The organism is Pseudomonas californiensis (genome assembly GCF_021147775.1).
Lineage (GTDB): Bacteria > Pseudomonadota > Gammaproteobacteria > Pseudomonadales > Pseudomonadaceae > Aquipseudomonas > Aquipseudomonas californiensis.
This window is the reverse complement of record NZ_JAGTPK010000019.1, coordinates 1-57,671: the sequence shown is the minus strand read 5'-3', so window position 1 is coordinate 57,671 and position 57,671 is coordinate 1. Positions and strand designations below refer to the sequence as shown.

Genomic DNA, 57,671 nt, shown 5'->3' with positions numbered 1-57,671 from the left:
TCATGTCGCCCGCGAGCTTGCCGGCTTCCTCGCCCGTGCCCCAGAACAGATCGGCACGCACTTCACCAGCAATGGCGCCGCCAGTGTCCTGAGCGGCCACCGGGCGCACCACACTGCTGCCGTCGGGGCGGGTGGTCGACAGCCACAACAGACTGCCCAGCGGAATCACCTTGCGATCGATCGCCACGCTGTAACCCGGCGTCAGGGGTACATTAAGCGAACCACGCGGGCCTTCGTTGCTGTCCGGGTTGCGCCCGAAGAACACATAGCTGGGGTTGCTCGCCAGCAACTCGGCGACCCTTTCCGGATGCGCCTTGGCCCAACCTGCAATCGCACCCATGGTCACGTCTTCCTTCTTCAATTCGCCTTGCTCCACCAGCCAGCGACCGATGGCCCGATAAGGCCGCCCATTCTGATCGGCGTAAGCCAGGCGCAGTTGCGTACCGTCCTCGAGACGCACCCGGCCCGAGCCCTGGATCTGCAAAAACTGCAGATCCATCGGGTCAGTCAGCCACGCGACAACGGGCGCGTTCAGGCCGTTGGCGGTGATGGTCGCTGCGTCGTCATACGGCTTGAGCACGCGCCCTTCCAGCCGTCCACGCAGACGCTTGCCCTTGAGCTCAGGATAAATGCTGTCCAGGTTGACCACGATCAAGTCATCCGGAATGCCATACACCGGCACCTTGGCGGTTTCGGTCTGGGTCAGGCTGCCGGGGTACACCGGCTCGTAGTAACCAGTGATCAGGCCGTCGGCACTGCCACCCTCGGCGCGCAGGCTGTAGACCTGCAACTGATTGTTGAGGAACGACCGAATCTCTTCGGTGCCCGGCGCGGCGGCCAGACTGGCCGCCGCCGCGCAGGTCGGACCCCAGACCGCATCGGCCTTCAAGCGGGTGCAGGCACTGCGCCAGGACGCAAAACCGGCTTGCAGGTCCGCCTCGGACACAGCCGGCAACGCCTCCCAACTGGCCTGGGTGTAAGTGGTGTGAGGTGTTTTGGGCGGTGTGACAGGTTTGTCGGTGACATCGCACGCTGTGAGCAAAGCCGCCAGCGGCACAGTCAGCGCCAGGCGCAGCAGCCAGGTGTTGGAAGAAGACATCATCAGCACGAATCCTTTTACGGCCCACAGCAGGCCGGTGAAAAAAACGCCATTGTGGCCCAAGCGGCGTTCGTCACCTAGGTTCTGTACGAAAAGCGAGCGAAGGTCAGGCAAGGCAAAAACAGGCGAGGAAGCGGAGTCTACTGGCTGTAAATGAGCATTCTGAGCCTGTTTTTAACGCAGCATCACCGAGCGCAGCCACTTTTCGTACAGAGCCTAGAGGCTTGGCTGCATCCATTCACCACAATGATCCATAGGTTATGTGGATGGTCATCATTGTGAACCGTGATTTCCGCCTTGGGTCTACGTTTTTTAGAATGGCACCAACTTCTTGAACATCTGACCCTTGAGGACTGATATGCGTATTGAAATCGGCATTACCGAGCAGGACCGTCAACAGATCGTCGATGGCCTTTCACATCTGCTTTCCGACACTTATGTGTTGTACCTGAAGACCCACAACTTCCACTGGAACGTGACCGGTCCGATGTTCCGCACCCTGCACCTGCTGTTTGAAGAGCAATACACCGAACTGGCCACTGCGGTCGACTCCATCGCCGAGCGTATCCGCGCACTGGGCTTCCCGGCGCCAGGCACCTACACGACCTACGCGCGCCTGTCGTCGATCAAGGAAGAGCCCGGCGTCCCGGATGCTTCAGAGATGATCAAGCAACTGGTGGAAGGTCAGGAAGCCGTGGTCCGCACCGCACGGGGTCTGTTCCCGCTGCTGGACAAGGTCAGCGACGAGCCGACCGCCGACCTGCTGACCCAGCGCATGCAAGTGCATGAAAAAGCTGCGTGGATGCTGCGCACCTTGCTGGAAGGCAACTGATCAACTGAAACCCAAGCGCCCGGTCACTGACCGGGCAGCAGGTATTGGTGGTAAAACGCCAGGGTCGCCACGTTCTTGTGCTTGGCCTCGAACATGATGTCGAAGCGATCCAGAAACTGCAGCGCGTAGACGTTGGTCCAGTGGTTCCACATCTGCGCACTGTGGGCGTACAGGTCGCGCTTGGACACAACCTTGAGCAGTGGCTCGATTTCCAGCTTCTGATCGGCACTGAACCCCACTTCCTGCAACAGCTCGGGCGGCTGGGAGTAATGCATGGTCGGACGCACCCCGCGCCAGCTGGCGATGATGCGCTCCACCCTCGGATCATCTGTCGGGATGTAGTCGTTCTCGTGAATCCAGCAGTGGTGAATGTCCAGCACCACAGGCGCCAGATCGGCCAGCGCCAGGCAATCATCCACGCCGTAGGTTTTCTCGTCGTTCTCGAACGTGATGCAGTTGCGCGCCACCTCCGAAAGCCGTGGCCACAAGGCGCGTATGCCCTCCCCGCCAAGACGCCCGGCAATGTGCAGGTTGCATTTGAAGTCCTGAAAGCTCAGGCCATAACCCATCATGCGGATCATGTCGGCGTGGTATTCGAATTCAGCCACGCTGTTTTCGACCACCTCGGGCCGGTCCGAACCCAGCACGCAATACTGCCCCGGATGAAACGACAGCCGAATGCCCAGCTCGCGCGCCAGAGCACCAATGGCCGCAAAACCTTCGCCCAGCCAGTGCTGAATGGCCGGGGCCTGGTAGAGCGCGCTGACCTTGGGGTGACTGTAAAACGGCAGCAGATCACTGCTCAGGCGCAACATGCGCAAGGGCGGCGGCAGCTCACCGGTATACGCCAGCAATCGCAACTGCGCCTTGAGGTTGTGCTCGACAACTTCCAGCAAGCGGGCACGGGCTATTGCGGGCTCGACGCTTTCCATCCAGCGCAGGGTGGTGGTGCGCGGGTTGAAGGCGGCCTCGATGGTCTTCAGTTCGCCGGGTGCCAGGCTGCGGTCAGGGTGCCGGTACTGACAGGCGAAACCGATACGGGGTTGAATCATGCTGAATCCTTGACGGCCAGAGGTAATACGCTTGGGGATTCAGACAACCGAAAGCAGTCAGTGTGCCGTTCAAGAAGTGTGTCGCTCAAAAAGTGTGCCGTTCAAGAACAAGCCCAATCAAACACATTGTCAAAAAGCGCAGCTATCGTCACGAGCCTGAGTGACCTATGCCATACCCGTCAAATGAACTGTTATTCAAAGACGTCGAGCGAAAAGTCACGTGCGGTCGCATCCGTGCTCAACCGATCAGGGCTTGCTCTTGCGTCCCGCCATGTGTTGCAGACACCATCAGCATCTGCAAGTCCGTATCGGGCAATACCGTTTCTGAAAACGCCGGCATCTTCGCCTCCGGCCACTGACGCAAATCCTGCGGGTTACGAATGTAGCGCTTGAGAAAGTCCACACCCAGATATTCAGTCGGGTTGTAGGGAATATTCAGATCCGGTCCGAAATGCGAGTCACCCGCCCCGTTCAAGCGATGGCACGCCACGCAGTTTCGCTGAAACAGCACAAAACCCTGATTGACCGGATCGTCAGCCTTGAGCGCAGGGTCCGGCAACAGCGCGGGGAAGCGCTCGGCAACCGAAGCCAGACGCTTGATGCTGGCCACTTCAAAAGGCCATTGCTCCGGGCTTATGTTTCCGGCTTGCGGGTCCGTCCAGACCAGGTAGAACGGTCCGGCGCTGTGCTTGCCGGAAGGCAGCAACGGCCAGGGATGAGCCGGGTCTTCAATCGCCAGCCAGGCCCGTGCGCCTTGAACATTGAGCAATGGCGCAGCGGCCAGCTCGGCGGCAAACCCGTCCAGAGCCACGGCCTGCAAGTGATCGCCAGGCTTGATCCCGTCCAGCAGCGCCGCCAGCGGCACAGCCCGGTAGGTCATGTCCTTTTTATAGGACACATCATTTTTGACAGTAATGTCTTGCACTTGAGGATGAGCGAGCAATTCTTCAGTTTGCCAGGTGCGACTGCCCTGGCTTGGCTGCACCTCCAGCTGAGCGGCGGACAACGGCATGCTGACTATCAGAACCACAAACAGAACAAGCGCTTTCAAAGGATCGCCCTACCCAGGGGTGACAGGGCAAAAATCCTCTCACAGCGCGCCAGACCTGCATAGAGAGTTGAGCGCAAAACGGCGATTGTTCATAAAACTGAAACGAGCCCGCTCAATCACAAGCGCTGTCGACCTGCTTGAGCAGCGTGTCGTCCTGAAAGACCTCCAGATGCACCTGACAGCTGGCTCCTGCAGGCATGCTCAGTTGCACGACGCTGGCATCAGTACCGCTGTGCAATTCGCCGTTCTGGTTGATGCTGGACGTTCCGTTACTGCTGCTCTGGCGTACCGTCATGCGGTACTGCAGGGTCAACGCAGACGGGCTTTGCAGCATTGGCCGGATGATGATCGACTCGCCGACGCGTTGAGTGTCGACGGCAATGACCACTTGAGATACATCAATCATGGGGACTACCTGCGCGTCATACTGGCGTTCATGTTGTTGCCATTTTGGGTAATCGAAGCCGTGCCATTTACGCCCGACTGCACAATGGACGCCTGGTTACCCACGCCGTTCTGGTTAACAAACGCCTGATTGTAAGCGCCGCTTTGCACCACAGTGGCCTGGTTACTGACACCGGTCTGGGTGGTAAACGCCTGGTTGTAGCTGCCCGACTGGGTAACGGCAAGGCCGTTGTCCTGACCGTTTTGCAGAGTATTCAGGTAATTGCCGTTGCCACTCTGGCTGATCACCGACTGGTTATGCGTGCCTGTCTGATTCTGAATGACCGTTTGTGCCGTCGCACTCTGGTCGATGTGCGTCTGATTGTACGAGCCGATCTGGTAAATGGTCGCCACACTGCCGGTGGTAATGCTGGCATAGCGCGCTTCTGGCTTCAGATCGCCAGCCTGGCAAACGCCGCTGAGGACCATCAGGCCCAGCGCCAGCCACTTCAGGTTCCTGGTGGGGAGAACCATTTTCAGCTCCGTTCGAATGCGCTTCATTTATCGGACCCGGTGAGCGGCATGGAAACCATCTGGTCGTCATAGCTCTTCAGATAACTTTGCAGCAGGGGCTTGTTGAGGTCTTCCGGGTTTTTCAGCATCCAGCTGCCATCGCGCACACCTTGGGCAATCATATGCACCAAGGCGCTTTCGATGGCTTCACGCACACATTGCTGCACGGGTTCGTTGCGGCTGATGCCGGTTTCGACCTCCAGCAGATGCTTGAGCGACACGTATTTGAAAACGCCGAAATCCATCTGCACAGAAAACACCGTCTTGGTCGTGGTGATGCTCTGAATGATGTCACCCGTGCGCAAGTCCACAGCCCGCAGGTTGACGGTGACCTGATCCTGGCGATAAAGCTCGGACGGGCCGATGCCCAGATAACGCACCCCGACGCCGCCGGTTCTGACGTTGCTTTCATAGGCAACGATCGCACCTTCGATAATCAGGTTGGCCGGACGCAGCGGCGGCAGCTGGACCTGAGCCTGATCCTGGGGCTGTTCCAGTGCGCGGATGATCTTGCGCTCGGTCAGCAGGTCCTGAAGGTTTTCGCGTTCGACCGGCTTGAACCAGCGCGAATCGCGCAACGCAGTCACCAGCAACGAGGCAGCGCCCTGGGTAACTGCGGTAGAAAACGAGCTGTCTGGCGACGGCTTGTATTGTCCGGTCTGATCGCGCAGGCCATACACCGCCACGGCGATAGGGCCGGCAGGTGCAGGGAGGCTGGTCAGATCCCGGGAAGTATGAGTAGGCGGCGAAAGCGCAGCCGGATTGAACGTTGTTGCAGGACGGGACGTGGCACATCCACTGACTAGCATTGCCGCAATGACAATCAACGATAATGAGCGGATGTACATCGTCCTTCTCTCCAGATCAGACCCCGCGGCAGAAGGCCGCGGGGCTGCACGCATTACTTCTGAGTGATGTTCGCAACGTTGCCGTAGCCGCCGCTCTGGGTGACGGTAGCCGTCTGATTGTTGTTCAGCTGAGTCACATAGGCAGTGTTCTTGAAGCCCGCGTTGCCAAAGCCAGACTGGGTGATGTTGGCCGAGTTGCCGTAGCCTTGTTGCAGCAGGGCTTCTTCGTTGTAAGCGCCGGACTGGGTAGAGGTGGCGGTGTTGTTTTCGCCGATCTGCGTGACGCGAGCCGAAAGGTTGGTGCCGGAAGACTGAGTCAGCTTCGCTTCGTTGTCGTAGCCGCGCTGAGTGGCCACTGCACCGCTGTTGCTGACGTACTGCTGGCTTACACGGGCGCTGTTGCCAGAACCGGTTTCCTGCGACACGACAGCCTGAACGTTATTGCTCAGCACTTGAGTAACGACGCCGGTGTTGTCATGGCCATTCTGGGTCACGCTGGCCTGGGCATTGGTGTTGATCGCCTGCTGAACGTTGGCTGTGCTGCTGGCGCTGTTCTGAGTGATACGAGCACCGGAGGTGGTGTTGTCAGTCTGGTTGACCGAAGCTTCGTTACGGCCATACCAGCCACTGCCCGAACCTGCGCCCTGGCTGATGACTGCGTCGGTCCGTGCATTGTTGCGCTGGTAGATACCGGCAACGTTATCGTAGGAGCCCTGAGCAATGGCCGCGCCCTGAACACCGCTGCCGATCTGAGTGATGCCCGCTGCGTTGCGTGCACCCGATTGGGTAGCAGATGCGCTGTTCTTGTCGCCGTACTGGCTGATGCCGACACTGCTTCGATCAGCCGTTTGATTAACGCCAGCCGAGTTACTGTTGCCGGTCTGGGTAACACTGGTGTTAGAACGGTAAGCGCCGTCCTGCACAACAGCAACAGCGTTCAAACTGCCATTCTGGTTTGACGTGACCGTGCTGCTGTCAGCGAACGCGGAACCCGAAATGGCAAAGACAACAGCAAGGGACAACAAGGATTTATGAGCGCGCATGGATGCTTTCCTTCTATACGTTATAGTTAAGTGTGGTAGTGCCGGTTCATCAAACACAGGGACAGCAATACAGCAACAGCGGTATTACGGTTGGTTTACTTGAAACTGAGTGGTCTGCCCGGTGACTTTATCGGTGGTCACAATTTGCAGAACGCCTGTTTGTATATTGGTAATCGACACACGAAAGTCAGTGGTCTCGACAACACCGGGAATAAGCTTCCCGTCACTGCCGACAATGCTGGACGTCAGTGCCGATGAAACCCGACTTAAAATGGCACTTTGCAGCATTGAATTGAATTGCGTCAGCGCGGACTGTTCGGACGTGGTTGTCTTTTCTTTGAACTTGTTCTGGGCGGTCGCCTGGTTCAGCAATACCGGGCCATTCAAAGGGTTACCACCAAACGAAGGATTGTTGGGCACATACACCAGTTCGCTGGCCTGTGCAGACAGGCACAGCAGCGACAACAGGCTCAGGCCGACAACAAGCAGGGATGGCCGATGCATAAAAATACCTTTTAAAATTCGTCACGTCCCATATCGGGATCGCCAAAAAACTGTACCAGCTGATTGTCCAGAATCGCCTGATATACCTGAGCTGCCGCGTCGGCGCCCAGTGCGGGTATCAAAGAACGATTAGGCGGTAAAAACGTTTGAAACAGTCGCCGGCTACCGTAATCAACAAACACTTGGCTGCCCAAACGGGCGGTCGGACGTTCGGAAATGGCGACCGTGAATCGTCCGTTTTCATCCTTGTCATGCCAGGCAGTTGCAAAGCTGTCATAAAACGCGCGGCCCACAACTGTTATTGTCTGCCCCACTACCAGCCCGCCCACGTCCTGACGATTGATACTGCGTTGTTCCGTCAATGCCGTGGTGTGACTGACACTTGATTCAGCCCCTGCCGAAGTGACCGTGCATATATACAATACCGTCACACTCAGGGTCTGAAAGTAATTCATATATCACGCAGTGGTTGGCAGGTGTCGTGGGGGAATTTATATACGAACACATACAAAGTGCTACTACTTTTTGATAATAAATATAAAATATTTTCTGGCGTCAGAAAAAATACTCGAACGGATCTATTTTCAGAAAAAACACTGCTTTTTCTGACGCCGGGATTTTGAAGGACTGTTTGAACAGAGGAAGTGTTATAAATATGGCGTCATGAAAGACAAAGACGAGTGACCCGCGGTATGAACGACAGACGTGCCTCATGATGAATGTAATATGACACTCCCGCCGTGAACAATTGAATTTATATTCAATTGTTCATTGCCGATGTGTGTTTTCATTCTTCACCACGGCACAGCGATATCAACCGCCCACATGAAACAGTGCATTGAATCATTGAAGCAGTTATCAGGATGAAGCGTTTGAAAGGACGAACCTCAAACACTTCGGAAAACCCTCAAGCCAGAGCCCTGGCTTGAGACCCACTGTCTATTTCAACTGATTGGCAAACCGCCCGACCGCACCGACCACCTGCTTGGCGCCGTCCTGGATCTCGACGATCACCGCGCCCGCTTCGTTGGCCAGCAAAAGGCCCTGTTCGGCCTGGCTGCGGCTGTTGGCCATGCCGCGCACGGCCTCGTCGGCCAGCGCCTGGTTCTGCTGCACAACGTTGACGATTTCTTCGGTCGCCGCACTGGTACGGCCTGCCAGCTGTCGCACTTCATCGGCCACCACGGCAAAGCCCCTGCCCTGCTCACCGGCGCGCGCCGCTTCGATGGCAGCGTTGAGCGCCAGCAAGTTGGTCTGCTGAGCGATGCCGCCAATGGTCTGCACAATGGAGCTGATGAGCAACGACTGCTTGCCCAGGGCCTCGATACCCGATGAGGCCGACTCCATTTCCTGAGAAATCTTGCGCATCGTGTTGACCGTGTTCTGCACCACGTCCGCGCCGCGCTGGGCACTGACGTCAGTTTTCTGGGAAATCTCGAACGCCACGCTCGCGGCCTGGCTGACCTCTTCTTCGCGCGCTACCTGATCAGTCACCAGCGTGGCGAACTTGACGACTTTGTAAAGCTTGCCTTGCGCGTCGTGCACCGGGTTGTAGGTCGCTTCCAGCCACACCTCGCGGCCGCTGCTGTCGATGCGCTTGAAGCGGCTGGCCACGAACTCGCCACGGTTCAGCGTGGCCCAGAACTCCTTGTACGGCGCCAACGCGGTTTCATGCGGGTCACAGAACAGGCTGTGATGCTTGCCCTTGATCTGCGCCAGGCTGTAACCCATGCCGCGCAGAAACTGGTCATTGGCGGTCAGCACATGGCCACCCAGGTCGAACTCGATCACTGCCGTAGAACGCAGCAACGCTTGAATGAACGCCGAGTTCTCGGCTGCTGTTTCAACAGTCGTGGTGATGTCCGAGCCGTAGCACTGCAGTTGCTTCAATTTGCCGCCATCGTCCAGGACCGGCTGCCACATGGCCCGTATCCAGGCCAGCGAGCCGTCAGCGCGCAGAAAACGGTAGTTGTCCATTACAGACTCACCCTTGTGCACCGCCGCCTTGAGGTTGCGATAGCAATCGAGCTGCTTGACGTAGGTCGGGACGATCTCATCCAGACTTCTGCCCAGCAGCTGCTCGCTTCTATAGCCCAGCATCCTGAGGAAGTTGTCGTTGGTGTGAGAGATACGGTTATCGGCATCCAGCGTCAGCGAAACCATGCGAGCGTCGATACCCGTCTGCATCTGCCGGTACATCGATAACTCGGCTTGCTGTGCCTGTAATTCCTTTTTCAAGCGGGTATTGAACATTTCTGCACCGATAGTGGGGTTGTACTGCTGTTATCGGCTTGAGCGTAGACGGGATTAACGCGCTTCGTCAGAAATGCGAAACGCCCCACACGCAAGGCGTGTGGGGCGTTTCGACAAGTTCAGGCAGTGGGCGGTGACGCTTACTTCTTCAAGCGACCATAACGGTCTTCGAAGCGCACGATGTCGTCTTCACCCAGGTAGGAACCGGACTGCACTTCAATCAGTTCCAGCGGCACCTTGCCAGGGTTGGCCAGGGAGTGTTTGACGCCCAGTGGAATGTAGGTCGACTGGTTTTCGGAGAGGATCAGCTCCTGATCGTCGCAGGTTACCTTCGCAGTACCGGACACCACGATCCAGTGCTCGGCGCGGTGGTAGTGCATCTGCAGCGACAGGCACTCGCCCGGCAACACGCTGATGCGCTTGACCTGATAACGCTCGCCCATGTCGATGGTGTCGTAGTGGCCCCACGGACGGTTGACCAGCGGGTGCGTGACGAACTCGGGACGCTCTTCGGCCTGCAGACGCTTGACCACGTCCTTGACCTGCTGACTGTTGTGCTTGTTGGCAACCAGAATCGCGTCCTTGGTTTCGATGATGATCAGGTCTTCGACGCCCACTGTGGCCACCAGACGGTGATGCGACTGCACCAGGCAGTTGCGGGTGTCGATGGCCATCACGTCGCCTTCCAGACGGTTGGCGTTGACATCGTGCGGGCCCACGTCCCAGATCGCAGCCCAACTGCCCAGATCGTTCCAGCCCGCATCCAGCGGCACCACCAGCCCGGCGGCGGTGTGCTCCATCACGGCGTAGTCCACCGACTCGTCGGCACACAGCGCGAACTGTTCGGCCTGTACGTGCAGGAAGTAGTTATCGGCCTCGGCATGCTCCAGCGCAACACGGCAGGCGGCCAGGATGTCTGGACGATGCTGCTGCAGCTCACCCAGGAACACCGAGGCGCGGAACATGAACATGCCGCTGTTCCACAGGTAAATGCCGGAAGACAGATACTCTTCGGCCATTTGCTGGGACGGTTTCTCTTTGAAGCCGGCAATGTCAAAGCCGCCCTGGGCAATCGACTTGCCGCACTGGATGTAACCAAAACCGGTTTCGGCGTGGGTCGGCGTGATCCCGAAGGTCACCAGACGGCCAGCCTCGGCGTGCGTCTGGGCAACGCGAACAGCCTCGCGGAACGCTTCTTCATCATGGATGTGGTGGTCGGCGGCGAGCACCAGCAGGATCGGGTCCGTGCCGTCGGCAATCGCTTCCAGCGCAGCCAGCGCAATGGCCGGAGCGGTGTTGCGCGCCAGCGGCTCGAGAATCACGCGGCGGCTGCCCATCTTGGCCACACGCAATTGCTCGGCCACGATAAAGCGATGGTTCTCGTTGCTGACCACAACCGCAGGCGCGTGCTCCAGGCCCTGCAGACGCGCGAGGGTACGTTGAAACATCGTTCCCTGATCCTGGCCATCGAGGGCAAGAAACTGCTTGGGAAAGCTCTGCCGCGACAGGGGCCACAGACGCGAACCATTGCCGCCAGCCAGGATTACAGGGGTAAACATAGATGCTCCAGTCTTGTGCAACGTGAACGTAGCGAGGGGCGCATTATCCGGGGCCTGTAGCCGGGATGCAATATTGATTGGTGGCCAGAAAAAGCCGTCCTACACCACACAACGTCCTTTTACTGCGTCGGAACTATCGCTCTTTTGCGCAGTCCTACGACGACTTTACATGGCGTTGTATCAGTATCGATACAACCTTCTCTGTTTACCTGAAGCGCAATTCACGCTCTATCGATGCGCACGAGCATCAATCAAGGAAGACCCATGGCTATTCTAAAACTGCATCAGCCTATTGATATGAACGCACTACAAGCGTGGGACGGAACATTTCCCGTCGTCGACAGCGGGCATATAAGAGCGACTGACGGCGTCAGAACCCAGGATTACTTTGGCTCTTTCCAGTTCACTGACGGCGAGATCTCCGGCGGTGTTCTGACTTCTACCGTGGCTTATCAGAACGGCCCTTATTTTGAAGTAACCGGCCTGCAAGCCAATGCCGCAACCCTGGCGGAATACATCGGCAGCTTCGACATCAACGGTGCGCTGACCGAGATTCTCAAGGGCGATGACACCCTGATCGGCTCAGCGGGCAATGATGTGCTCAAAGGGGGTGGCGGCAATAACACCTACGACGGCGGTGCAGGCATTGATACCGTCTACTACAACGCTGGCAAGCAAAGCGTTTCCATCCCGTCCAGCGGCAACACCTATACGGTAGAGCATCAGGGAGGAACGGACACCCTGACCAACATCGAGCGTATCGACTTCGGCGCCGGTTCGGTATTGGCTCTGGATGTGAAAGCTGGCGAAAACGCAGGCTCGGCCTATCGCATCTACCAGGCCGCGTTCGATCGCAAACCCGATGCTGCCGGTTTGAAGTTCTGGGTCACGGAAATGGATAAAGGCACCAGCCTGGCCGACGTTGCAATGGGGTTCGTCACCAGCAACGAATTCAAGACGGCCAACCCGAGCCAGGATTCGACCACGCTCATCAACAGCTACTACCAGAACGTACTGCATCGCGCAACTGACGCCACAGGCTTGCAGTACTGGAGCAACCAGATGGCCATCGGTGTCCAGGCGAGCGATGTGCTGGTGGCGTTCTCCGAAAGCAACGAGAACATCAACAACACTGCCGGCGAGTTGAAAAATGGCATATGGATGTAACGCGTCAACGGAATTGAGCGCTTCGCGGCGCTCAGTCTGAGCATGTAAAAAGCATCTCAGGTTCATTTCGAAGATAAAGCGCTTCGATCATGACCACTCCGGATAATGGCTACGATCAGAATCAAGTCTTGAGCACTAATCAGTCCAATGACAGTCACCCCATCCAGATCCCTTGATTGACGACACTGCTCAGGTTGGCAACGTTTTCATTACTTTCCGAGAATGAAACCAGCAGGTCGTTGCTGCTCAGCCCATTGTTCAAGGCATTCACCCAAAAGTTGAAGCCTTGGGTATCAGGCGCCCGATCCAGTACATTGCGGTAAAAGGCGTTCAGCAGTTCATTCTGCGTCTGGGCGCTGCCATACAGGGTGCGAAACTCATTGCTGGTGATGAATTGGCCGGCGACAGAAGACAAGCTTTGTCCCGCGTCGGCTGCCGATATCCAGAACTTGAGTCCAGTGGCGTCAGGGGCGCGATCCAGCCTGGTACAAGCGGTAGACACTGCCAGCGGTCTGGCCTGCTGCAGTATCCAGCGCCAGGGTGCCGTCCTGAAATTTCACTCGCTCTATGTCGGTCAGGGTATCGCGGTCGGTAGCGTTATTGCGGTTGGCCACGATGGCGACGCTGCCACTGCGCGACACGTCGTAAACGCTGCGTACGCCGCTGTAGGTAACGGTGTCGACTCCACCAAGCCCGAAGAACTGCTCTGCCGTGGCGCTGGCGAAGAACTGGTTGTTGCCGGCGGTACCGTCCTGGCGGCTGGTGGTACTGCCAAGCAACGAATCGTTGTCTGCCATGTATCTGACCAGCTCGTTATACGTCAGGCCAATGTCTGCCCAGTTGTCGGTAGTGCTGCTGCCAGAGCTTTTGACACCGATCACATGTACGCCGGTGCTGTCTGTGACATAGAGCGGCCCGCCCGAGCTGCCTGGGCCAAGAATGTCGCTGCCGTCACGCGAAAAGGCGCTATAGGTGGAGTAGCGAGCGTCATGGCTGACATAGGCCGAGCCCTGTAACAGTCCTGTAGCGCCGCCGGGGTAGCCGAGGGTCGTGGCCCACTGGCTCTGGTTGTAACCGGAGGCCAGAGACAAATAACCCACAGTATCGCCAACGGGTACGTTGAGCCCGATCAGCGCTACGTCGTATTGGGACTCTGGCAGAGTCATGGTGCTATTGTCGCTGTCCTGAAATGCTTGAGCGGGATAGGCCAACACTTGCCACTGGGCATTGGTAAGCGAGATCAATGGCGCACTGTCGAAGCGATGGGTCTGGAAGTTGTAGTCAGCGCCTATATAAAACTCCAACTTGGTGGCATAACCGCCCAGGTCCGGATCAAATACCACATGGGTCGCGGTGAGGATGTCATTGCGCCCCACCACGGCGCCACTTGCGGTGTAAACCTGTCCATTGGCAAAAGTAGCCCTGATGAATACAGAGGTGGAGTAAGGGTACTGGCTCGGACTGACTTCGCGGATCATGGCAATATTGCTCGGCTGGGGCTGCTGAGCCACTTGATAGCACGGTGCTTGTAGCCCGGCAAGGGTCATGGCGGCCTTCAGTTGCGCTCAACTGAATCTTGAGCGAAATGACCAGCCGTGCAGGCATGGCTCCTGTTTCGGCCTGATAAACGGTAAGGACGTCCAGTTGACGTAACGACTGCAACGGGGAAACACCATGCAGTGATAAGGCGCTTTTCCAACGTTCCAAGCCATTTTGCCTTATCGTTCAGCAGTCCCTGTTAAACTCGGCTCTCGCGTTACTTGTCTGATAATGGCAAGCCGCACCACATTCAACTCATAGATTGATCGCCGCGCTGGCGCAGACAGGTAAGCTCTACTTCATGAAGCTATTGCTCAACGCCGAATCTCTCATCCCTCCGCTTACCGGCATAGGCAACTACACATTCAACCTGATCGAACAGCTGCGAGACGATGAGATCGAGGATATCGACTGCTTTATTGGTTCGCGTCACTACACGGCTGAGCAAGCCATCGCCAACTGCATCAGCTCCAGCGCCCAATACGCTCCCGGCACGCCTTCGTCTTCTTCGCAGCTGCGCACATTGTTGCGCAGTTGGACGTTCGCCTACCGCGCCAGAGAAATACTGCGCAGCACTCAATTGAAGATGAACGCAGGACGGTTTCGCAACCACGTCTATCACGAACCCAACTTTATTCTCAAAGCTTATGCAGGCAAGAGTGTCGCCACCATTCATGACCTCTCGTTCGTCCATTACCCACAGTTCCACCCACAGAAACGTGTGGAATGGCTTTGCGCGCAATTACCCAAGACCCTTGAACGTGCGGATTTCCTAATTACTGATTCGGACATCATCCGTGACGAGCTGATCAGTGATTTTGGCGTGGGCGCTGACCGTGTACATACGGTTTATCTGGGGGCAGCCGAAAGCTACAGACCACAAAGCGAGGTACAGACCCGCGCGAAACTCGAGCAGTATGGTCTGCAGCATGGTCGCTACGTGCTATTCGTCGGCACGCTGGAGCCACGCAAGGGCGTCGATACTCTTATCAATGCCTGGTGCCGCCTGCCAGAAGAGTTACGCAAGGAGTTCCCGCTGGTGCTGGCCGGTGCGCCAGGTTGGCATAATCAGGAACTCAACGAACGTATCAGAACGCTGGAAATCAGCCATGGCCTGCGCCAACTGTCGTTCGTCCCAAGTCAGGATCTGCCGACTCTGTATGCAGGCGCGGCGGTATTTACTTACCCATCCCTGTACGAGGGGTTCGGCCTGCCTTTGCTTGAGGCCATGCAATGCGGGGTGGCGTCGATCTGCACAGCGGATACGTCAATGTCTGAATTCGCCCAGGGCAGCGCTCGTCTGGTCGATCGCGGCAACGACGAGCAGCTGGCGGCACACTTGAGCGACCTGCTGAACGATGAAGCATCGCGCAATGAGGTCGCAGCAGCAGGTCTGCTGCGGGCCCAGGAGTTTTCCTGGAAACGCTGCGCGAAAGAGACGCTGGATATCTATCGGCTCGTCGACTGAACCCGATCGCACTGCACTGACCTAAAATCTGGCTGTGCGCAGGCACCTATGCTGGCAAAGACTGTCTATTCGCAGGACTGCCAGGATCGCTCGCTTGCGCCTCGGCCATCAAGGAAATTCTGACCATGCAACGCATACTCATCACGGGCGCCAACGGTTTTGTTGGGCAAATTCTCTGCAAGATTTTGCAGCAGGCCGGGCAGCATGTCATCGCCCTGACAAGCTCGTCCTCACCAACGCCGCAACATGCCGACCAATCCGTGCAATGCGACATTCGCGACGCCAACGCTCTTGAGCAAGCCATCACCGAAGCTGCACCCACTCATGTGGTACACCTCGCTGCCATTACCAGCGTACCCATGAGTTTCAAGGAGCCCGTGCTGACCTGGCAGACCAACGTGATTGGCAGCGTCAATCTGCTGCAAGCGCTGCGTAATCGCGCACCGAACGCATTCGTATTATTCGTCAGTTCCTCGGAAGTCTACGGCGCCAGTTTCAAAAAGGGCGTAGCGTTGCGCGAGGACACTCTTTGTCAGCCGCTCAACCCCTATGCGGCCAGCAAACTGGCCGCCGAAGCCGCGTTCAACGAATACTTTCGTCAGGGTCAGCCCGGCGTGATCGTTCGACCGTTCAACCACATCGGTGCACAGCAGTCGGCCGATTTTGTCACCGCCTCATTTGCCCGTCAGATCGCCCTGATCGAAGCTGGAAAACAGGAACCGAGCCTGAAAGTCGGCAACCTGGAAGCCAGCCGCGACTTTCTTGATGTGGCCGATGTCTGCGACGCTTATGTGAAACTGCTGAAACTGTCACAGCTCGATAGCCAATACCCTCGATGCTTCAACATCTGCTCCGGAAAGCCGCGCCAGATTCGCGGCATTCTTGACGAAATGCTGGCCATGAGCAGCGCAGATATCAGCGTCATTCAAGACCCTGAGCGGATGCGCCCATCAGACATCGCCACTGCAACCGGCGACACCGGCGCAATGCGCGACACCACAGGCTGGCAACCGTCGATTGATTTGCACACGACGCTGGGGCAATTGCTTGCTTACTGGCGTGACCAGGTAGCCGTCGAATAAGTCACCGCGGTCTTGAAAAACACCCTGCGGGGTGTTTTTTTTCGTCTGCCAAAGACTTGTTAACGATTTGATACAACCCGGATACACTGCGCACAAAACACGTCCGACAATCAGGGATGCATTGGAATGAACGTACACAGTACGCGTTTTGCGCACATCGATTGTCTGCGTGCGGTCGCTGCGCTGTTAGTGATATGGATGCACACCAGCGAGCATTTTGTTCTTATTGCGGCACCGTCGATTCAGGATCGTCTGCACGACATTGCCTGGCTGGCCGATTTCGGCAGGATCGGCGTGGTGATCTTCTTTGCCATCAGCGGCTTCGTGATCCCTTCGAGCCTGCGGGCCGATCACGCTGGATCATGCCGTCAATTCCTCATAAAACGCCTGTTCCGGCTATATCCCATCTACTGGTTTTCCATCCCATTCGGTCTGGTCACGTTCTGGTACCTCTGGGGAAAGGAAATTTCTCTGACAGCAATCCTGCTGAACTTCACGATGATCCAGGAAGCCCTGGGCATGCCCTCCATACAGGGCCAATACTGGACGCTGCAAACCGAGCTGGCGTTCTACGCGCTGTGCATCGTGCTGTTTTCCCTTCGCATACTGCGCTCCGCTGCAGTGCTCACTGCGCTGGTATTGCTGCTGAGCGCGATGTGTCTGCTACCCATCGTCCTGGCGTTTATCGGCAAGCCAGTTGCGCTCTCGCTTCCACCTGCAGCGGCAATGCTTGTGCTGCATCTGGGGGTGATGTTCTGGGGGGCGCTGTTTCGCATCTGGTATGACGGGACACCCATGCCCTGGTTTGTCCGGCTATCGGTATTCGGCTACATCGCTGTGTGGTTACTGATGGCAGCTGTCGCGACAAGCTACTACCTGTTGGTCACGCCCGAAATCAAGGTGCTGCACTTCTTCGTCCCCTATGCCTTGGGGTTGGCGGCATTTGCAGGCCTGGCTATCTACGGCAAGCTGAAGCCCGCCTGGCTCGTATGGCTGGGAACCATCAGTTATTCGCTGTACCTGTTCCATCCTGTGGTGTTCTATTCCCTGTCGTGGCTGGTACAGGTCGGCAATATCGGCTGGCTGCAACAATGGCCGACCGGAGCGTACATGCTGACCTCGCTGGCCGGAACGATCCTTGTCTCGGCGCTGACCTACCGTTATATAGAGCAACCGGCGATGCGCCTTGGCAATTCATGCGCCATTGCCGGGCAACCCCGGCAGTGAACCCGCTTGATAGACGTTGCCCGCAAAAGGCGGCGCGTCAGCGCCCCAGCAACTTGGCCAGCCCGACACCCAGAGGCGTCGGCTCGGCCAGTACGAAACGCTCCAGCAAACGCTGGTTATCGGCGCGTGAATGCTTGATGTCCCCGGCGCGCGCAGACTGATAAGAAACGTGCGGCAAGCCCCCGACGACCTGCTTCAGCGCTGACAACAGTTGATTGAGCGATGTGGTCTGATTCAGCCCAACGTTGATCGCACCCTCCTCCACCTCGACCCGCTCCAGCGCCTGAGTCAGCAGCTTGACCAGATCGCCAACATAGAAAAAGTCCCGGGTCTGCTCGCCATCACCGAATACGGCAATCGGCAAACCTTTCTCGGCACGCTCGGAAAAAATGCTGATCACCCCTGAATAAGGTGAAGAAGGATCCTGGCGCGGGCCGAAGATATTGAAAAAGCGAAAGATCACCGGCTCCAGCGCATGCTGACGGCGGTAGAAGTCGAGGTAGTGTTCGCTGGAAAGCTTGTCCGAAGCATAAGGCGTCAGCGGCGACTTGGGTGTCTCTTCGCTGATGGCCTGACCCTCGCCATTGTTGCCGTAGACAGCAGCGCTTGAGGCGAACACCACGCGTTTGATACCCGACAGGCGCATGGCCTCGCAGACATTCAGTGTGCCGACAAAATTGCTCTGGTGAGTCCGCACCGGGTCGTCTACAGAAGCTTGAACCGAAGCCACTGCCGCCAGATGCACGACGGCCTGACAGCCCTGGGCGGCACGCAACACCAGCGCCGCATCGGCAACATCGCCCTGAATCAGTTCGACACGCGGGTTGTCCAGCGCCAGGTTGCTGCGCTTGCCCGTGGACAAGTCGTCGAGGATGCGCACCGCGTAGCCCTTGGCGAGTAGCGCGTCAGCGAGGTGCGAGCCAATGAAACCGGCACCGCCGGTGATCAGAACGGGAGCATCAGACATATAGGTAATAACGATCCGGTAGAGGAAGGAAAAATGGCTGCAAACATAACATGCTTGCCGGACCTGCCAGAAGACCAAACCTGGAGCTGCAAAGGCTCATCTGCCGCAGTCCTCAGACACACCGAATCATCATTATTCGCGAACAGTTTCGCGTCTGGAGATGACTGAACCAGGATGCGTGGCGAACAATGTCGAGCGCCACTCAGGGCGCTCGTACAGCAATCACAGAACCGTTATCCCAACCAGATACCGTTCTTGGTGGCGGCTGCAGTGTTACCAAGGTTTTCGTTGCTTTCAGCGAATGCCACCAGAATTTCGTGGGAAGGCATGCCACCCGCAGCCTGGTTGCTCCAGAAGGCCAAACCCTCGGCGTCGGCCGGGCGGTGCAGTACATTCTGATAATAGCTTTTGAGCAATGAAGGGGTATCGCTTGCCGGGTTCAGCGTACGGAACTCGTTGCTCTGTACAAACCCCATGGCGACGTCTGCGATGCTGGCGCCCTGATCAACCTGACTGACCCAGAACTTGAGTCCGCCTGCATCCGGCTTGCGGTCGAGTGCTGCCTGATAAAGGCGATAAACCGAACCAGAGGTCTGGCCAGCTTTTACATCCAGAGCCAACGTGCCGTCGGTGAAGGCCAGACGCTCGACGTTGTTGATGGCGTCGGTCTTGCCGGCAACAGTCGCGAGATAACCCGTCCCGCTGGCAGCAACAGTGACATCACTCTTGAGAACGCCGTAATCGAGCGTGTCCCGACCCGTGCCGCCGTTATAGTCATCATTGCCCAGAGACGCATAAAACGTGTCATTGCCCGCAGAGCCATTGATCACGTCATTGCCTTTGAACAGCGTTGAAGCCGCGTAGGTATTGGTGGCGCTGATGGTGAACCCGGAAAACGTGACATAAGGCGTATTGTCATAGGAATACGTAATGCTGTTGGCTATCCCCGAACCGGTAGGGCTGAAAATGCCACTGACCGCAGCGCTGTAAGGACCGCTTCCGGTCACAATAAGCGTACTGCTGGCACTGATCAGGCCGAGCGTTCCGCTGAAGCCTTGAAAAAAAGCCGCATCGGCAGGCTGGTGATACGTAATAGTTGCCACTGAAAAATCCCTCTTGCAAGCACGATAAAAAATGCGCACCGTCAAAGCGCTGGCATTGTAATGATCTGCTTACAGTATTGTTACTTGCACTTACATTTACCCGTAAAAAAGTCGATGAGCGGCCTTATATCAATATGGCTTGCGCCGAACTTTGATATCACCGTGCCGGTACTGCGAGTAGCGCGTGTAGGGCAGCAGTAATGTGTCGGCAATACCAGACAGTGCAAGATCGGTTGCAACCGTCAGCGCATCCCAGTGTGGCCCGGAGCGCGGAGGAGGATTGAGGTTACAGAATTGATATGACGCACCACTGTAGGCACGGGGGATCGAATAACAATTGGATTGCCAGCGCGCCAGATCGTCGGCGGCGCCCTTCTCGTCATTCAGGGTCTTGAACGCACCGCAGCCTGAAACCGTTGCCACAATCCCTGTCATGCCCATGGTTTCATCGGCATGCACTCCTGTCATAAAGGACTGCATCGTAAACCGAAGCTGATGCTTCCAATAATCGAACCCGATTTGCACAGCCGGACAACGTCCGGCTTGCACCCGGCGCCTGAACCGATAGCGGGTCAACACGCGATGGTTAATGCCACGGCCCCTTACAAAACGGGCCTTTGCCGGTGACTTTCGATTCCCGGAAAGCAAAAAACCCCATCTTCCTGGGAAAGACGGGGTTTAATTTTTGGCATTTGCTTCACAACCTACGAGCGCAGATTAAACGATGGAGCAGCCTAAAGCGAGCGCCTTGGCGCATATGCTGCGAACTAAATCACTTTTTCAAGATTTAAATCCATTAGCGCAATGATTGATCAATTTTTGTACACAATGCCGTGAAAAAAACCACGCACCGCCTTTGCCAGCCCCAAAATAATTGCGAAGTGCAAGAGCTCCGGACATCGACAGAAAATCTTCCGGGCTCCAGCCGGAGCAGATATCCCTGCCCCGCCCACCTGTGCAAAATGGCATCGCGCAGGTTCGCCAATATCTGATGCAAGCACCGGGGAAACTATGCGCCAGGGCGAGTGCGGAGGGGCGCTTTTAAAAGCGCCCGAGCAATGGCCTGCGCAATACGCTCACTATCAGCCATCTCGATCTGCAGACCGATGACTGTACATAAACAATGATCAAAACCTGCAGGCAAGCGCGACAGTTCAAACCCTTCTGGCACCCCCTGCAAGGCGTTCATGTTGCGCATATCGCTGGATATTCAGTTGGTTCAGCAGGTCACAGCTATGAGAGAATGCCGCGCTTTTTTGATTTAGTGCACAAACGCAAGTGGTTCGGTGGCACGCAGTCCACTGTCTGCCTGTGGTCTACTTTGCTGCGTTTTTTATTCAGCCTACCTGAGCGGACTCACCGACTCAGCATTAGGGAAGAGTGTCAGTGACAGCCCCGCTCCCACAGCCAGTACCACTCGTAATTGACCTTGACGGTACCCTGCTGCGCTCCGATCTTTTGTTGGAAACCGGCATGGCCTTTTTGCGCAGCCAGCCCCTGCAATGTCTCAAACCTCTTGGCTGGCTAACGAAGAGCAAAGCTACATTAAAAGAAGGCCTGGCTCTGGCAACGGACATTGATGTCAGTGTCCTGCCTTATGACCCGCAAGTTATCGAGTTCATCAATACGGAACGCAAGCTGGGTCGGCAGGTGGTATTGGCTACAGCAAGTCATCACACGTTGGCCGAACGGATTGCTGTACATCTGCAATTATTCGACTGCGTCATGGCCAGCGACAGTGAACGAAACTTGTCCTCGCACTGCAAACGTGACCTGTTGATCGAGCATTTCGGTGAAAAGGGTTTCGACTACATGGGCAACTCCCATGACGACATGAAAGTCTGGGCTGCCGCGCGTAACGCCTATGTCGTCAATCCGGAGTCCGGGGTTGAAAGAAAAGCGCGTGCCCAAGGCAATGTCGCACAAGTTATCCAGTCCAACGTGTCCGGTCCCAAGGATTGGCTGAAAGCCTTGCGTCTTCACCAATGGATGAAAAACGTACTGATTTTCGTCCCATTGCTGGCCTCCCATCAGCTCACCAATCCGTTGCTGTTGTGGCAAGGGATTCTTGGTTTTCTGTTTTTCGGTTTATGCGCGTCCAGTGTCTATCTGCTCAACGACTTGCTGGATCTGGCGGATGATCGTCATCACAAGACCAAACGTAATCGGCCATTCGCCTCGGGGCGGCTGTCCATCCGGTTCGGGCTGATGGTTTTCCCGCTGTTGTTGCTGGTTACCTTTGCAGGCTCCTTGTGGCTGTTGCCCATCCAGTTTTCTGCTGTGCTGGCAGCGTATTACATCCTGACCCTGGCGTACTCTCTGTCACTCAAGCGCCAGATGGCGGTGGATGTAATAGCCCTGGCGATGCTCTACACCGTGCGCATCATTGCCGGTGCTGCGGCGTTCCAGCAGCCGCTGACGTTCTGGATTCTGGCATTCTCGATGTTCATCTTCCTCAGTCTGGCGCTGGTCAAACGCTACGCTGAACTGCGCGAAGCAAGGACCCAGGGCCTGACAAAGAAAACCCGGGGACGAGGCTACTACCCTGGCGACCTCGAGATGATTTCATCGCTCGGCGCTGCGTCCGGTTATTTGTCGGTCATGGTTCTGGCCTTGTACATCCACGATGGACTTACCACAGCGCTGTATAGCAATCCCCAGGTGATCTGGTTGGGTTGTCCGTTGCTGTTGTTCTGGATAACGCGAGTCTGGATGCTCACCCATCGCGGAGAGATGCACGACGACCCGGTGGTATTTGCCATTCGTGATCGCGTCAGTATTGTGGTCGGCATCCTGTTTTGCCTGGTGTTCTGGGTGGCGACATGAGCCAGGCGTTGTACTCCTGGGGACGACACCCTCGTGCCCCTCAGACCGCCAGCGCCTGTGCCTGGCAGAATGAATTGCCAGCGCTGCATGCCGCCATCACTCAGGCCCACGGCAATACCCTGGCTTACGGCAACGGTCGCAGCTATGGCGACAGCTGCCTGGCGGCCAGCGACCACGTGCTGCACATGCGCAGCCTTGATCGCTTCATCAATACCGACTGGCAGCACGGTATCATTCGCGTCGAAGCCGGTATCACACTGGCGCAGATCCTTGAGGTGGCGATCCCGAGAGGCTTCTTCCTGCCCGTCACACCCGGCACTCAATTTGCCACGGTCGGCGGCGCAATTGCCAACGACGTGCATGGCAAGAATCACCATTTGCGCGGCACCTTCGGCAGGCACGTCTCGTGTTTTGGCTTGCTGCGTCATGGCCAGGAACAGCTGACCTGCTCGCCAACCGAGAACACCGAGCTGTTTTGCGCCACCATTGGTGGCCTGGGCCTGACAGGCGTGATCCAGTGGGCAGAGCTGCAACTGATGCCCGTGCAGGCCAGCCAGATCAACACCACCGTGGTGCGCTTCGCCAACCTGGCTGAATTCTTTGCTCTGTCTGCCGAACTGGATCATCAACACGAATACAGCGTGGCCTGGATCGACTGCCTGGCCAAAGGCGCTGATACCGGTCGTGGCGTATTCATCGTTGGTGACCATGCGCGCTATGGCTCGCTGGCGCTTGATGAGCGCTCGAAGCTTTCGGTACCGCTGACACCGCCCATCTCGCTGATCAATAACCTGTCTTTGCGAGCCTTCAACAGCGCCTACTGGCGTATGCACCCCAGCCAACGCAGCCAGCGACGCAGTGCCTACGAGCCGTTTTTCTATCCGCTGGATCGTATCCGCCACTGGAACCGAATCTATGGGCGTAACGGCTTCCAGCAATACCAATGCGTGATCCCCGACGCGAATGCCGAAGTCGCCATGCGCGAGCTGCTCGGCGCGATCGCCGACAGCGGCCAGGGTTCGTTCCTGGCGGTGCTAAAGCGCTGTGGCGATATTGCTTCGCCGGGCCTTTTGTCGTTTCCCTTGCCTGGCACCTCTCTGGCGCTGGACTTTCCCCAGAGCAGCGAATTGGAAAATACCCTTTTCCCGCGCCTGGACAGCATTGTGCGGACGGCGGGCGGTCGACTGTATCCCGCCAAGGACGCGCACATGACCGGCAGCGACTTCCGCCAGGCATACCCCGCCTGGGAGCAACTTGAAGCGCTGCGCGACCCTTCTTTGATGTCCCGCTTCTGGAAAAGAGTCACCCTATGAAACGAGTCTTGATCATCGGCGCCACCTCTGCCATCGCCACTGCGTGCGCACGTCTGTGGGCTGTACAGGGGAGTGAATTCTTCCTCGTGGCGCGTAATGCCGAAAAACTGCAACAGACCGCTGCCGACCTTCAAGGGCGTGGAGCCAGGAACGTCACGCTGCATGAAATGGACGCGACTGACGTCGCGGCGCACCCGGCCATGCTCGCCAGTTGCATGGCCGCACTGAGCCAGATAGACATCGCGCTGATCGCCCACGGCACCCTGCCTGACCAGAAAGCGTGCGAGCAGGACGTCAATGTCGCCCTTCAGGAAATGGCCAACAACGGCACGTCGGTCATTGCCTTGCTGACGCTGTTGGCCAATCAGTTTGAAACCCAGCGCTGCGGCAGTCTGGCCGTGATTTCTTCTGTGGCAGGTGATCGCGGTCGTCCTTCCAATTACCTGTACGGCACCGCCAAAGCGGCAGTGTCGACCTTCTGCGAAGGCTTGCGGGCGCGGCTTTTCAAAGTGGGCGTACAGGTGACCACCATCAAGCCTGGCTTTGTCGACACGCCAATGACCAAAGGCTTGCCGTTGCCAGGGCCGCTGGTAGCCACGCCGGAAAACGTTGCGCTGCGCATCGTCAAGGGCATCGAAAGCAAGGCAGATACGCTGTACACGCCTGGCTTCTGGGCGTTGATCATGTTGATCATCAAGTGCATCCCTACCCTGATCTTCAAACGCCTGAACCTGTAATAGTGCGCCACAAGGTCATGCCCCATTCAGCCACTAGAGGGATCCATGAGTAACGTTATCAATCGGTTCAATTCGTTAAACCGGGTCAGTATTTCCGTGTTTTATATCGTCACCGTGGCGCTCCTCCTGTTGGCCAACTTCAGCACCATCAACGCGGTGACCCATGAAGCCGGCGACTTTGCGGCCAACTCGGTATTGATCCAGCGCGCCAAGGATTTCTCTCTCTGGGTGGGTAACTACTCCAGAGTCGGATTCAATCACCCAGGCCCGGCCATACTCTACGTATTGGCTGCCGGTGAAACGGTTTTCCATGACGTGCTGCACCTGGTTGATTTTCCCTTTGCCGGCCAGATCATGGCCGTGGCGTTCTACAACGCGTTCTGGATCACGCTGGCCTTTGTCGGGTTTCATCGACTGACACAATCAACCCTTGTGGCGCTTGCTTGCGTGAGCGTGTTGCTGCTCATGCTCGGCCTGATCGACTATTCGTTCTTCAACGGCATCTGGATGCCGCACATGTACCTGTTCCCGTTCGTGGTTGCCCTGATGGCAATAGGCCGGGTTATCGACGGGAAAATCGACAGCCTGCAAGCGCTGGCGATCAGCTCCGGTTTTTTGATCAACGGTCATGTTTCATTTGTTGGTGTGCTTGGCGTGGTACTGATAACCGCCATTGTCAGCAACTACCTCATTTTCAGAGGGCAGGCCAAAACAGACCGGATTATCGCCAGCCCATCGTTTCTGGTGCGTCACAAAGTACCGCTGGGGCTATCGTGCCTGACGCTGTTCCTCTTCTTTATTCCGCTGGTCATCAAAACGATTACTGATTTCCCTGGCCCCATTCACGACTACGCAACCTTCAGTGGCGGACACAACGCCAACTCCCTTGCCGATTCGCTGGTCTTCGTCGCGTCTTACTGGGGCGGTGTCCTATGGGGTGCACTGGGGCTTGGTCTGTTGACGCTGGCGTGGTGGGCCTGTGGCCGCATGCAGCAAGAGGCGCGAACGCGCATCCGGGCGTTGGTGGCCTCGATCTTTGCCGCGACGTTTGCACTGCTGTTCTACGCGCGCTATGGCATCGATATGCTGAGCGAGCGCTATGTGGGCCTGTTCTATTACGCGGCGCCCTCGCTTGCCATTGCCTACAGCGTAATGGTCCTGCTTTCAAGCACGCGCCTGGGTTCGTTCAAGGCAGTGCTTCTGCCCGGCTCGCTGGTTGTGCTGGCGGTGACGTTCTCTGTGATCAACAAGCCCGTACCTTACACCCAGCATTATGGTCTGCCCGGCATCAAGACCACGTTCAACGCCCTTCAGTCTCAGCGCACCACGGGCAATGTGCTTGTCCTGGATCTGGACACCGCAAACAATTGGCCGCATGTCTGGTCTTCCGTGGCAGGGCTTGAGGCCTTCTCGGCCCGCAAGGGCATCAAGCTGTTCTGTGTGAACCAGAACTGGCACATTCTGTTTACCAAGGCTTATCGCTGCAGTGACGAAGAAGTACGTTCGGGCAAGCGCCTGACGGTGACGGCTTACAACGGGTATCCGGACAAAACCCCAGCGCTCTCGGCTATGGGGCTCTCCTTCTACAGTGATGAAGTTTTTTCCATTGCCGGGCGCGGCGCCTTGACGGTCGTCAAGGACAGACCTGTATTCAGCCGTGATCTGCTGGCGTCTGGCTGGGCCGGGGTCGAAGCCGACCGAGTGTGGAGCGAAGACAAACAAGCCCGATTGCTGTTCAAGACCACTGCGCAAAGCGCCGGTCACGTAAAACTGGATCTGGAAGCCTTCTTGCCCACCCCGCAATCCTCGCAGTTGGTCACATTCGTGCTGGATGGAAAACAGGTCGGGCAGGCGAAGTTCTCCCCCGGCAAAGCACGTCAGACCATCAGTATTCCGGTAGCAGCCAGTGATCAGGTCCAGACCCTGCAGTTGCAGATTGATAAACCCATATCGCCTCAAAGCGCCGGCCTTTCCGATGACGCCCGAGAACTCGGTGTAGCGTTGTTCGGCCTTGAATTCGACGGAGTCGCAAAACAATGAATGCTTCCAAGATCCTGTTGCCTGGCGGCGCCGGTCTGGTCGGCCAGAACCTGGTCGCACGCCTCAAGGCCAAGGGTTACAGCAACATCATCGTGCTCGACAAGCACCGTGAAAACCTCGCCATTCTGAAGAAGACCCAGCCCGGGATAACGGTGGAATACGCCGACCTGGCCGAGCCCGGTGAGTGGCAACGGCACTTTGCCGGCGCTGACGTAGTGGTCATGCTGCAGGCGCAGATCGGTGGCAATGACTATCAGGAATTCGTGCGCAACAACGTCGACGCCACGGCGCTGATCCTTGAACAGATCAAACTGCACAACATTCCGCGATTGATCCCGATCAGCTCATCGGTAGTGGTGTCGGTGGCCGACGACTTCTACACCAATACCAAGAAAGACCAGGAACGCATGGTGATCGAAAGCGGCATCCCCTGCCCCATTCTGCGTCCAACCCTGATGTTCGGCTGGTTCGACCGCAAACACCTGGGTTGGCTGTCACGTTTCATGAAAAAAGTGCCAGTGTTCCCGATTCCGGGCCATGGCCGCTACCTGCGTCAGCCGCTGTATGTCGGTGACTTTTCCAACATCATCATCAGTTGCATCGAGCACCCGCAAATCAACGGCATCTACAACATCTCCGGCCATGAGAACGTCGATTACATCGACATCATCCGCGAGATCAAACGCGCAACACGCGCCGGTACCGTGATTCTGAAAATCCCGTACAGCCTTTTCTATGCGCTGATATGGGTATGGGGGCTGTTCGACAAAAACCCACCCTTCACCACGCAACAACTGGCCTCGTTGAGCGCCAAAGACGAATTTGAAGTCATTGACTGGCCCGGCATTTTTGGCGTGCCTTACACACCCTTTGCTGACGCGATCAATGAAACATTCAACGATCCCGAGTACAGCAAAGTCGTGTTGGAGTTCTGAGATGGGTCAACGTATTGCAGTACTGGGCGCTGGCCCCATGGGCCTGGCTGTCGCCTATCAATTGGCACGCGATGGCCATCAACCCGTCATTTTCGAAGCCGATGACCGCATTGGCGGCATGACCGCTGCGTTTGATTTCTCGGGTTTGACCATTGAGCGGTATTACCACTTCCATTGCATTTCCGACCACGCGTTCCTGAAGGTCCTTCAGGAACTGGGCCTGGAAAAGAAAATGCACTGGGTCGAGACCAGGATGGGGTACTGGTATCAGAACCGCCTGCAAGCCTGGGGCAACCCGATAGCACTGGTCAAGTTTCGCGGCCTGAGCCTGATGGCCAAGTTCCGCTATGGCCTGCATGCGTTCCTGAGCACCAAGCGCAACGACTGGAAACCACTGGACAACCGCGACGCGAAAACCTGGATACGGGGTGCCGTGGGTGCCGAGGCCTGGGAGGTGCTGTGGCGCCGCCTGTTCGAATACAAGTTTTACGACTACAGCGATAACCTGTCCGCAGCATGGATCTGGAGCCGCATCCGCCGTATTGGCCGTTCGCGCTACAGCCTGTTCCGGGAAAAGCTTGGCTACCTGGAGGGCGGTTCGGAAACATTGCTGCAAGGCATGAAACAGGACATCGAGGCCAACTCTGGCGAGTTCCGTCTGAAGTCCCCGGTGAGCCGCGTGATCATTGAAGACGGGCAGACCAAAGGCGTTGAAGTGGATGGCAAGGTCGAATACTTCGACAAAGTGATCAGCACCATCCCGCTGCCCTATGTCCCCAGGATCATGCCCGACCTGCCGGCCGACGTGATTGCACGCTTCCAGTCGTTGAAAAACGTCGCCGTGGTGTGCGTCATCGTCAAACTGCGCAAGCCACTCACCAACAACTTCTGGCTCAATACCAATGACCCGGAAATGGACATCCCAGGCCTGGTTGAATACACCAACCTGCGCCCGCTGGATCAGCACATCGTCTACGTGCCTTTCTACGTACCGGGTGAGCATCCACTGTTTGCCGAGCCTGACCAGAACTTTCTGGACAAGGTCCAGCGCTACCTGAAGAAGATCAATCCGACGCTCACCGACAACGACTTCATCGAACTGCGCGCCAGCCGTTATCGCTACGCCCAGCCGATCTGCGAGCCTGGCTTCATGGAGCGCCTGCCAGCGGTCAAACAATTGATCGCAGGCCTGTGGATCGCCGACACCTCGTATTACTACCCGGAAGACCGGGGTATTTCCGAGAGTATCGATTTCGGTCGCAAGATGGCGCGAGACGCAGCCCAATGATCCAGCAGTTCATGACCCGGCAATTTTTGGTGTTCCTGATCACCGGAGGTTTCGCGGCAGGGGTCAACTTCTGCTCGCGGATCCTCTACAGCCTGTGGCTGGATTTTTCACCGGCGGTGATCCTGGCTTACCTGACCGGCATGGTGACTGCCTTTATCCTGGCCAGGGCGTTTGTCTTCAAGGACAGCCAGCAGGCCGTACACCATTCGGTGATGTTCTTCGTACTGGTCAACCTCGTCGCAGTCCTGCAAACCTGGGCCATCAGCGTGGGCCTGGCCCATTACGTGCTACCCGCCATGGGGGTCAAGATGTACACCCTGGAAATAGCTCACGCCGTCGGTGTTGTGGTGCCAGTAGTGACCAGTTATATCGGTCACAAGCGCTGGTCGTTTCGCTGAGAACCCGACACAGCCATCGCACTGAGGCAGCCAATGCAGATGTTTTCAAAACCGTGGAATCCGAATGAACACGCCGCATAACCCGTTTCCCCAAAGAATCTATTCACTGGACGTCCTTCGGGGGATCGCTGCGCTGGCCGTGGTCTTTTGGCATTGGCAGCACTTTTTCTATGTCGGTGACAGCCCCAGGGACTTCAACGGTGTGGGGCAACCGCTGTTCAACCTGTTCACGCTGGCCTACCAGCGTGGCTCACTGGCGGTAGAGCTGTTCTTCTGTATTTCCGGATTTGTGTTTTTCTGGCTATTTTCACAGAAGATCGCCGACAGAACCCTGACAGCTTCTGCATTTTTCATGGACAGGTTCAGCCGATTGTATCCCCTGCACCTGGTCACGTTCATCGCCGTTGCAGCCCTTCAAATGGCCTATGCCAGCAGCCACACGACCTACTTTGTGTACCAGCAGAATGACCTGTACCACGCCTTTTTGAACCTGTTGCTGATACCTGCCTGGGGGTTTGAAACGGGCTGGTCATTCAATGCGCCCATCTGGTCGGTGTCCGTCGAAGTGCTGCTTTACGCCATGCTGTTTGCCCTGTGCCTGACCCGGCAGGCGCGTTACTTGATCATCCCGTGCCTGATCGCGCTGGGTTATTACCTCTACCCTGGGCACTACAAACTGGGCAGCGGGATCTTCACGTTTTTTTGCGGCGGCGTGGCGTTCATCATTATGAACCGCCTGATGAAGCAGATCGGTATCAAGGCCTTTCTGCTGGTTGCGGCCCTCATGGCCAGCGCGGCATGGTCATTTGTCATGCTGTCAAAGACCCTGAACCTGTACTTTCTGATGGGCGTGGCGTTCCCCACGCTGGTCATGCTGCTGGCAGCCATCAGCTGCGCGTTCCCCACGTTCCTGCGTCCTTTGGCGGCGGTGGGTGATATCAGCTATTCGTCCTACCTGCTGCACTTCCCCTTGCAGATCATCTTCGCCATGATCGTCGACAGCCTGGGCGGCGAACGCAACCTTTTCTACAGCCCATGGATGCTGGCGCTCTTTATGGCCGTGCTGATTCCGTTGAGCTATGGCTGCCATCGGTTGTTTGAAGTGCCAGTACAGCGGGCGCTGCGCCGGGCATTCGGGAAGTCACCGGCTTGTAGGACTACTACCCCATAATAAAATCGATTTAACGCCTACAATTAAATATGGGCATCTACGTGTCCGATTATCAATAACTACACTGAACGCTATCAACAAATCAACGGTGAATTTTTCCATTTTTTAAGCTGCGCTCGCCCTTTAAAAAGCGCCGCAGCTTAAACTAATCACTTGATCAATTGCCAAAACTGAATGTACTGCCTTCACTCATGAAACCTAGATTTTCAACAAGGACTTTATCTGTCTTTTGCTGAGCAGCAACGTGAGCATCTGCCAACTGCCCCATAGCAGGCAGGTGCTGCATGCTCAACATCTGGCAATAAGCAATTGTAAGACCACCGCATTGCTGAACTTCCAGTAATGCCTCACCGCTCAAGGCGTTCAATAAAGCTTCATCAATTCGAAATAGGCCTTCCACTTGATGCTCGGCTTGCTCGCCTTTTATTGTGATAGGCCACATTTGGATGAGATTGTATTTTTGTAAAATAGAGCAAGCAGCTTGAGTCAAATTACGATTATTGTCTATTTGTTTGAAAAACTCGAGTATCGATAACAGGCGGCTGCTAGGTGTACTGTCTTCATTAAAAAAGGGCTGCCCTACACTGTCGGACACTAAACCACTCGCTTCATCGACACACAATACATATTCCCCATGCTCATTCGTTACCATGCGAAAAGGATAAGATCTGTACGGGGCTGGAATATAAGAAGTCAGCCAACTGCCATCGTTAGCAACAAAAAGGTTTTTACCAGGTGTTAAACCTTGAACAGCCACAGGGAAAAAACTTTCACCTTCTGCAGCAAAACCAATGGGCATGGAAAGCATGGCTTTGGGTAGTTCTTGGGCAACTAGCGGGCAGAGCGCATCAGTGCCAGCAAATGCATAGCTTTCGTGGCTCTGCCAATATTTTTGGCCATAGCTATTGGCCGTGATCATTCTCAAGTCAGCCATAATTACCTCAGTCAGTATTTTCTATTTTGGCTTTTGTTGTTTTTGGCGCTGTTTTTTAGGACTACTGATTTCAGCACCGGCACCGACTTCTATTATGAGCGATGATACATAAGTATTCCTTGCCGTCTGAGCAATGGCCAATAGCTGCTGTAGACGGGTTATCTCAGCTTCCACAACCTGAACATTGACTACCTGAATACGAGCTTTTTCGGAAAGCTCTTCAAGTTTATATTCTTTTCCATCCAGAGTAATAATTTGGGCCTGATTCATATCGTTGCCTTGCCTTTTTTCGTAAATAAAAAACCCCGCATTCTTTTCAGAACGCAGGGTTTTTCTACAACCTCAACATCTAGGTTCAGGTAGAAATAAATCTACCTGATCCTTAGCGTTACTACTTACGCAGCAACGAAGTGGATGTCGGAAGCGTCCAGAACACCCACTACGCCAGTGATCTTGACCAGGTTGTCTTGAGCAGCGGTGTAAGTTGCAGTAGTCGCGCCATCACCGTTGGTTACGATGTAGGTATCGGTACCGTAGGTGAACTGAGCAACGTTGTTAACGCCGCTAGCAGTGCCCAGTACCAAGTCAACAGCAGCAGCCAGCGTAGCTGCTGCAGTTACAGCTGTCTGCTGAGCAGCAGTCAGAGCGACAACAGTTACAGCGGTAGCAGGAGGAGTAGCAGTGTTGAACCACAGGCCGTCCACGCCGCCAGCAACCACGTTAGTACCCAGGTTCAGGTCAGTGATCGAGCTCGCGTTTGCAACAGTAGAGTGGCTGATTGCGAACGAATCGTTACCAGTACCACCAGTCAAGATGTCAACACCGGTAGTAAGGGCAGCACTGATACCAGTAATGGTAGCTGGGGCAGTGGCGGTAGCCGAGCCGGCAGTTACAGTTACAGCAGCTGTAGCCAATACGTCGTTACCAGCGCCGCCACGGATTACGTCGTTCTGACCGGAACCGATCAGAATGTCATTGCCTGCACCGGAAGTGATCGAAACACCGCTGCCAAGGGCGCCGGAGAAGTCGATGGTGTGGTTGCCAGCACCGGTAGCATTCAGCGACAGGTTAGCGCCAACAGCGTTGTTGCCAACGGTGAAAGAGATTGGCGAGTCACCCAGCAGGTTAATGGTGCTCAGGTTGTTACCGTTGGTCAGAGCCGAAACAGTTGTTGCACCAGTGCCAGTGGCAGCAGTGATGTTCAGAGTTTCAACGCCAGCAACCGACAGAGCTTCCAAAGTCGAAACAGCGTTCAGAGTAGCGCCGCTGCTCAGAACCAGGTTCAGAGTGTCGTTGGTGCCAACAGTAGTAGCGTTAGTAACGCCTACAGTCAGACCGTGAACGCCAGTCGAAGTGATGGTCTGTGGAGTCAGAGCGGTCAGACCGTTAACAACAGTCGTTTCGCCGGTTGCGCCACCAACAGTTACACCAGTGATACCAGTCAGAGGTGCGATGTTGTAAGTCTGGCTAACGCCACCCAGGTTCAGGATTTCAAAACCAACATAGGCTGGAGCCAGAGCGGTAGTCAGCTGAGTAGCCAACGTCAGGCCCAGAGTGTCACCAGTACCTGCACCAGCATTGATTTGACCAGCAGTACCAGTCAGAACGTTGTTACCCAGGTTGAAGGTATCGTTACCAGCGCCGCCAACGAAAGTCACAGTGCCAACGTTACCGTTCGCCAGAGTGACGTTCAGGCCGCCAGCGGTCAGGCCGGAAGCGTTGATCGAAGTAACTACAGTCGAACCCAGTGTGCCCAAGTTAACGCTTGCGGCGGTGCCGGAAGCAGTAACAGTAGTCAGGCCAGTACCTGCAACGCCGCCCAAAAAAGCGTTCGCTGTTGCGTTAACAGCCAGGGTGGTAGCAGCGTTACCCAAGGTTACGCCTTGCAGCGTGCTTGCAGTACCAGTAGAAGTCACGGTCAGCGCAGTAGCGCCCGAAACGTCAACAGTGCGGGCAGCACCAGCGGAACCTACAGCACCGTTCAGGTTAAGGGTCAGAGCACCTGCAGTAGTCTGAGTAGCGGTGAACAATGCAGCAGCGGTACCAGCAGTCGAACCGCTCAGGCCAACTTGCTGAGTAGCGCTCAAACCGGTGACGGTAACGGAAGCAGCACCAGTGGAGTTGATGTTGGTAGCACCAACAAACTGACCAGCTGTTACGGAAGCAACGCCACCAGAGGAGTTGTTGACGTTGATGACTTCAACGTTAGTGGTCGAACCAGGCTGAACACCAGCAACCGAAGTGAACAGGTTAAAGGTATCGTTACCAGCGCCGCCGTTGATGGTGTCGCCAACGCTCAAAGTAGGGTTGGTTGCGATGTTCGCACCGTTGAAAATATCGTTGCCAGCGGTGCCAGTCAGTGTATCCACACCGGTGGTCAGGGCGAATGTGGTACCAACAGTGCCGCCAACAGCTACAGCGCCAGCCAAAGCGTTGGCAGCGTTAGCAACAGCAGTTACGCCAGTAGCGGAAGATGTAACGGTAGCCAGGAAAGCACGGCCAGCGTCAGCAGCTGCAGTACCCTGGTAGCCCTGGATTTCAGCAGTGGTGTCGATCTGAGCGGTGAACGCTTGAGCGGCAACCAGTTTGGCTTGAACGACCGCAGCGTCAACCGAACCGGCCGATTGCTGGATGGTCCAGGCAGCTTGAGCCTGGCTGACAGTGCCGTTGTTCAACTGGTTTACCCAGAAGGTCAGGCCAGCAGCTTCTGGCTGACGACCGAAAGCGTTCTGATAGATAGCGGTAACTTTGTCGATGTTCGACGAGTTGCCAAACAGAGCGGTGGATTCAGCGGAAGCCGAGAAGCCAGCCTGAACTGCAGCGATGTTGCCGTTAGCGTTGTCGATCTGGGTAGCCCAGAAGTTCAGGCCGGTGGTGTCAGCTGGACGGCCAAAGTAGGCGATGTACAGTTGTTGAACTTGTGCAAAGTAGGTGGAAGCAGCCATTGTTTACTCCAGGAATCATTATAAAAAGAAGCTGACACATAAACGGACAACCTTTGTCCGTTCATCAGCTGCCCAGCACTCCGTGCAGCCTTGGGCGGCACTCTAGCATAGGTATTTGTGTATCTCAGCCGTAACAGTAGGAAAATTTGCAATATCACGTAGGAAATTTTTCACAATAGTTTTTATCTATCGAATTGCTCTACATCTATAGCCGCCACCTACCTGTGTCAGACCATGTCTATGTGACATGTGGCCGGATAATAGGCAGCATTAATAAACAAATGTAAAGGTAATTTTTAGCCAAAAGAGCAGCTTACGAAATCTTTCCTACGTGTCTTTCAGATTTTTCCCACGCGCCAAGTAGTTACACAATACTAGCTTTCGGCGGGTTTGTTAGAACCTTTAAGCCTAAGGCGCTTTGATTTTTTCCGCGGACCTTGAGCACATCGTCCACCTTGCGTGCAACGAAGATGTTCCGCTCGTCTAAAACAACGGGCTTCTCAAGCTCACGATACGCCGCAATGTGTTGCAGAGCTGTGTCAGGGTCATGGGCCACAATGCCGGAGACCCACAACAGACTCGCTGCCTGAGGGGTGATCCAGTTGACCGGAATAAAGCATGGCTGCGAAACCGGTTGTGGTCGGTTGGCGGGGATCGGGGCGGTCTCTTCCAGTACGGCGCTGAACGTTGCGTCCAGAGGGGCGCCGTGGCAAGCGATCAGGCGCAACGGCTGATCGCGCTCGGTGGCAGGGGAAGACAACAGGGCCTCGATCCGATCGATCTGCAGTTCAAACTCGAACGCCTGGATACGTTCACGGCTGGCTTTGCCGTGGGCTGCGATCTGCTCGGGGTGATCGATGTAATACCTTAGCCGCTCGGCCAGGTCGACGGCGTTGCCAGGTTCGGCAAGCCACCCGGTGTGCCCCTCCTCGACCAGCTCGGAAATGCCACCGATACGCGACGCAACCACCGGCAGGCCGCAGGCCATGGCTTCAGTGATGGTGACGGGCTGGTTCTCGGGGCACACCGACGGCAGAACGAATACATGCGCCTTGGCAAAGCGCTCTGCAATGCGGGCGTTGGGCAGACGGCCCCAGAATTTCACCGACACATCAGGTGCACTAGCTAACAAGCTAGCTATATAGCTATCTAGCATATGACCGTCGCCGACCATGTCCAGATGGACCTTTTTATGGGGCAACAACGCCACGGCTTCCAGCAGCGCAGGCACCCCTTTATGGTCGCCCATGTAGCCGGTAAACAGGATATTCAGACGCTCACCGGGCGGCGGTGGCGCGGTGTCACTGAAGCGTTGCAAGCCGATACCGTTGGCAATCACGTGCATGCGTTCGGCAGGAATGCCGTTGAGAATGTACTGATCGGCCAGGTAACGGCTCGGGGAAATGAAGTAATCCACCGCGTCGAGCTGCCAGCGCAGGTAGTCCTGGCGCATGCGTTGCGGCAGTTGTACACCGTCGTCGTGAATGTGCTCATGGCAGGTGTGGCATTGGGTGCTGTCCTGGCACAGGCTTTTCTGGGTGGTGATCCGCGTGCTGTTGATGCAGAAACCCCAGTGGTCATGCAGGGTCAATGCGATACGGATGCCGCGTGCGCGGGCCAGCTGCAGGATGCCCAGCGACATGCCCGCCATGTGGTGGGCATGGATGACGTCCGGCTGCCAGTCGGCGATCAGGTCAAGGAACACGCGTTCCACGCCTGGATGGCAGACGTTGTTGCCGGTGGGCGCAAAATCATGCTGGGTGAGGGACACGCGCGTGACGGGCATCCCATCGAAGACTTCGGTCTTGATGGGGTAGCGCGGCAGGCCCAGGCTGTTGTCACCGGCCAGCACCCGAACATCGTGGCCGCGGTCCGCAAGGGCCTTGGCGTGATGATGCGCAATGATTTCCGCGCCCCCGATTACATGGGGCGGAAAAAAGTTGGAGATGACCAGAACGTTCATGGCTCGGTTCCTGCCGCGGCATAAGGGAAGCGATAGCCGCTCAGACCCGGCAACTCGATGTCGGCTTCAGCCGCCAGCCCGAGGGACAGGGCCACTGCGTTGGCGTTGTCGCCTTCTATTAATAGAAGACCTTCTGCGCCCTGCCTCGTCAGGCGAGTGTTGAGCAGCAGTTGCACCTGCGCATTGTGGCTCTGCTCAGCGGCCAGAATGATCAGGTCGACGTCGATTTCACTGATCTGGAACTCATCGAGCAGCATCGGCAGCGCCTGATCAACGGGCGCATCGATGCGGCTCAGGTTGCCGTGACGGGTCACGGCACCAGAGGCATCGCCCTCGACAAGTTGCCAGGCACAGGCAATTTGACGCCCGGCCAGCTCGGTCAACCAGTGCGGATGTTCCCCGATAAGCAGGGCACAAACCGACGGACGGTGGGTCAGCAATGTGGCCAGGGCCAGTTGTCCCGGTGCATCTGTCACTGCTATTTCGGGCGCGATCAGAAAATGCTGCCATTGACGCGGCAATGGTTTGAGCGACAAGCGCGGGTTATGGCCTGCCAATTGACGCAGCAGTTCCCGGGCATAACTGCGCCAGGTCAGGATTGGACGCGCCACGGCTTCGCTGGCCAGTTGCAAATAGTGCTCGGGCTGGGTCGCCAGCTCATGGATCATGGCCGCCAGCGATGCCGGATCGGTCATGTCTACGGTGCGGCATCCGCCTTCGGCAGCCAATTCGGCCATCACGCCGCCGTTGTGGCAGATGCACGGGCGTGCATGCCAGAGGCTTTCGACGATGGGCATGCCGTAGCCTTCGACCAGCGAGGCATAAACGCTGACGTGAGCACGAGCGTAATAGTCATTGAGTGTGTCGTCATTGACCACGCCATGCCAGACGATGCGCGGGTCGGCAGCGCTGGCCTCGCGCACGGCATCAACAATGTAGTCGGCGCCGGCGTAGCGGTTGCCGATCATGTCCAGCTGCCAGTCCAGTTCGGGGTAATCCGCTGCCAGACGTGCGACTGCGGCGAGTAGAACCTTGTGGTTCTTGCGCGGCTCAAGGGTCGATACGCACAGGATACGCAGCGGCTCGCCTTTACGCGGCGCAGCGGCTGGCGTGGTAGCGCGCGGTGAAGCGGTCAGCTCGCCAGGGATCCAGCAGGTGCGTACCTGAGCGCGAGGCTTGATGTGTTCCCGTTCCCAGAACGCCTGCAGCTGTTTGCCCGCGTCGGGGGAGATCGGCAGCACGCGATCACATTCAGCCAGGCCGGTCATATACGCCGCGTGGTTGTCGCGAATACTGATGTCGGCGACCCATTCCGGGTGAGTCACCGGGATAGCGTCGTAGAAAATGGCGGCCACTTGCAGGCCAAGTTCTCGCGCGGCTGCACGTCGTGCCGGGCCGTGACGCTCGAAGACGATTTCGCTATGCAGCAACCAGCCGCCATTGAGGCGACGGTTGCCCATGCTGGCCAGGGTCTGGGGTGCATGGATCGGCGACCGGGGCAGCAAGTAGTGCTCGGGATCCGGCAGCGGCCCCCCGTACAACGCCAGGTTGCGGTATTCGTCTTCGGTAGGAAACACGTACGCGTGCAGGATCTCGTTCCAGGTCACGAACAGCGGCTGGCCGATATTCTGCAGCTTGCGGGTCAGGCTGCGGACCACACGAGCGACACCTGTATTGGCGGTGTCACGCAGGCAGGCGCTGGTGTCGATGATCAGTTGCGGTACCGGCAGATCCTGAATTGGTGCCAGGTCGGCCAGCAATTCGGCATACGCCTTGATAGTGTGCTGCCAGGTGAAGGTCTGCTGGAAGGTGTCCAGACGGGCATCCCATTCGGCGCCGGTCAGCAGCTCACCGGACAGAACGCGCAGAGCCTTTTCAGCAATGTCGTGTTCATCAGTGCACAGTTGCTGAGGGTCAGCGACGACTTCAGGGTGGGCGCCAATGTTCAACACCAGCACCGGCTTGCGCAGCTGCTGCATTTCGGCCAATGGCAGGTTGAAACCTTCCCAGTGAGAAACGCTGATACCCAGTTGCGCACTGGCCATCAAGGCATTGAGGTCAGCATCGCTGGGGTGTCCCAACGGCAGGATGTGCCCCTTTAGATCTTCGGGCAAATCGAGCTCTTCAGCCGTGGCCAGCACGCTGAAGCGCGCCTTGGGGTGCACGGCGATGATCTGCCGGGCAATCGGGTAAAGACCTTCGCTGTTCTTGTAGTTGCCGGTTTCCCAGCGGCCCAGATTGATGATGGTGGGGCCTTCGCCTGCATCGACAGCGCTGAGCGCGCTTTCAGCCTGATGGCCGTTTTGCCAGAGGCTTTGATCAACGCCACCGGTCAGGTGGTCGGCGCCTAGGTGAATCATTGATATTTTTACGCCATGACCTGCATCGGGCAGGCTCTGGGTACGCGAAACGAAGTGGCTGATGGGCGTCACCACCTGGGCTTCGGGCAGGAATTCCCGGCGTTGTGCACGCAAGCGTTCCTGAACCAGGCGCGCCGGCCCTTGCATGTCGTCATAAGGCACGCCGCCACAGTCGAGCGCCACGGTAGGGATGCCCCACTGACGGAACACGGCAATGGACGCATAGAACGGCCAACCGCCAATCAGCGCCACGGTACCGACCGGATCTTGACCGACAGGGACAAAACGGTGGCGGTTGTCACGCAGCCATTGCGCAGTGACTTGATCGAGTTCGGTATACGGCCCGTCATGCAGCGGTGGGGTGTGGATGTCGTCGGTAATACGGCGCAGCACATCGTGGTTGGCGCGTTGGGCGACAAAGGTGATGTGCCAGCCCGCTGCTTTCAGGCCTTGAGCGAGGAGCAGTAAAACGCGATCGACGCCGAAACGGAACAGCAGGCGTTCATTGCAGATAATTAGATGCATGAGGTCAGTTCAGTCTTATTCAGGCGCATAACCGATGGCGGCGTAGTCTTGCGCACCAAACAGCAATCGATTGAGAGGGGCGTTGATGGCTTCGTCGCTGCCTTTGAGGTGCAGCGTTTCATTACCAGGATGACGACGGTCGATTTCGACGCGCTCAAAACCACGAGCCTTGAGCATGAAGCCCACCAGTGCCGGAGGCATCGGATTACGATGCGTCGGGTCAATGTAGAAGTTGCAGGCACCGACAATCAGGTTTTCCGGGTTTGGCGTTTCAAACAACACCACACCGCCTGGGCGCACGACACGACGGGCTTCATCAATCAGGCCAATGAACACGTCCAGCGGCAGATGCTCGATGATATGAAAGGCCGTCAGGCCGCTGAGGCTGTGAGCGGGCATCGCAGCGAGGTATTGCAGGGCATCGCCTACGTAGGCTTCCAGGCCTGCATCGGTGCAGCACTCAATCATTGCGGTGTTGGAGTCCACCCCGATGGCCGGGATATTGGCCTCTTTAAGCAGCTGCAGCCATTCACCACGACCGCAGCCCAGGTCCAGCACCGGATCGGTGGTCAATGCCGCGTCGGCATTGTTCATGAAGTACGGCAGGTTGGCTTTCAGACGCTCGCGGATCATTTCCTTCGAGCCACGGAAGTTGGCTTCGAATTCCAGGTACAACTCAGGCGGCATGCCTGGTGCTTCCTCGGCCGATCGGCCACCGCTGACCTGTGCCTGAGACACGGTCACCATGTGTTCGCGCTGGCGCTGTTCAAGACGCTCCATGCGCGTGAACAGATACTGCTCGTTCTGCTCGATGGCCAGGGCGTGGGTATAAAGGCTCTGGTTGGTCTGATTCTGAATCTGCAGACCAATATTGCGCAGACGCGTATTACCGTCGGCCAGGTGGTATTCCATTGCGTACATGCGCTCGGGCATCAGCTGCAGGACTTTGCCGATGAACACCAGACGCTGCATGCCGGGAATGCGATAGACCACTGCACGAACCAGCATGACCACAACGTTTTTCAGCGAGGCTCCGCCCGGCCGCTCCCGCACGCGGGTCAGGAAGCCCATGATCCGGGGATGACTGACGTACTTGCCGATGAGCGGAGTACTGCGCAGTTTTCTGTACAGACTGGGCGGCGGAACTTGCGCAGAGGCGGGCTGAGCTTCGTTGACTGCGTCATCGGCCACTGGCGGTACATAACGCTCTGGGCCAGGAGGCAAGTGACCTTCCAGCTCCATCGGCTCAAACGCGTGGATCAGGTCGTTCGGCAGCGTCGAGGCAATCCGGGACGCCTGGGCGCTCGCAGAAACACGCTCGTATTCGCGGCGATTGACTTCAGCCACGATGTCTTTTTGCAGTTTTTTAAGATCGATAGTCATTATTTGCGTTCAAGACCGGTTAGCAGCCAGTTCATGCTGATGAATTCATAACGCTATAAAACTGCGTTACCAAGGGAATATGGAGGCGAACATTCTACGCAGGTGAGAGCCTGGGTGGGAGAGACTTGTTTTCGATTCCAATGCCCCATGGACATCTGTCTGCCCTCCATCAGCCAGGAGGCCCCATGCTCAGCCCCGTGTCAGCCAACTTGAGCCGCGCTATTTTTCTGTAGGCGTCGTCTGACCGTAAACACCGAACGATCACGCAAATTGCCTGGTTATGCAGACCTGCATTGAGGGGTGAGTCAGAAATCAGCAGAAGGTATCAGGGTGCAATCACGCTATATGACCGTCAGCGAGCAGATCGACTCACGCTCACAACGATTTTTTGCCGCCGGTTTCCCGACCTTGCTGCGCAAGGTCGGGAACGGGGAAGGACAGGTCTGGCCGGATGCATTCAGCCTCGTAAGGCAGTGGCATCAATCCAGTTTGAACGAAGCTTCCAGCGCGCACACGCCAGCGAAATGCTTGTAGCCACTGTGCCCGGTCACGTTGAACACTGCAGCTTTGTCCCACCAGTCGAAGTTGTCTTCGATGTGATCGGCGCCACCATGCAGGGCCAGGGTCAGGCTGTAACTGCCTGGGCCTATGTTGAGCGCCGGAATGGTCACGGTCAGGGTTTGTTCCACACCGGCATTCACACCCAGATCGCGCAATTCGCCGCGCAACCAGGTGTTGGTGCCAAAAATGTCATAACCCGTGCGATCCTTGAACATGAAGCCCAGGGACAGATCGTAGATGGGCTCATTGGCCTTGATTTTCAGCGTCAGAGTGAGCGGTGCACCGACTTCCAGCATATGCGCAGCGTTGCCGTTGCTGCTGATGATCAATTCTTCAATACGTGCCTTGCCGTTGCCGGAGCGACCCGCATAAGGCGCATTGACCGCCTGGGCTTGCAACGTGCCCTCTTCCTTGCGGGCAATCAGCGAGTTATAGAAGTCGAGTACGTTGTCTGGCTTTCCGTCCATGAGCATCTTGTGGTCGCCCAGCAAAATGGCCCGGTCACACAGGCTCTTGATGGCGCCCGGATCATGGGACACAAACAGCAGCGTTGTGCCCTGTTCGCGGAAATCGCGGATACGTGCAAAGGACTTGTGCTGGAAGTAGGCATCGCCTACGGCAAGAGCCTCGTCAACGATCAGCACTTCGGGGCGTACCGCGGTGGCCACGCTGAAGGCCAGGCGTACGAACATCCCGGAGGAGTAGGTACGCACCGGCATATCGAAGTAGTGACCGATCTCGGCAAAAGCTTCGATGGCAGGCATGAGTGCGATGATCTCATCGCGCTCCAGCCCTTGCATGCGCCCAGCCAGGGCCACGTTCTGCCGGCCTGTGAATTCCGGGTGAAAGCCCATTCCCAACTCAAGCAGCGCAGCGATGCGTCCTGTTGTGGTGATGGTGCCTTGGGTGGGCATCGCGGTGCCGGTGATGAGTTTGAGCAGTGTACTTTTACCGGCGCCATTGACGCCGATGATGCCCACGGACTCGCCCTGCCCGACCCTGAAGCTGACGTCGCGGATGATCCAGTTCTGATCGCGTTTGCATAGCCCGAGCCATGTGCCCAGTGCGTGCCAGCGACCTTTGAGTTTTGGATAGGCCTTGCCTACCTGGTCAACGTGAATAGTCATATCAGATCTGATCAAGTAGGTCGTTGTAGCTGCGCTTGTACAACAGCACAGCCAGAATGAAGACGATGAGGCCGAACACCAGTGGGTAGACCAGCGGACGCATACCTACCGCCTCGCCCAGCAGCGCACGCTGTGCAGTCAGGACCAGCGGGAATACGGGGTTCCACGCGAGGATTTCCTGAACCCGCTCGGACAGAATGCTGAGCGGATAGACGATCGGGGTAGCCCAGAAGAGTGCCTGGAAGAATACGTCGGACAGCTGTCCTATATCGCGAAAGAACACGTTCAGCGTTGCCAGCAATGCGCCGACCGCAATGCCCAACACTACGGTAATGGCCAGAATCGGTACCAGTACCAGAATGGTCGACATGATCGGGTAACCCGACAACAGCATGAACGCGATGACCAGCGATAGCAGGATCAGGCTGTTCAGGGCCGCCACAGCGATGACCGGAATGAACAGAATGAATTTGGGAAAACTGGATTTCTTGATCAGGTTGGCGTGTTCGAGAAATACCCCTTTGCCGCGCTGTACCAATTCCAGCAGCAAGTTCCAGGTGATCAGGCCTGCACACAAGTAGATGCTGTACGCATACTGATGCTCGATACCCGGCATGCGGGCCTGCATGAGGCGCGAGAAAATAATGGTGTAGATAAACACCATGAAAATCGGAGGTACGACCAGCCACAAGGCGCCGAACGTGGAGCCTGCGTATCGGCTTTTTATCTCGCGCAGTGTGATTGCATAGATCAGCCCACGAAAACGCAGAACGTCTTTCAACAGGGAGAAAACTGACCAGGTCGTTTTCATTGTGCTCGGCTCGCCATGTTCAGGAAGGTTCCTAGTTGTAGGGCCACGTCATCCCAGGTGCGGGAAAAGGGCTGGGCCTCTTCTCGCAGGGCAACAGTGTCGATGGCCTGGATAAGTTCGGGGAGGCAGCCAGGCTCGATGTAAGAGGGCCAGTGCCTGCCGGCTTCGCGCAATACTGGAATGTCAGCGGCAATTACCGGACACCCCTGCATGGCGGCTTCAAGAACAGGAAGGCCGAAACCTTCGTCTCTTGGTACATAAATAAGGGCCGTGGAATGCCTGATCAGCCACAGCAGAGCAGGATCACTCAGGCCGGCCGCATGAAAAAGACGCTTGTTGAGCAGCGCGTGAGTTTGCAGACGCTCAAGCAAACGGTCAACCTGCCAGCCCACATTACCCACGAACAATAAGCGCGGTTGTTTGCCTTGTGCCCACAATACGTCGAATGCATCAAGCACCAGCGCGTGATTCTTGCGGGGCTCCAGTGTGCCGATTACCAGGTAGAGCGGGTCGTCCGGCGTGGCGGGTGCGGGTAGCGAGTGCCTGTAACGCTCAATCTGATCGTCGTCGGGTGTCAGGCTGCAAAAATCGCCACCATGAGCCAAGACGTTGACGACTCTTTGTACGCCTTGTTGCGCAAGACGCTGCATCAGACGTCCACGAACGGACTGGGTAGGCACAAACAATTGCTCGGCGCGCTCGGCCAATTCATTCAGGTGTGCGCCAAAGCGTTGCTCAAGCCCCGGTCGAAACCACTCGGGATGCTCCAGCGGTAGCAGGTCGTGGACCATTCCGACCAAGCGAGCACCACGAGCCAATGCGCCATCCACTGCTGGCCATGGGCTGGCATACCAGGACGCATCAAACATCAAGAGAACGTCACCGTCTCCAGGCTCGATAAGTTGGCCGGGGCTTTGTTCATGAGCCCCCAGCCCCTGGCAGTCATGCGGCACAAGGTGATCGAATGCTTGCCACTGATCCCCTTCAAAAGTGACCGCAAGAATATGGCAATCCGGGTGACCAAGCTGGCGTTGCGTGGCGCTCAACAGGCAGCGAACCACCCTTTGGATGCCCGTGTGCAAACCCGACTCCACCAAACGGGTCACGTCGAACAGAAGCCGGTTCATGAGCAGACAGCCAGACAGGTTTTTTCGCGGACACCCTCGCGCCCACTGAAGCCAGCGAGCAGAAAACCGACAAGGGTTTCAGAACCACAAAGGAGTGTGCGCAGCGCAGGTTTCATCAGGGACGGTGGGCGTCTTGCATGCAGCGAATGACTATAGATACGGTTCACCAGAAGCAGGTACGCCCGCCGCCAGAGCAGGCGCTCCGACGGCGGGCGTCATCTACTGAAACTTAGAAGGATTTGCCGACTTTGACACGCTCAAGGTCAGCATCAACCATCAGCTGGCACAGCTGCTCAAGTGTGGTCTTGGCTTCCCAGCCGAGCACACGCTTGGCTTTTTCAGGGTCGCCGATCAACAGCTCGACTTCAGCAGGACGGTAGAACTTCGGGTTGACCTGGATGACGGTCTTGCCGGTCTTGGTGTCGATGCCGTGTTCGTTGTCGGCGCTGCCCTTCCATTCCAGATTGATGTCGACGGCCTTGAAGGCCATGGACACGAAGTCACGAACGGTTTCGGTGCGGTTGGTGGCCAGGACGAAGGTGTCCGGCTCGTCAGCCTGCAGCATGCGCCACATGCCTTCGACGTATTCCTTGGCAAAGCCCCAGTCACGCTTGGCGTCCATGTTGCCCAGTTCCAGGACGTCCTGCATGCCCAGGGAGATGCGCGCCACGGCGTCGGTGATCTTGCGGGTCACGAACTCTTTGCCACGCAGTGGCGACTCGTGGTTGAACAGGATGCCGCTGGAACCGAAGATCCCGTAGGACTCGCGGTAGTTGATGGTCATCCAGTGGGCGTACAGCTTGGCCACGCCGTACGGGCTGCGCGGGTAGAAATCGGTGGCTTCGGTCTGTGGAACCTGCTGCACCTTGCCGAACATTTCCGAGGTCGACGCCTGGTAGAAGCGGATCTTCGGGTTAACGATGCGGATCGCTTCCAGCAGGTTGACAGCGCCCAGACCGGTGATTTCGGCGGTGGTCAGCGGCTGGTCGAAAGACACGCCCACGAAGCTCTGAGCGGCCAGGTTGTAAACCTCGCTCGGCTCGGCTTTCTGAAGCAGGCGGATGCTGGCGGACAGGTCAGTGAGGTCGTGCTCGACCAGTTCCAGGTTGGGGTGAGTGGCCACGCCCACTTCTTCCAGACGCCAGAAGTTGACCGAGCTGGTGCGACGGTAGGTGCCGTAGACCTTGTAGCCTTTTTCAAGCAGCAGTTGAGTCAGGTACGCGCCATCTTGACCGGTTACGCCAGTGATGATTACGGATTTTGTAGGTGCATTCATTGCTTAGAATTCCGGTCGGGGACTGTGTCCGTTTTACTGTTGTTGCTCAACCACACATTGACGCTTTCGACGCTTTCTTCGGAAAGCTTGCCGGCCCAGCGATTGAGGATGAACAAATTGGTAATGAAATCGTATTGCGTCTTGAGCAGGTCACGACGAGCCTTGAACTCGTTCTGTGTCGCGGTCAAAACGTCTACGGCATTGACGACGCCATAGGTAAAAGCTTTTTCGGACGCAATGCTTGACTGCTCGGCTGACGCCAGAGCGTTACGATTAGCGCGTATTTTTTCGACGCTTGAGTCTGCGGTCAAGTAAGCATTGGTAGTTTCTTTCACAACCTGACGTCGAGTCGCCTCCAATTGTTGCTCCGCAGAGATCTGATCCTGCACCAGACCACGCACCCGCGCCGACGTTGAGCCTCCACTGTAGATTGGTACGGACAGCTGCAGACCCGCTACATAGCTGTCAGTTCTAGGGGCCAAAGCGTTGTTATAGCCTTCGTTGGTGTTTTGCGCACTCAAATTCATGGACAAGGTCGGGTAGTGTCCGCCCTTGCCACCACGCAGCGCAGCACCGGCCACTTCCAGCGCGCTGGAAGTAGCCTTGAGCGACGGGTTGTCCTGCACGGCCTGTTGAACCCAGACATCAAGACTTTCATCCGACACCTTGAGCTCTACGTCAGAACGGATGCGGCTGAGTTTTTCAGTGACGGGCCGGCCCACGATTTCAGATAACGCAGCACGGCTCAAACGAACCTGATTGCGCCCGTCAACCTCCTGAGCAGCCAACGTATCGACCCGGGCGCGCAGGTCGAGTACATCGGTAATCATCGCGTATTTTTTCTCATACAACGCGCTGACGCGGTCCAGGTTCTTTTGTGTCGCACGACGTTCTGCTTGCGTGAGTTCCAGCTCGTCGTCGGCCGCCAGGGCTGCGAAATAGCGTTGGGCAAGGTCGACTGTGGCTTCGGCCTGAGCTTCGGTGGTTTCCGCTTCGGTCTGCTTGATGGTCAGCTTGAACTTCTGATAGTTCTCCCAGGCGGCCTTGTTATAAATCGCCTGGCTCAGAGTGAGGCTGTAGTTTTGGCTGTTGTAGATCTGGTTGGTATTCTCGTTGACCTGCTTGATGCGGTTGGCAGCGGCATTGGCGCTCAACTGGGGCAGCAACGAGCCGAACGCTTCGCGGGCGTGCTCCTTGCTCGCCTGAGCACGGGCATAGGACGCGAGGACCCGCGGATCTTCAAGGCGCGACTCCCGGTACAGCGAGATGAGGTCTGCCGAGTACTCTTTGATGCTGACAGTGCTTGGTGGCGGCTTGGGTGTTGCCGGCACAGCGGTTTTAGGTTCTGCGGCCTGTACCTGAAACGACAGCACCCCCGACATCACGCATATAAACAGGAGGCGCACGATCATTCCTCGATCAACGATTCAGCGATAGCGTTGCGCGCCGGCTGCAGGATGTACTGCAACATGGTGCGCGAACCCGTATTGATCAACGCGTCGGCGGGCATACCCGGTACCAGTTTGCGATCACCCAGTTTCTTTTCGCCTTCTTCGGTAACGCGCAGGCGAGCCAGGTAATACGGATTGCCGGTACGTTCATCGGTCAGACGGTCAGCCGACACTTGGGTAACAACACCCTCGATCTCTGGTGTCGTGGCGCTGTTAAACGCGCTGAAACGGATCTTTGCTGTTTTACCTACGCCGATTCGGTCGATGTCGACGGGGAGGACGTGCACTTCGACAATAAGGTCAGAGATTGACGGGACGATGTCCAGCAATGGCGTGGCCGCACGGACAATACCGCCGACGGTGTGAACGGTCATGCCAATAACCATGCCGTCGTCCGGAGCACGAATGACGATGCGGCTCATACGATCTTTATAGGCAGCAGTACGTTCCTGCAGGTCGTAGACCTTGGTCTGCGTATCAGCCAACTGCTTGGCGACGTCGGAGTTGAAATCCTTGGTCAACTGCACGATCTGCAATTGCGTTTCGTTGATCTGCAGTCGGGTTTTGGTGATGGTCGAGTTATGGTCGGCGATCTCGGACTTCAAACCGTCCAGCTTGCGTTCCTGTTCCAGCATGCGCTGCTTGTCGACAAAACCTTGAGCGAGCAGCTCGCGCAATTCACCTATCTCGTTGCCGTAAGATTTACCAAGGTTGTTCTTGGTGCCAATCATGTTGCCGAGGCCTTTGATCTGCTCGTTCAGCTGACCGATACGCTCTTGCAATACAGCAATTTCACCCATACGCGAGTTGCGGCGTGCATTGAAAATCTGGGTTTCGCTCAGTTGTGCTTCCTGGCCGCGCTTGGTGTTGGGTTCAAGCGCATCGCCAAAATCAATGGTGGCCTTGCCATCGCGCTCGGCACGCAGGCGCGCTTCAGTGGCCTTGGCAGCTACCAACTGACTGCGGTTCATCTCATATTCGGCACCGACCTGAGAGTCATCGAGAATGATCAGAGGATCACCTTTCTTGACTGTGTCACCGTCATGCACCAGCAGCTCCTTGACGATACCGCCTTCAAGGTGCTGAACGGTCTTGCGATAGGTCTGCACCGTGACGACACCAGGCGCGTTCGCGGCGCTATCCAGTGGTGCGAGTGCCGCCCAGGTGCCAAAGATGCCAAACACCACGAAAATGATGCTGAACCCTATACGACGCGTCTTGGCATCGGAGGTGGGCAGATCCTGAAAGTTGTCGGCGGCGGTAGTAATCATAGTTTTCATCGACATCTTCCTGTCAGACGCTAGAAGGCGCTGCGCCTGAGGTAGCAACGTTGGTTGCTTTTTGTTGGTTTTTTGCTTTTGCGCTGAGCTCGGCAATCACTTGCTCGCTCGGGCCGTACATACTGAGCAGGCCATCCTTCATGACCAGCAGACGATCCAGTTGCGAGAGGATGTTGGTGCGGTGAGTGATCACGAATATGGTCGCACCCGTGGCCTTCAGATACTCGAGCGCGTAAGACAATGCACGCTCGCCCACCTCGTCGAGGTTTGAGTTGGGCTCGTCAAGGATGATCAGTTTGGGCGTGCCATAGATGGCGCGAGCCAGGCCGATACGTTGACGCTGACCCCCTGAAAGATTGACGCCGTCACTGCCGATAACTGTGTCGTAACCGTTTGGCAGCAACAGGATCATGTCGTGTACGCCTGAAACCTTCGCAGCCTGCACCACCAGTTCTGCGTCGACTTCGCCGAAACGGGCAATGTTCTCGCTGATGGTGCCTTCAAACAATTCGATGTCTTGCGGCAGGTAACCAATATGTGGCCCCAGCTCTGTCTTGTCCCAGTTGCTGATATCAGCACCGTCCAGACGAACAGATCCATGCTGCGGTGGCCAGATACCCAGCAGGGCACGGGCGAGCGTCGATTTACCGGAAGCACTTGGCCCGATCACACCCACCACAGTGCCTGCCTGCACGGCAAAGCTGATGCCTTTGATAATGGGCAGTCGTGAACCGGGGGCCCCAACAATCATGTTCTCGACAGTCACGTTGCCTTCAGGCGCGGGCAGGGGCATACGCTCCGGTTCAGATTGCAGTTTGCTAAGGATCTCATTGAGGCGATCGTATTGGCCTCGCGCAGCAATAAAGCCTTTCCAGCTACCAATAATCAGGTCGATCGGCGCCAAAGCGCGACCCAGCAATACGGAGCCTGCAATGACCAGACCCGGACTGATTTCATGGTTGACTGCAAGGTAGGCACCCAGTCCGAGGATCAACGATTGCACCATGACCCGGAATGTCTTGGACATGGACGTCACGACGCCACCGTTGTCGCTGGCCACCGATTGCAGTATCAGTACTTTCTTCTGACGCAGCGACCAGCGATTGATCAGGGAATTGAGCATTCCCATGGACTCGATCACTTCGGCATTACGCAGGTTTTTAGTGGTGTAGAGACTGGCTGCAATATTTTCACGATTTGCGTCGGCTATCGATTTACCGGTCACTTTCTCGTTGGCATAAGCAAGACAGATCAAAATAATCGCGCAACCTATGGCCATCCATCCATACCAAGGGTGGAACATGAACATCACGGCAATATAGATAGGCAACCAAGGAGCATCGAAAAATGCGAATACGCCGTTCCCTGTCAGAAACTGACGCAGGCTTGTCAGGTCACTGAGTGGTTGTGCAGACGCGTTCATGCCGCCAGTGGCCAACGCTTGCTTGAAACTGGCACGGTAGACATCACGGCTCAATATCACGTCAAGCTTGGTGCTGACGCGAACCATGATTCGCGAGCGAATCCACTCCAGCAACCCCGTAGTGACAGTCAGCACGACCATGACAATAGTAAGCATTGCCAGCGTTGTCAGGTTGCCGCTGGTGAGCACGCGCCCGTACACCTGGAGCATATAGAAAGTGGGAACGAGCATCAGGGCGTTGACGAACAAGCTGAAGACACCGACCGATATGAAACTGCCTTTACAAGCTTTTAACGCAGCTTGCAAGCTGTTTTCATGAATATTGCGCATAATTTCCGAACTGCCACTGGGTATGGAAAAGCGCGCGAGTGTATCACCCTGCTTACGGCCAATAAATGAAAAATGGATTATGCAGGTCAGCCAAAGCGCTTCAACGTGTAGGAAATTTCTGTTTATGAACGCTATAGCCCTTTAGAGCGAAGTAACAAGTTTCACGCTATTACCGCTCGTCGCCGTATACGCTAAAAACCTCGGCAAGATGACGAGACATCAGCTTATCAGTCATGGACAATCATCAACCTTTCTCCTCTCAGTAGTTCAAGTGGCATTATGCGCATTCTTCATTTTTTCAAAACCTACTACCCCGACACCACGGGAGGCATCGAGCAGGTCATTTTCCAGCTCTGCCAAGGCAGTAGAGCAATGGGAATCGAAGGCCAGGTGCTGACGCTGAGCCCGAATCCCGAGCCCGCCCGCCTGCAGATCGCCGATCACCAGGTCACGCGGGCAAAGGAGAATTTCAGCGTGGCCTCAACAGGCTTTTCAGCCAGGGTATTCAGTCAGTTCAAGGAGATGGCAGCAGAGGCCGACCTGGTTCATTTTCACTTCCCGTGGCCGGTGATGGATCTGGTGCATTTCGCAACCCGTCATGGTCGGCCTACGGTGTTGAGTTACCACTCGGATATCGTCAAACAGCGCACGCTGCTGAAATTTTACAGTCCCTTGATGAATCAGCTCCTGAAGAGCATGGATCGCATCCTTGTCGCCTCACCTAATTACCTCAACTCCAGCGAAACCCTGAAGCCCTTTGCACACAAGACAACCATTGTCCCCTATGGGCTTGATCCATCGGCTTATCCAACGGTTTCAGCACAAAAACAGGAACAGTGGCGTGCACGCATACCGGGGAAATTTTTCCTTTTTGTAGGCGTGCTGCGTTATTACAAGGGGCTCGAAAGCCTGCTGAATGCGCTTGAAGGCGTAGATTATCCATTGGTCATTTTAGGCGGTGGCCCACAGGAACAGGAGCTCAAGGCTCAGGCCGAAAAGCTGAATTTGCGCAATGTGATGTTCCTTGGCCGCCTGGACGATGAAGACAAAGCCTGTCTGCTACAAATGTGTCATGCCCTGGTTTTCCCTTCACACCTGCGTTCAGAGGCGTTCGGTATCTCGTTGCTGGAGGCCAGCATGTACAGCAAACCGATGATTTCTTGCGAGATCGGAACTGGCACGACCTACGTCAATATTAATGAAGAGACAGGGTTGAGTGTGCCGCCGAGCTCACCTCTGGCGTTGCGTGAGGCCTTGCATCGACTGTGGCAGAATGAAGAAACCGCACAGCGCTTTGGCCGGAATGCAAAGTTGCGCTTTGAAAAGCTGTTCACTGCACAACATATGTGTAGCCGCACAGCTGACGTGTATCGTCAGCTATTGGCAGACCATGTTTCTCATGCTTTTATCAAGCCAAAATCGCCAGATCAATAATGAAATCCCCCTGCCATTAGTTGTGAACAGACTGGTGGGGGTTGATGAATCCATCGCAGCGAAATAGTCATGCCAAACGCTCGTGAATACTAAATATTAGTCACTACGCTAATGTCCATGAGAATGATAATGCCACCGAAATTATAATGAGCTATCCGCTCCAGGCTCTGCGATGGCGTCGCCCAAGGCTGGCGACGCAGGCGCGCAATGTGCCCATCAAACGCATCTGCCTATCCGTCACCCTCTTCTCGCCTGAACCTATCGACTACAAATTCCGGCTATGCACGCACCTGTGACCCAGGATCGTACCGATGCACATTTCAATAGAGATTCGACCCGTACTCTTCCCGCATATCGAAACCTTGCGGCTGCCAAAGACAAAACGCTGCCTGTTTTTTATCTGCAAGGCAGTGAAACCAGATGAAAATTGCAGAATGCAGCGTTTTTCCTCGCGAACCTGCTTGTCGGTAACACCGGTATCAATGATCCCCAAAAGCTATCGACTACAAATTCCGGCTATACAGACATGCTATATAGCTAGCTATCTCAATAGCTAGCTATATAGCTATTTGTAACTTAAGTTATTGTTTTAAAACGTCTTTTTCCATTATTACCATATTCTCTTCTGCCATTATTACCAACCCGTCGCCTAGCGAAAGCTTCATTTGTGCCGCTTCATGGAAGCGAAAAACAAGGCTTTTCACGGTCTTGCCCTCAGTGATTGCTTCATACGTGATCGAGATACCTGACTTGGCCATGATCTCGTTGATCGAGGGTGTGATCACCCGCTGACGCAGGTTGTTGAACCGTTTGTAGCTATCGCCCAGGTCAAGCAGGGTGCGCAGTTTCTCGACCTCGATGATCAGTACACCGGTGCTCTTGAACTGCATCATCAGCTCGAACAAACGAAAACTGTGCATGGAGTTCAGGTTGGCCACACGGCGCAGGTCGTAGGAGGTCAGTTTGCTGTTGAGCATCGACAGGTAGGGAATGACGTCGACAGTGAAGTTCAGGGTGACTCGGCCCTCGCCTTCGGCATAAGCCGCTTTGTAGACCCAGCGGATGCGCGTGCGGTTCTTGCCGTCAAACGTCTGGATGTCGCGCTCATAGAGCGAGTCTGCGGCCTCTTTGAGGTTGGTGTAGGCAAACCGTATGGGCACGCCGTAGATCTCGGCAAAGCTCGCGGCGGTCACGGTGATTTTGGACGGCATGGGCTTGCGCGGATCGACCTGGGCAATGGCCGCCAGCAGCAGGCGTTGTTCTTGAAGGGTCAGGCGATAGGACGCGCTGATCAGATCATTGGCTTTGGTAACAAGCAATGACGTTGGTTCTTTGGAGCTCATCGACTATTCCTGTCGCAGTGATGAGTCGATAGTAACAAGCTTGACCAACAAGCGGCGCGTTGATTACGTAGCCAAATGCGTAGCCGGAATTTGTAGTCGTTACACAGCCCTTGGCCATAGCCGGAATTTGTAGTCGATAGCGTTAATGCAGCCATAGCCAGAATTTGTAGTCGTTACGCTCGGCATCGCAAGTGATAGCCGGAATTTGTAGTCGTTACAAAACAATGCGTCCTACATCGAAAAACATTTTCAAGATGTAACCCTACCCTGCGTCCTACAAAATCCACAGGACCTGCGCTCCGCAAAAAACCGGTTCATGCAGACAGTCGATAACCGTACAGATTTGGCTGAAGGCCCAGTATTTACTGGGCCTTAGATGAAAAAAGAGGGTAGCGCATCCGGTTCGGGCAGCTCGAGGCAGGGGCCGCACCAGACGCCCTGAAGCCCAGCCTGTGGATAACAGCCGGAATCTGTAGTCGTCATAGCTGAAATTTGTAGTCGTGACAGCTGGAATCTGTAGTCGCATAGCCGGAATTTGTAGTCGTATAGCCGGAATTTGTAGTCGTTGCACCGCTGGAGGCCACGTAAATCAAGGGCTGTAGAGGTGCTAAAAACAAGATTTAAAAACAAGCTTAAAAACAAGAAAAAAAGATTTTAAAAACACACGCGAAACTCATTTTTTTATTTTTTTGAAAAATCAAAAGATCAGGAGCAAAAACGGCTTTCGCAAAAGCTCCTCAGAGCTCGCACAGGCGACGACAAGGATATTCGGCAAGCAGGTGCGTGAATAAACCATTTTTTCCTCCTGCAGGCCCTCAGAGGCCTCTCAAAACATGATTTGGCAACGCAGGGACGCTGGAGTTTTCTTCTGAAAACCAAAAAACGACACAGATACGCCATGGAAACCTGTACTGGATAATCCGGATCACAACGCTTTCTGGATACGTCCCGGCCCAGGTACACGCAGACGGTTTACCGAAGAATATACACTCAGCATTTTCAGATATCTCCTAGCTTCCCTCGACATTCGTCCTACACAAAAATAAGCACCTCAAAAACCCGGATCAACCAGAAACGGTATAGCTAGCTATCTATATAGATAGCTATACTGCTAGCTGTCTTGTAGCTATATATATAGCTATGTCATTGATAAGGGGAACCAAGTGACTATTTTTGCTTGTGTGAACACCAAAGGTGGCGTCGGCAAAACCACCACAGCCGTACACCTTGCCACCATGCTTTCGACTCGTGGCAAGACGCTATTGATAGACGGCGACCCCCAGGCAAGCGCAGCAAGCTGGGCGGCATGGCGTCGTGACAACCCGGAATACAGCCCAAGTCCGACGACAGTGTGTCTGCAAGGCAAAGCCATCAACTCTGAAGGTCGCCAACTGGCAAGCGCTTACGAACACGTCGTTGTAGATGCAGGTGGACGCGATTCGGTAGGCCTGCGTTCTGCGTTGCTGCTGGCTGAGGTCGTCATCGTTCCAGTGGGTGCCAGTTCTTTTGATGCCGCTGCAATGACAGATCTGTTGACCGTTGTAGACCTGGCGCGTGATTACAACCCGGATCTGGACGTACGGATGTTGCTGTCCAGGGTGGATTCACGAACCAAGGACACCGGTGAAATGCTGACATTTCTGGAAGAGCAGTCATTTAGCGTGTTCAAGACCAAGATTTGTGAGCGTGTGGCGTTCAGACGCTGCATCAGTGAAGGCGCCATCGTGCATGAGCTCAAACGCGATCACGCAGCCATTCAGGAAATGAATGCGTTTATTGCCGAGGTATTGGGATGATCAAGTCCAAGCCGGATATCAAAAGCTTCAACAAGGATCCAAATGATTTCCTTGAAGGCGGCGAAGCTGACAAAGCGCTGTCCAAATCGCGCCAGGTGAAAGAACAACCGGAAGTCGAAGCATCCGCAGCGCAACCGATGGATGCGTTCAAGCCGGAGCCTACGGTACAAAAACTGTTTCGACTGCGCTGGGACATCGCCAATGCCCTGAAGCTTGGCGCTGCACAAGAGTCAGCCAGAACAGGCAAACGCGTGACCGAAACAGACATTGTCCAACAGCTCTTGAAGAAGCATTACAGCCTCAAATAGCTATATAGCTAGCTGATATCTAGATAGCTAGCTATCATCGAAGTATCAGGCTGCAAGGCAGGCAGACGTATCGCGAAAGCCGAGCCATCTAGCTAGCTATAATATAGCTAGCTAGATGATCATTTAATACCACCCCTAATCAGGCATAGACTGATTACATGCTTTTCTTTTCCTTCTTTGCAAACCCATGAGGAGGAGAACCTCGTGTTGTGCACTTAAACTGCTACTCTAGGGGTGGTATTAGTTTTAGGACAAAATCATGCTCATGGATATCACGGCGATACACGCTCGCCTGGTCAGCAAAATCAAAGCATTCAACCAGATATGGCCGCAATGGGTGGTATCTGGGCAGGTCTGGCAACTGCCGTTGTTGACGCAGCAAAAGGCGCTGGACCTGATTGAAGTGAACCCATTGGAAGGGGCCGCTGCAGTCGAGGCTGCAGTGCAGGCCATGACGTTGTTTGAACGTTTGCCAGGGCAGGCGCCCGGGACTGTCATGCGTTTGCCAGGGTACTTTGCACTCAGCCAAAGCGCGCTGTCATGGGTCAAGGAGATCAACCAGCTCAAGGATGAACTGATGATGGCGATCGAGCAGACGCGTATTGAGCTGAATCTGGCAACAACCGCCCGATCAAAAATAATGCGCCAGGCGCTGGGCCCGCAATTCAGCATGAAACAGCTGGCGCGTCATACCCAGGCGTTCGACATCTGCCCACGGTTGATCGTTTTCACATGGGCAGGGCACACCACCGGTGGCGAACGGGTTCCGGTAGGCAAGGTCAGGGAGTTGCTGAACAAGGCGGCCGAGCAACAGTCAGCCAAGGACAGCGTGACAGCTGACCAGACATTGGCCGGTGCTGAGCTGCGTCGCATTGTGAACCTGTCCGATCAGGCCAGCCTGATAAAGTACAAGAAGGTCGCTCCGCATCCGCGGGCAATGGTGTACTTTTCGGCAAGCTCACGCTACGACGCCATGATTCACAGCAATCTGCCGATGTTCGTACTGGCTGGCGAAGAACCCACCAGCGTGCACGAGCTGCGTCATTTCGATCGGCATACGCGTCAGGCGGAACGGCCTGATAAAAAGTCGCGCATTGAAGTGATACCGCGGATGAACCTGTACCTGAATCCGGATGACCTGGTGGGTCAGCGCAAGACGGTGGCCATGGCCAGCAAACCCAGCGAGGTGGCGTCGACGTATTCCGACAGGGCTCAGCCCAAGGCGGCTGACGCGGATGCGGGAAGCGTGGATCGTACGCAACTGGACCTCAATCTTCCGGACGATGCCTGATACCTGGCGCTTGCGGATGAATGAATGCAGCCCATTCATTCATCAATTGCCGGCGTTTGGTGAGCAGATCGCCCCGGTTGTACGCTGCTTCGACCTTGTCCCCCAAGGTGTGAGCCAATGCCATTTCACAGACTTCTCGGGGGAACAGCGTGCTTTCAGCCGCCCACGTACGGAACGTCGACCGGAAACCGTGGGGCACGAATTCACTGGCCTGCAGTTCATGCATGACTCTGCGCAGCGCGTTGCCTGGCAGGCTTGCAGCGTGCCGGGCATTGGGAAAGACGTACACGCCATGTTTACCTTGCTGCTGTTGCAGAACCTGCAGCGCTTGTGGACTCAGCGGCACGCGGTGGGTTTTGCCAGCCTTCATCCGCGCCGCATCGATGGTCCACAAACCGGTCTTCAGATCGAATTCAGACCAGCGCGCGTCACAGACTTCCGCGCTGCGGCAGGCGGTGTAAATCAACAGTTCACAGGCCCTCGCCGACGTGCTCGCCAGGCTGTCCAGGCGATACATGAACGCGCCGAGCTGATCTGCGGGCATCGCCGAAAACGGCAGCTTGCTGTGGGTCTGACGCGGCAGCAGTTTGTCCAGGTGACCGCGCCAGCGTGCCGGGTTTTCACCTTCGCGCAATTTGCGGGCCTTGGCCGCATCGAGCACCAGTTCGATACGGTTACGCAGGCGAAACGCGGTTTCCGGGATCTCGCCCCAGATGGGTGTAAGCACCTCGAGCACATGGTCGGTTTCAATGCTGCTGACCGGCAGATCACCGATCAACGGGTACACGTGATCACGCAGCGAATGCGACCATTGCTGCGCATGCCTGAGGTTTTTCCAGCTTTGCCGGTGGGTGGCGATGTAACGTTCGGCTTCACTGCGAAACGTCAGCACTGCCGGCGCCTGGTCAGGCACAGCCTCATCAGGCAGTGTGCGCTTGCTTAAAGGGTCGATGCCCTGGGATATGTCCAAACGGTACGTATCGACGGCAAGCCGCGCAGCCTTGAGCGAGACCGCCGGAAACGATCCCAGCCCCAGGTCGTGACGTCGATTATTGAGCTGATAGCGCAATGTCCAGCGTTTGCTACCAGACGCACCGACTCGCAGGATCAAGCCGCGCTCATCGTGATAGCTGCCTGGCTTTTCGACGGTTCTGACGAAGGATTGTGTCAGTTTGCTCATTTTTCAATAATCTTGGTGTTGGCCCGCATGACGGAGAATTTTACACCGAAATGTACGCGGAGTATCCCTCCGCGTACATAAGCCTTTTTAGGCACGTTTTACGGGTTAAAAAGCCATATTCCATTTGTCAGCCCCACACATAGACCCACACGGGGTTGCGTGGCTTTGTCCATTGCATGGAGGAGGGCGGTGTCAACGCTTTCAGAGAGAGGGCAGCCATCAGTCGGTGAACCGGGCCGTGATGCGAGTCTTTGTGTCCGCTGTCAGGGGTTGTACGCCCAAACCCCAGATTTTTTTGTCGGATGCTGAAGAACGGAGCCACCCGCTAATCGCTTGATGGGGGAGAAAGCCTCAACCGCGTAAC

At 56.1% G+C, this 57,671-nt stretch carries 46 protein-coding genes and 3 pseudogenes (1 of these 49 running past the window's edge); 17 read left to right on the top strand and 32 right to left on the bottom strand.

What is annotated here, in order from left to right; genetic code table 11:
- On the bottom strand, positions 1–1,102 hold the 5' portion of the coding sequence (gene mltA, locus KDX37_RS18670; RefSeq protein WP_231654189.1) for a murein transglycosylase A. It extends 62 nt beyond the left edge of the window; only the first 1,102 of its 1,164 coding nucleotides appear in the window; its start codon is at positions 1,100–1,102; its stop codon lies beyond the left edge, outside the window.
- Between the two features lie 355 nt (positions 1,103–1,457).
- Between mltA and KDX37_RS18665 the strand changes: the two genes are divergently transcribed.
- Positions 1,458–1,931, top strand: coding sequence for a Dps family protein (locus KDX37_RS18665; protein WP_231654188.1), 474 nt, complete (start codon positions 1,458–1,460; stop codon positions 1,929–1,931).
- Positions 1,932–1,954: 23 nt separating this feature from the next.
- Here the strand turns inward: KDX37_RS18665 and KDX37_RS18660 are convergent, their stop codons facing one another.
- The 11 genes and pseudogenes from KDX37_RS18660 to KDX37_RS18615 all read right to left on the bottom strand — a co-directional run bounded on the left by KDX37_RS18660 (position 1,955) and on the right by KDX37_RS18615 (position 11,198).
- Complete coding sequence (locus KDX37_RS18660) at positions 1,955–2,983, bottom strand: apurinic/apyrimidinic endonuclease family protein (RefSeq protein WP_231654187.1); 1,029 nt, start codon at positions 2,981–2,983, stop codon at positions 1,955–1,957.
- 246 nt (positions 2,984–3,229) lie between these two features.
- A pseudogene (locus tag KDX37_RS18655) lies at positions 3,230–3,995 on the bottom strand (c-type cytochrome).
- A 151-nt stretch (positions 3,996–4,146) separates the two neighbouring features.
- Complete coding sequence (gene csgH / locus KDX37_RS18650) at positions 4,147–4,440, bottom strand: curli-like amyloid fiber formation chaperone CsgH (protein WP_231654186.1); 294 nt, start codon at positions 4,438–4,440, stop codon at positions 4,147–4,149.
- A 5-nt stretch (positions 4,441–4,445) separates the two neighbouring features.
- Entirely contained in the window at positions 4,446–4,952 is a 507-nt protein-coding gene (locus tag KDX37_RS18645) for a curlin-associated protein (protein WP_231654185.1), read from the bottom strand.
- Positions 4,953–4,975: 23 nt separating this feature from the next.
- Positions 4,976–5,839: a CsgG/HfaB family protein gene (locus KDX37_RS18640; protein WP_231654184.1), complete on the bottom strand. Its 864-nt coding sequence runs from the start codon at positions 5,837–5,839 to the stop codon at positions 4,976–4,978.
- A gap of 53 nt (positions 5,840–5,892) precedes the next feature.
- Entirely contained in the window at positions 5,893–6,882 is a 990-nt protein-coding gene (locus KDX37_RS18635; RefSeq protein WP_231654183.1) for a hypothetical protein, read from the bottom strand.
- Positions 6,883–6,966: 84 nt separating this feature from the next.
- A complete protein-coding gene (locus tag KDX37_RS18630; protein WP_231654182.1) occupies positions 6,967–7,386 on the bottom strand; it encodes a curli assembly protein CsgF in 420 nt (139 codons plus the stop codon).
- An 11-nt stretch (positions 7,387–7,397) separates the two neighbouring features.
- Positions 7,398–7,841 carry a curli production assembly/transport protein CsgE gene (locus KDX37_RS18625; protein ID WP_231654181.1) on the bottom strand — a complete coding sequence of 148 codons (444 nt, stop codon included), beginning with the start codon at positions 7,839–7,841 and terminating at the stop codon, positions 7,398–7,400.
- A gap of 484 nt (positions 7,842–8,325) precedes the next feature.
- Positions 8,326–8,760 (bottom strand): annotated as a pseudogene (locus KDX37_RS29795) (methyl-accepting chemotaxis protein); the annotation flags it as partial.
- A 150-nt stretch (positions 8,761–8,910) separates the two neighbouring features.
- A pseudogene (locus KDX37_RS29790) lies at positions 8,911–9,549 on the bottom strand (PAS domain-containing protein); the annotation flags it as partial.
- A 230-nt stretch (positions 9,550–9,779) separates the two neighbouring features.
- A complete protein-coding gene (locus KDX37_RS18615; protein ID WP_231654179.1) occupies positions 9,780–11,198 on the bottom strand; it encodes a mannose-1-phosphate guanylyltransferase/mannose-6-phosphate isomerase in 1,419 nt (472 codons plus the stop codon).
- A gap of 264 nt (positions 11,199–11,462) precedes the next feature.
- On the opposite strand from KDX37_RS18615, the gene KDX37_RS29435 reads away from it, so the two are divergent.
- On the top strand, positions 11,463–12,365 hold the full coding sequence (locus KDX37_RS29435) for a DUF4214 domain-containing protein (RefSeq protein ID WP_264759305.1): 903 nt from the start codon (positions 11,463–11,465) through the stop codon (positions 12,363–12,365).
- Between the two features lie 154 nt (positions 12,366–12,519).
- Here KDX37_RS29435 and KDX37_RS18600 read toward each other — a convergent pair whose 3' ends face one another.
- Positions 12,520–12,780: a DUF4214 domain-containing protein gene (locus tag KDX37_RS18600; RefSeq protein ID WP_231654178.1), complete on the bottom strand. Its 261-nt coding sequence runs from the start codon at positions 12,778–12,780 to the stop codon at positions 12,520–12,522.
- Positions 12,781–12,829: 49 nt separating this feature from the next.
- Positions 12,830–13,912 carry a trypsin-like serine peptidase gene (locus KDX37_RS18595; protein WP_231654177.1) on the bottom strand — a complete coding sequence of 361 codons (1,083 nt, stop codon included), beginning with the start codon at positions 13,910–13,912 and terminating at the stop codon, positions 12,830–12,832.
- Between the two features lie 293 nt (positions 13,913–14,205).
- On the opposite strand from KDX37_RS18595, the gene KDX37_RS18590 reads away from it, so the two are divergent.
- The 3 genes from KDX37_RS18590 (at position 14,206) to KDX37_RS18580 (ending at position 17,681) form a co-directional block, all read left to right on the top strand.
- On the top strand, positions 14,206–15,372 hold the full coding sequence (locus tag KDX37_RS18590; protein WP_231654176.1) for a glycosyltransferase family 4 protein: 1,167 nt from the start codon (positions 14,206–14,208) through the stop codon (positions 15,370–15,372).
- A gap of 125 nt (positions 15,373–15,497) precedes the next feature.
- The gene (locus KDX37_RS18585; RefSeq protein WP_231654175.1) at positions 15,498–16,454 is read left to right on the top strand and encodes a GDP-mannose 4,6-dehydratase; all 957 of its coding nucleotides are present in this window, start codon (positions 15,498–15,500) and stop codon (positions 16,452–16,454) included.
- A 126-nt stretch (positions 16,455–16,580) separates the two neighbouring features.
- Positions 16,581–17,681, top strand: a complete 1,101-nt coding sequence (locus KDX37_RS18580) for an acyltransferase family protein (protein ID WP_231654174.1) — start codon at positions 16,581–16,583, stop codon at positions 17,679–17,681.
- A gap of 37 nt (positions 17,682–17,718) precedes the next feature.
- On the opposite strand, the gene KDX37_RS18575 is transcribed toward KDX37_RS18580, so the two are convergent.
- The 3 genes from KDX37_RS18575 to KDX37_RS18565 all read right to left on the bottom strand — a co-directional run bounded on the left by KDX37_RS18575 (position 17,719) and on the right by KDX37_RS18565 (position 20,219).
- Complete coding sequence (locus KDX37_RS18575) at positions 17,719–18,648, bottom strand: NAD-dependent epimerase/dehydratase family protein (RefSeq protein ID WP_231654173.1); 930 nt, start codon at positions 18,646–18,648, stop codon at positions 17,719–17,721.
- 233 nt (positions 18,649–18,881) lie between these two features.
- The gene (locus KDX37_RS18570; protein WP_231654172.1) at positions 18,882–19,751 is read right to left on the bottom strand and encodes a DUF4214 domain-containing protein; all 870 of its coding nucleotides are present in this window, start codon (positions 19,749–19,751) and stop codon (positions 18,882–18,884) included.
- Between the two features lie 129 nt (positions 19,752–19,880).
- Positions 19,881–20,219, bottom strand: coding sequence for a YceK/YidQ family lipoprotein (locus tag KDX37_RS18565; protein WP_231654171.1), 339 nt, complete (start codon positions 20,217–20,219; stop codon positions 19,881–19,883).
- A 912-nt stretch (positions 20,220–21,131) separates the two neighbouring features.
- Here KDX37_RS18565 and KDX37_RS18560 point away from each other — a divergent pair.
- The 8 genes from KDX37_RS18560 (at position 21,132) to KDX37_RS18525 (ending at position 30,459) form a co-directional block, all read left to right on the top strand.
- Positions 21,132–22,577 (top strand): UbiA family prenyltransferase, encoded by a 1,446-nt coding sequence (locus KDX37_RS18560; protein WP_231654170.1) that lies wholly within the window; start codon positions 21,132–21,134, stop codon positions 22,575–22,577.
- A complete protein-coding gene (locus KDX37_RS18555) occupies positions 22,574–23,890 on the top strand; it encodes an FAD-binding oxidoreductase (RefSeq protein WP_231654169.1) in 1,317 nt (438 codons plus the stop codon). Before KDX37_RS18560 ends, KDX37_RS18555 begins: the two co-directional genes overlap by 4 nt.
- A complete protein-coding gene (locus KDX37_RS18550; protein ID WP_231654168.1) occupies positions 23,887–24,627 on the top strand; it encodes an SDR family oxidoreductase in 741 nt (246 codons plus the stop codon). Before KDX37_RS18555 ends, KDX37_RS18550 begins: the two co-directional genes overlap by 4 nt.
- Before the next feature lie 45 nt (positions 24,628–24,672).
- On the top strand, positions 24,673–26,667 hold the full coding sequence (locus KDX37_RS18545; RefSeq protein ID WP_231654167.1) for a hypothetical protein: 1,995 nt from the start codon (positions 24,673–24,675) through the stop codon (positions 26,665–26,667).
- Complete coding sequence (locus KDX37_RS18540; protein ID WP_231654166.1) at positions 26,664–27,602, top strand: NAD-dependent epimerase/dehydratase family protein; 939 nt, start codon at positions 26,664–26,666, stop codon at positions 27,600–27,602. The genes KDX37_RS18545 and KDX37_RS18540 overlap by 4 nt, the downstream gene beginning before the upstream one ends.
- Position 27,603: 1 nt before the next feature.
- Complete coding sequence (locus KDX37_RS18535) at positions 27,604–28,890, top strand: NAD(P)/FAD-dependent oxidoreductase (RefSeq protein WP_231654165.1); 1,287 nt, start codon at positions 27,604–27,606, stop codon at positions 28,888–28,890.
- A gap of 11 nt (positions 28,891–28,901) precedes the next feature.
- The gene (locus KDX37_RS18530) at positions 28,902–29,288 is read left to right on the top strand and encodes a GtrA family protein (RefSeq protein WP_231654164.1); all 387 of its coding nucleotides are present in this window, start codon (positions 28,902–28,904) and stop codon (positions 29,286–29,288) included.
- A gap of 64 nt (positions 29,289–29,352) precedes the next feature.
- Positions 29,353–30,459: an acyltransferase family protein gene (locus KDX37_RS18525; RefSeq protein ID WP_231654163.1), complete on the top strand. Its 1,107-nt coding sequence runs from the start codon at positions 29,353–29,355 to the stop codon at positions 30,457–30,459.
- Between the two features lie 157 nt (positions 30,460–30,616).
- On the opposite strand, the gene KDX37_RS18520 is transcribed toward KDX37_RS18525, so the two are convergent.
- The 13 genes from KDX37_RS18520 to KDX37_RS18460 form a co-directional block, all read right to left on the bottom strand.
- On the bottom strand, positions 30,617–31,393 hold the full coding sequence (locus tag KDX37_RS18520; RefSeq protein WP_231654162.1) for a SapC family protein: 777 nt from the start codon (positions 31,391–31,393) through the stop codon (positions 30,617–30,619).
- A 21-nt stretch (positions 31,394–31,414) separates the two neighbouring features.
- Positions 31,415–31,663 carry a DUF6447 family protein gene (locus tag KDX37_RS18515; protein ID WP_231654161.1) on the bottom strand — a complete coding sequence of 83 codons (249 nt, stop codon included), beginning with the start codon at positions 31,661–31,663 and terminating at the stop codon, positions 31,415–31,417.
- Positions 31,664–31,788: 125 nt separating this feature from the next.
- Positions 31,789–34,338, bottom strand: coding sequence for a beta strand repeat-containing protein (locus tag KDX37_RS18510; protein WP_231654160.1), 2,550 nt, complete (start codon positions 34,336–34,338; stop codon positions 31,789–31,791).
- A 364-nt stretch (positions 34,339–34,702) separates the two neighbouring features.
- Positions 34,703–36,301, bottom strand: coding sequence for a glycosyltransferase family 4 protein (locus KDX37_RS18505; protein ID WP_231654159.1), 1,599 nt, complete (start codon positions 36,299–36,301; stop codon positions 34,703–34,705).
- Complete coding sequence (locus KDX37_RS18500) at positions 36,298–39,186, bottom strand: glycosyltransferase family 4 protein (RefSeq protein WP_231654158.1); 2,889 nt, start codon at positions 39,184–39,186, stop codon at positions 36,298–36,300. Before KDX37_RS18500 ends, KDX37_RS18505 begins: the two co-directional genes overlap by 4 nt.
- A gap of 15 nt (positions 39,187–39,201) precedes the next feature.
- The gene (locus KDX37_RS18495) at positions 39,202–40,569 is read right to left on the bottom strand and encodes a class I SAM-dependent methyltransferase (RefSeq protein WP_231654157.1); all 1,368 of its coding nucleotides are present in this window, start codon (positions 40,567–40,569) and stop codon (positions 39,202–39,204) included.
- A gap of 479 nt (positions 40,570–41,048) precedes the next feature.
- A complete protein-coding gene (locus KDX37_RS18490) occupies positions 41,049–42,257 on the bottom strand; it encodes an ABC transporter ATP-binding protein (RefSeq protein WP_231654156.1) in 1,209 nt (402 codons plus the stop codon).
- Position 42,258: 1 nt separating this feature from the next.
- A complete protein-coding gene (locus KDX37_RS18485; protein ID WP_231654155.1) occupies positions 42,259–43,068 on the bottom strand; it encodes an ABC transporter permease in 810 nt (269 codons plus the stop codon).
- Positions 43,065–44,195: a glycosyltransferase family 4 protein gene (locus KDX37_RS18480; RefSeq protein ID WP_231654154.1), complete on the bottom strand. Its 1,131-nt coding sequence runs from the start codon at positions 44,193–44,195 to the stop codon at positions 43,065–43,067. The genes KDX37_RS18485 and KDX37_RS18480 overlap by 4 nt, the downstream gene beginning before the upstream one ends.
- Positions 44,196–44,424: 229 nt before the next feature.
- A complete protein-coding gene (gene gmd, locus KDX37_RS18475; protein WP_231654153.1) occupies positions 44,425–45,471 on the bottom strand; it encodes a GDP-mannose 4,6-dehydratase in 1,047 nt (348 codons plus the stop codon).
- Entirely contained in the window at positions 45,468–46,853 is a 1,386-nt protein-coding gene (locus KDX37_RS18470; RefSeq protein ID WP_406642790.1) for a TolC family outer membrane protein, read from the bottom strand. The genes gmd and KDX37_RS18470 overlap by 4 nt, the downstream gene beginning before the upstream one ends.
- Positions 46,854–46,879: 26 nt before the next feature.
- Positions 46,880–48,193 (bottom strand): HlyD family type I secretion periplasmic adaptor subunit, encoded by a 1,314-nt coding sequence (locus KDX37_RS18465; RefSeq protein ID WP_231654217.1) that lies wholly within the window; start codon positions 48,191–48,193, stop codon positions 46,880–46,882.
- A 22-nt stretch (positions 48,194–48,215) separates the two neighbouring features.
- Complete coding sequence (locus KDX37_RS18460; protein WP_231654151.1) at positions 48,216–49,955, bottom strand: type I secretion system permease/ATPase; 1,740 nt, start codon at positions 49,953–49,955, stop codon at positions 48,216–48,218.
- Between the two features lie 276 nt (positions 49,956–50,231).
- Between KDX37_RS18460 and KDX37_RS18455 the strand changes: the two genes are divergently transcribed.
- Positions 50,232–51,389: a glycosyltransferase family 4 protein gene (locus KDX37_RS18455; RefSeq protein ID WP_319941707.1), complete on the top strand. Its 1,158-nt coding sequence runs from the start codon at positions 50,232–50,234 to the stop codon at positions 51,387–51,389.
- Positions 51,390–51,970: 581 nt separating this feature from the next.
- Here KDX37_RS18455 and KDX37_RS18450 read toward each other — a convergent pair.
- The gene (locus tag KDX37_RS18450; protein ID WP_231654149.1) at positions 51,971–52,732 is read right to left on the bottom strand and encodes a replication initiation protein; all 762 of its coding nucleotides are present in this window, start codon (positions 52,730–52,732) and stop codon (positions 51,971–51,973) included.
- A gap of 1,163 nt (positions 52,733–53,895) precedes the next feature.
- Here KDX37_RS18450 and KDX37_RS18445 point away from each other — a divergent pair.
- From KDX37_RS18445 to KDX37_RS18435, 3 genes are all read left to right on the top strand, one after another.
- On the top strand, positions 53,896–54,528 hold the full coding sequence (locus KDX37_RS18445; protein WP_231654148.1) for an AAA family ATPase: 633 nt from the start codon (positions 53,896–53,898) through the stop codon (positions 54,526–54,528).
- A complete protein-coding gene (locus tag KDX37_RS18440) occupies positions 54,525–54,836 on the top strand; it encodes a hypothetical protein (protein WP_231654147.1) in 312 nt (103 codons plus the stop codon). Before KDX37_RS18445 ends, KDX37_RS18440 begins: the two co-directional genes overlap by 4 nt.
- Before the next feature lie 259 nt (positions 54,837–55,095).
- Entirely contained in the window at positions 55,096–56,127 is a 1,032-nt protein-coding gene (locus KDX37_RS18435; protein ID WP_231654146.1) for a DNA replication terminus site-binding protein, read from the top strand.
- On the opposite strand, the gene KDX37_RS18430 is transcribed toward KDX37_RS18435, so the two are convergent.
- Entirely contained in the window at positions 56,105–57,307 is a 1,203-nt protein-coding gene (locus tag KDX37_RS18430) for a tyrosine-type recombinase/integrase (RefSeq protein WP_231654145.1), read from the bottom strand. The two genes, KDX37_RS18435 and KDX37_RS18430, sit on opposite strands and share 23 nt — an antisense overlap.
- Positions 57,308–57,671 lie beyond the last annotated feature (364 nt).

Coding starts and splice junctions, on each gene's coding strand:
- KDX37_RS18665 (WP_231654188.1), top strand. CDS start 1,458: ATGCGTATTGAAATCGGCATTACCGAGCAGGACCGTCAACAGATCGTC.
- KDX37_RS18660 (WP_231654187.1), bottom strand. CDS start 2,983: ATGATTCAACCCCGTATCGGTTTCGCCTGTCAGTACCGGCACCCTGAC.
- csgH (WP_231654186.1), bottom strand. CDS start 4,440: ATGATTGATGTATCTCAAGTGGTCATTGCCGTCGACACTCAACGCGTC.
- KDX37_RS18645 (WP_231654185.1), bottom strand. CDS start 4,952: ATGGTTCTCCCCACCAGGAACCTGAAGTGGCTGGCGCTGGGCCTGATG.
- KDX37_RS18640 (WP_231654184.1), bottom strand. CDS start 5,839: ATGTACATCCGCTCATTATCGTTGATTGTCATTGCGGCAATGCTAGTC.
- KDX37_RS18635 (WP_231654183.1), bottom strand. CDS start 6,882: ATGCGCGCTCATAAATCCTTGTTGTCCCTTGCTGTTGTCTTTGCCATT.
- KDX37_RS18630 (WP_231654182.1), bottom strand. CDS start 7,386: ATGCATCGGCCATCCCTGCTTGTTGTCGGCCTGAGCCTGTTGTCGCTG.
- KDX37_RS18625 (WP_231654181.1), bottom strand. CDS start 7,841: ATGAATTACTTTCAGACCCTGAGTGTGACGGTATTGTATATATGCACG.
- KDX37_RS18615 (WP_231654179.1), bottom strand. CDS start 11,198: ATGTTTACCCCTGTAATCCTGGCTGGCGGCAATGGTTCGCGTCTGTGG.
- KDX37_RS29435 (WP_264759305.1), top strand. CDS start 11,463: ATGGCTATTCTAAAACTGCATCAGCCTATTGATATGAACGCACTACAA.
- KDX37_RS18595 (WP_231654177.1), bottom strand. CDS start 13,912: ATGACCCTTGCCGGGCTACAAGCACCGTGCTATCAAGTGGCTCAGCAG.
- KDX37_RS18590 (WP_231654176.1), top strand. CDS start 14,206: ATGAAGCTATTGCTCAACGCCGAATCTCTCATCCCTCCGCTTACCGGC.
- KDX37_RS18585 (WP_231654175.1), top strand. CDS start 15,498: ATGCAACGCATACTCATCACGGGCGCCAACGGTTTTGTTGGGCAAATT.
- KDX37_RS18580 (WP_231654174.1), top strand. CDS start 16,581: ATGAACGTACACAGTACGCGTTTTGCGCACATCGATTGTCTGCGTGCG.
- KDX37_RS18575 (WP_231654173.1), bottom strand. CDS start 18,648: ATGTCTGATGCTCCCGTTCTGATCACCGGCGGTGCCGGTTTCATTGGC.
- KDX37_RS18565 (WP_231654171.1), bottom strand. CDS start 20,219: ATGACAGGAGTGCATGCCGATGAAACCATGGGCATGACAGGGATTGTG.
- KDX37_RS18555 (WP_231654169.1), top strand. CDS start 22,574: ATGAGCCAGGCGTTGTACTCCTGGGGACGACACCCTCGTGCCCCTCAG.
- KDX37_RS18550 (WP_231654168.1), top strand. CDS start 23,887: ATGAAACGAGTCTTGATCATCGGCGCCACCTCTGCCATCGCCACTGCG.
- KDX37_RS18545 (WP_231654167.1), top strand. CDS start 24,673: ATGAGTAACGTTATCAATCGGTTCAATTCGTTAAACCGGGTCAGTATT.
- KDX37_RS18540 (WP_231654166.1), top strand. CDS start 26,664: ATGAATGCTTCCAAGATCCTGTTGCCTGGCGGCGCCGGTCTGGTCGGC.
- KDX37_RS18535 (WP_231654165.1), top strand. CDS start 27,604: ATGGGTCAACGTATTGCAGTACTGGGCGCTGGCCCCATGGGCCTGGCT.
- KDX37_RS18530 (WP_231654164.1), top strand. CDS start 28,902: ATGACCCGGCAATTTTTGGTGTTCCTGATCACCGGAGGTTTCGCGGCA.
- KDX37_RS18525 (WP_231654163.1), top strand. CDS start 29,353: ATGAACACGCCGCATAACCCGTTTCCCCAAAGAATCTATTCACTGGAC.
- KDX37_RS18520 (WP_231654162.1), bottom strand. CDS start 31,393: ATGGCTGACTTGAGAATGATCACGGCCAATAGCTATGGCCAAAAATAT.
- KDX37_RS18515 (WP_231654161.1), bottom strand. CDS start 31,663: ATGAATCAGGCCCAAATTATTACTCTGGATGGAAAAGAATATAAACTT.
- KDX37_RS18510 (WP_231654160.1), bottom strand. CDS start 34,338: ATGGCTGCTTCCACCTACTTTGCACAAGTTCAACAACTGTACATCGCC.
- KDX37_RS18505 (WP_231654159.1), bottom strand. CDS start 36,301: ATGAACGTTCTGGTCATCTCCAACTTTTTTCCGCCCCATGTAATCGGG.
- KDX37_RS18500 (WP_231654158.1), bottom strand. CDS start 39,186: ATGCATCTAATTATCTGCAATGAACGCCTGCTGTTCCGTTTCGGCGTC.
- KDX37_RS18495 (WP_231654157.1), bottom strand. CDS start 40,569: ATGACTATCGATCTTAAAAAACTGCAAAAAGACATCGTGGCTGAAGTC.
- KDX37_RS18490 (WP_231654156.1), bottom strand. CDS start 42,257: ATGACTATTCACGTTGACCAGGTAGGCAAGGCCTATCCAAAACTCAAA.
- KDX37_RS18485 (WP_231654155.1), bottom strand. CDS start 43,068: ATGAAAACGACCTGGTCAGTTTTCTCCCTGTTGAAAGACGTTCTGCGT.
- KDX37_RS18480 (WP_231654154.1), bottom strand. CDS start 44,195: ATGAACCGGCTTCTGTTCGACGTGACCCGTTTGGTGGAGTCGGGTTTG.
- gmd (WP_231654153.1), bottom strand. CDS start 45,471: ATGAATGCACCTACAAAATCCGTAATCATCACTGGCGTAACCGGTCAA.
- KDX37_RS18470 (WP_406642790.1), bottom strand. CDS start 46,853: ATGTCGGGGGTGCTGTCGTTTCAGGTACAGGCCGCAGAACCTAAAACC.
- KDX37_RS18465 (WP_231654217.1), bottom strand. CDS start 48,193: ATGATTACTACCGCCGCCGACAACTTTCAGGATCTGCCCACCTCCGAT.
- KDX37_RS18460 (WP_231654151.1), bottom strand. CDS start 49,955: ATGCGCAATATTCATGAAAACAGCTTGCAAGCTGCGTTAAAAGCTTGT.
- KDX37_RS18450 (WP_231654149.1), bottom strand. CDS start 52,732: ATGAGCTCCAAAGAACCAACGTCATTGCTTGTTACCAAAGCCAATGAT.
- KDX37_RS18440 (WP_231654147.1), top strand. CDS start 54,525: ATGATCAAGTCCAAGCCGGATATCAAAAGCTTCAACAAGGATCCAAAT.
- KDX37_RS18435 (WP_231654146.1), top strand. CDS start 55,096: ATGCTCATGGATATCACGGCGATACACGCTCGCCTGGTCAGCAAAATC.
- KDX37_RS18430 (WP_231654145.1), bottom strand. CDS start 57,307: ATGAGCAAACTGACACAATCCTTCGTCAGAACCGTCGAAAAGCCAGGC.